Raw genomic sequence first — 56921 nt, forward strand, 5'->3', positions numbered from 1 at the left:
TTACTGTTAAAAGGTGTTCAATCTTATTTCTAAGACCAAACTGTTCTTGAATTATTCTCTTAGAATTTTCAAGGTTTTACACTGTTCAGTTATCAAGGTTCGTTCTGTTGTCTTTGTCGTTCCTTACCGAAGCGACTCGACTATCTTATCACATTCGTTCTTGCTTGTCAAGAACTTTTTTAACTTTTTTTGAAAAAGTTTTTGATGTTCTTTGATTCGCTTTGAAGTGAACCGCTGTCCCTCGCGACAGCTTCTATACTTTATCACGGGTGCAAGAGAATGTCAACACCTTTTTTTTAAAATTTTTAATATTTTTTCTACAGAAGGTACAATTCCCGGCTCCACAGATGAAAAAAGCCTGTTTTTCCTTGATTTTAAGCCATTTTTACAAGCTCAGCCAATTCAGGAGCAGATTGTTGCGGTAGAGCCAGGACAGGATACTGCTCTGGGCAGTCATTTTTAGGAGCTGGCCGCCGGCACTGGTGGACGCACATACGGTGATGACCACAAAGAATATCCAGACCAGCACCACGCCCTCCGCGAAGCCCAGGAGCAGACCGGCAGTTTTGTTGAGGCCGTGGAGGATCGGCAGGTGGGACACAATGCCAAGGGAGAATACGATACCGCGGATCAGAACGCCTGCCAGAAGCAGTGCAATCAGGAAGGCGGCCCAGCGCAGGATCTCGTCTGCCAGATAACCGCTTACCGCATTTTCCATACCAAGAACGCGAAGCGCGTCAAGTAATTCCATGTCGCTTCCTTCTATGCTATTCTGAAGGAAGCCGTACAGACCGGTGCTTTCTTTCAGGAAGACATGAAGATAGGGCGATACCACCGAGGTGATAATCAGGGTCAGCGCCAGGCTCAGCACGCCTACGATTTTGCGGATGAAGCCTTTGTGGTGTCCGTCCCATGCGGATAATATGATAAATAAGCCTACTGCGGGCAGTAACCAGTTCATAATATTTCTCCTTTGTTATGATAGCAGAGCGCCCCGGCATCTGTTTTTGCCGAGGCTCTTTTACTTTTCTTTATGACTATTACCGTAAGCGGATGGTTTCCGTCCGGTCTGAGAATACCAGGACGAATTTATTCCGTCCATTTCCCTTATATAGATCCGCAATGACGCTGTCGAAAGAGCCCTTGTATTTCAGGACACCCTTTTCGCTGTAGATCTCGCATTCATTTTCATTATATAAAATCAGATATTTGCCAGACAGTTTTACCTGGCTGTATTCCAGGTCCGTCTTCTGGGACAGGATCTGTCTGCCAGAGGCATCATAGAGGTCCACCTGATATCTGCCGGTTTCCTCTTCCGCCTCCTCGGTAGTGTCGTCGCCCAGCGTAACGATGCCGATACGACCGTCCCCCCAGAAAATACTTTCTATTTCAGAATCCACAGTGACTGCATTTTTCTCCTCCGGAATCTCCGCGCCTTCATAATAGATGATTCCCTGATCGGAAATGGCCGCGCAGGTGGATTTGCCGATGTATTTGACCCGAGGAATGACCGTGTCCGCGTACACCTTGGACGAAACGATTTTGTCCACAAAGTTGCTTCCTACGGAACCGAAGTTGTAAAATACCACGCAGCTGGCCGCCGCTCCCTCCTGCACCTGCAGATAGGACACCACCAGCTTGGCTCCGTCCGGGGAAATGCCGATGGAAATGGGCTGGCCGGTCTCGTCGAGACTGCAGCGGGATTCCGCCAGCTTGTTGCCTTCTTTATCATAGAGATAAATCCAGGATACGGTGCTGTCGTTCAGTAAAATAGCTGTTACACCCTGGGCGGAGACGCTGATCTGCTGAATCGGAAGCAGGGTGCTGATCTCGGTGACCGCGCCCTGGGCGTCAAAGACGTATACGGTGTTGCCCTGTTGATCCGCTACGGCGACCGCGCTCTGGCAGATATCCACCATGGGATTCTGCATATTGTAGGTCTGGCTCCAGACGGCTTCGTTATTGGAAGCGATACAGGAAATGCCGTCCTTGCTGTATTTCAGAAGCTTGCCATTGTATTCTGTATACAAAGTATTTACGGTGCTGCTATGTTCCACTGTCGCTGTGGTCTCATAGGTGGTGTAGGTTTTGTTCCGGGACCAGACGTTGAACGCCAGGCAGCCGCACAATACGACGACGGCACCAATCAGGTATTTCGCGCCTTTTCCTGCCCGATGCCGAAGCAGTTTTTTCTTATAATCCTTGGAATCGCTGTCCTGCTCCTGGTAGGGCGGTGTATCATAAAGCTTTGTTATATTGGCCATGGGCTGTTATCCTTTGCAATCCTGTGACTGTCCGGCGCTTTCTCCGGCATTCCGGACTGTGTCTCTTTTTATGCTATGATAGCACAGATCCATTAGGGAAGCAAAAGTTTTTGTCCCTCCAGTATCCGGTCACTATCCTCAATACCATTCAGGCTGCAGATGGCGTCTATCTCGTCATCCCGGCCATAGATCCGGCGGCTGATTTTCAGGAGGGTGTCACCCTTACGGACGGTGTAGCTCTCCGGGGTGGAGGTGACTGCTTCTGACGTGGCAGGCGCGGCTGCTGTGTCATCCGCTGATTCTGCCTGGGTATTGCCCTGCTCCTGGAAATCCGCTGCATTATCTGCCTCCTCTGTAGCTTCTGCCAAGTCTGCTGAATCCGCCTGTTCCGGCGCAGCCGTTTCCCCGTCTGACTCCGCGTCCTCCACCGTTGTTCCGACCCGATTTTCCTCAGCCGCAGTTCCATCCTGAGCCGTCCCGTCTTCAGCCTGTCCCAGATCCGCATAGGCCGCTTTCAGCTCCGTGTCCTGCTGCTCCAGCGAATCCGTCAGTTCCCGCAGGGCTGTCTCCAGTCCGGTCATTTTCTCATAATTATTGATGAGAGTAATTCCGATAACCAGCACCACCATCACCAGAAAGGTACTGGCCATATACAGGAAGGTCATGACCCGCTTCTGGCCGGATGCCTCCCTTTTCTCCTGCACGATGGTCCGAAAGCTCTTGATGGCCCGATCCTCAAAGTGTTCTTTTTCGTCGATGCTTTCGCCATCCCCTGTCTCAATCATGTAGCGCTGCATGGCTTCGTTGCGCTCATAGAATATCGTATAGCCACGCTGACGCGTCAGTTTTCCATTTTCATAGGCAAAGAAATCTGCTGCCTCGTCCGAAGAGTCCGACACCAGCAGCACCTTGTCCACACCGCCGAAATAATTCACATGAATTTTCAGAAGCTCCGGACCAAGCTCCATGGGATAGCCGGGCAGGGAAAGATACCAGCCCAGGATGTCCAGATCCGCGAAGTACTCCTTCATGGCTCCGTACACTTCCGCCCAGATCTCATCGGTGAAGGGAATGCCGTTTTCTATGTACTCCAGCTTCTTCAGGCCCACAGCGCCCCGGATGAACAGATAGGGAAGCCCGTCCATCTGCTCGGAATGGCCAAGCAGTATCGCTACCCGGCTGTTCAGCGTCTCCTCTCCCGCCAGCCGCCGCAGATAGGTAATCACATAATCTTCTATATATATTTTACGTCTGTCCTCCGGATCGCCTATCTGGCGCACATTTTTCGGCAGCTCAATTTTCCGCTCCGGCCCCGTTTCTTTCGCATTTTCTCTGTAAACGAACTCAATCATACACTCACCTCATTACCGCTGTTTTCTCATGAATTTGAGCATCCCGGACCGCCCCGGGGGTAATTGCCCGCTCATTTTCTGCATGGTAACACAGACCTGGCGCGAGGTGTGGCGGATGGTGTCGAGGGATTCGGAATTTTTTTCGACAGTTTTAAGACAGGGGAAAGCCCCGGCAGGCTGCGAGACAAATCAACGCAGTCCGTCGGGGCTTCTGTATACTATAGGAAATGAGTTATGTCAAAATACTTTATGTTCTTTACACTTTTCTGTAATTTCATCCTCAGACAGTACGTTCTGAAGGGGAATCAGCTGCAGACCATCCTTCAGGCCGGAGAAAGAATCCTTGAATGCCATCGGGCAGAAAATGATGTCGTAATTATTGGCGATGGTCTTGGCCTCGCCCAGGCTGCAATGGCTGATATCATACTCCAGACCCTTTGCGTCAAATACGCTCTTTACCTTCATTTCCATTAAAAGGCTGGAACCCATTCCATTACCGCAGGTCGCTAGAATCTTATACATATGTTTTCCTCTTTTCTTTTACTGTTTTACGTGATCGTAGTAATGCTCTTTGTTATGTCTGTAGTGAATCTGGGTGATGCCTAGCAGAATCAATACGGTCACTATGGTAGCTACATACGGATTGATATATTTCACAGCTACAGTAAATGCAGCAAAGAACGTACTGTTATCAAAGAATGCCGGCCATGCTGTCAGTAAAGTTCCACTTGCCGCCCGTACAAACAGAATCATTACCAGCGAGATAACCACCTGAAAGATACCATTCAGGAATGGTACAATCATGGCTGCTCTGCGACCGCCCCTGTTGTTGGCATATACTGCCACAGTCGCATTATCAAAGAACAGCGGCACGAAGCCCGGTACCAGGAACAGCGGAGATTTGAATACCAACAGGCCCAGGATAGCAACCAGCTGTCCCAGAAAACCGAAGATAAAACCGAACAGCGGTACATTCGGATGCGCAAAGTTGTAGGAAACTGCGCAGTCTACTGCAGGCATCGCTCCCTTTACAACCTTCTTGGAAATTCCGTCGAAGGCCTTCATCAGTTCAGATACAAACATCCGAACGCCCGCCAGCAGGATGTACATATATACAGAGAAATGGAAGCAGGTGGTAACGATGTAGGTGAGCATCAGGGTATTGGCTGTAAAAGTCGTATCGTTCTCCATCAACGTTTCACGTCCAATAATTGCCATGATAGTGCCCAGGAAAATGGTCATCAGCAGCGCTGTGGATACCACGTTGTCATTGAAGATGGACAGGAAGCCCGGAAGCTTGGTATCTTCTACCTTCTTCTGATCCTTACCGCCAAACACGCCTGCAATCTTATCTACAAACCAGATGCCCAGCATCTCCTGATGGCCGATAGCAAAGCCTGCGTTGCCTGTCAAACGCTGTGTCGCCTCTACAGTCAGGTTAGAACCGACTGCAGCCCAGGTTCCTGCCAGGATGCCGAACAGAATACTGAAGCCCAGATTCTGAGTCTGCGGAGCCACCATGTAGGTGAACCAGAGAATTCCTGTGGTGTACCACTGAAGTGTATGTCCCGTTACATATAAGGTACGGCATCTGGTCCATTTATTGAAAATAACCAGCACAAAATTCCATACGAATGAAATAATGAAGGAAAACATCGTCCACATAACTGCATTTCCGATGGAATACAGACCGCCTTCTCCGTACATCTGTCCCAACAGGAAATAAGTATCGACTACAGCCGCCTGCAATTCGAATTTCGCGCCGATGGCGTTTACAATCGGACGGAAGGTAGCGGACAGTCCGTTCGAACCTACTGTCAGAATGAAAAAACCCACTGCCGTCTTGATAAATCCGGCCAGCGCCTCGTACCACGGTTTTTTAATCACGAGCAAACCGAAGAATACGATGATTCCTACAAAAAACGCCGGTTTCGTCAGAAAGTTTGAAACCAGAAGTGACAAGAAATTTAACATATCGTAAAACCCTCCTTTGTTTTCTTGATCCCCATTTTATACATATTACATCTTCTTGTCAATAGTTTTATGATAATATTTTCATTTAAATTATATTTATTTACATATTATATCTTATTTTCGTTTATTTTTTTGATACATTTGACATATACTTTATTTTTTAGTATAATTTTTTCTATAAAATGTGTTTAGAGGAGGTTTTTTTAATGAAAAAGAATGATTTTTATGCCGGACACTATACAGCGCCAGAATTTAATGATACAATAACTTCCAATAAAGGCGCGATTCTGGTCTGCGGTTCCTGCGAGCAGCATGGATATCACATGCCGCTGGATACCGATAATATTATTGGCTTTGAGCTGGCGCTGCGTATCGCGGAAAAGACGGATATGCTGGTGATGCCGCCTGTAACCTACGGTCAGGTATGGTCTGCCAAGGGCTTCCCTGGAACAATTTCCCTGACACCCACCGCGTTGAAATGCATTTTAAGAGAGATTATCTGCTCCCTGGAACAGCAGAATGTGAAAAATATCGTTCTGATGTCCGGTCACAACGGCAATTACCCTATCTTAAAGGATCTGGCCCGGGAGATCCGCGACGAATTTGGCTGGACGAACATCTGGCATTTCCCCATGGCTCTCTCCAAAGAGCTGATGGCTGAGGCCAAGTCCGCTCCTGCCCCTATCCCTCACGCCGGAGAAGCAGAAACCGCTATGATGCTCTATCTGCGTCCGGATCTGGTACATCTTAACCGGGCAGTTCCGGAATATCCGGATATGCCGAAGGATTTCGCGTACCGACCCATGCACTGGAATGAATTTATTAAGGTCGGTTCTTTCGGAGATCCGGGCGCCGCCACCGCCGAGTATGGACGCGCGCTGGTAGAATATGCCGTAGACACCACGGCAAATTTAATCAATCAATTGCTGTAACCCAGCAGGTAAAGGAGATACATGAGAACCTCAGACAAAGAAATCCAGAAGCGTCTGGATGCTACAATCGAATATCTGGCAGAAAACGGCGAAACCCATATCGAGGATCTGGCCAATTACCTTTCCGTTTCTCCTTTAACAGTGCGCAGAAATATCAAAGAGCTCCAGGAGCAGAACATTATCGAGCTGAAGAACAGCAGCCTTTCACTGAATCAGTCCGCACAGAAAAAATGGATGCGCCTCAAGAACCGCGATGCCCGCGTGCGGATTCAGCAGGCCGCTGCCGCCATGGTAAAACCGGGCGACGTCTGCTATATCAATACCAGTTACACCGCCCTTGGAATTCTGAAGTATATCTCCGATACGCCCTGTACCATCATCACCAACAATGTCAATGTGGTCAATATTGAGCGTTCGCCGCTGATCCGCGTGGTACTGACCGGCGGGGATCTCCACGCCACCCGAAGCTCTGTGGTCGGCGAAGCCGCTATCCGGATGTTAAATTTCAACCGGGCCAACAAGTGCTTCATCGGCATCGATTCCATCAGTCTGGAGAGCGGACTGAGCGCCAATGATTTTTCCGAGGCCGCCCTCACCCAGCAGATGATCGAAAGCTGTACCGGCGAAGTGATTCTGGTGTCCACCAGCGATAAATTCACCCACTCCGCGCCATTTTTTGTAGCATCGCTGAATAAAATCAATACGTTTATAACGGACGAGAAGATTAACATGCTGACTCTTTATGAGATGCGCGATAACCGCAACATCAAGGTAATCGTCACCTCCGCGTGATGGATTCCGGGTTCTTCATTTCATTCATTTACATAATGCAAAAGGCAGATGCCCTATCGGGCACCCGCCTTACTTTTTTCCTGTCTATTTCAGACTTTTTATTCTTATTTCAGCCAGTCTTTGATCTGCTCGTATACGCCAGCGCCATCCAGCTTGTACTTCTCAAGCAGCTTTACTGCCGGGCCGGACTCGCCGAATACGTCATATACACCGATCTTCTTTACCGGAGTCGGAAGCTTCTCACTAAGTACGTCGCAAACAGCGCTGCCAAGGCCGCCGATCACAGAATGCTCTTCTGCGGTTACTACCTTGCCGGTCTTCTTTGCGGACTTCAGGATGATCTCCTCGTCCAACGGCTTGATGGTGTGGATATTGATTACCTCTGCGGAAATGCCCTCTGCAGCCAGCTTCTCAGCTGCTTCCAGAGCGCTGTTTACGCACAGTCCTGTAGCTACGATGGTAAGGTCTGTACCCTCTCTTAACAGGATGCCCTTTCCGATCTCAAACTTATAGTTTGCTTCATCATTGAATACCGGAACTGCCAGTCTGCCAAAGCGCAGGTATACCGGTCCCTCGTACTCAGCTGCTGCCTTTACAGCTGCTCTTGCTTCTACGTCGTCTGCCGGGTTCAGGACAACCATGCCCGGAATTGTACGCATCAGAGCGATATCCTCGTTGCACTGATGGGTAGCTCCATCCTCACCTACGGAAATTCCTGCATGAGTAGCGGCAATCTTCACATTCAGATGCGGATATCCTACGGAGTTACGAACCTGCTCGAACGCACGGCCGGCAGCGAACATTGCGAAGGTGCTGCAGAACGGGATCTTGCCTGTAGTAGCAAGACCTGCTGCGATACCTACCATATTGCCCTCTGCGATACCGCAGTCGAAGAAGCGATCCGGATATGCTTTCTTAAATACGCCTGTCTTGGTTGCGCCGGCAAGGTCAGCATCCAGTACCAGAACGTTCGGATTCTCAGCGCCGAGCTCCTTCAGCGCGTTGCCATAGCTTTCTCTTGTTGCGACCTTCTTTACTTCTGACATAATGCTTCACCTACCTTCTCCAAATCTGCCATTGCGATTGCATACTGCTCATCGTTCGGAGCAGAACCATGCCATCCCGCGTTGTTCTCCATGAAGGACACGCCCTTACCCTTTACCGTCTTCATGATGATGGCTGTGGGCTGACCCTTGATGGTCTTTGCTTCGTTCAGAGCCATACGGATCTCATCGAAGTTGTGACCGTCAATGTTGATTACATGGAAGTTGAACGCTTTGAATTTATCATCGATGGGATACGGGGAGTTTACCTCGCCAATAGGTCCGTCAATCTGAAGATTGTTGTTATCTACGATGACGCACAGGTTGTCCAGATGCTTCGCGCCTGCGAACATGGAAGCCTCCCATACCTGACCTTCCTGGATCTCACCGTCGCCCAGCAGTGTGTATACACGATAGCTGTCGCCGGATACCTTTGCGGAAAGTGCCATGCCGACTGCTGCGGAGATTCCCTGTCCCAGAGATCCGCTGGACATATCAAGACCCGGTGTGTGCTGCATACAGGGATGTCCCTGAAGATGTGAGCCTACGTGTCTTAAGGTAACCAAATCCTCCTTCGGGAAAAATCCTCTCTCAGCAAGAACGGAATACAGACCCGGAGCTGTGTGACCCTTAGAAAGTACGAAACGGTCTCTGTCTGCCTTCTTCGGATCCTTCGGATCGATGTTCATCTCTTCAAAATACAGATATGTAAACATGTCTGCTGCTGACAGAGATCCGCCCGGATGTCCGGACTTTGCGCTGTGAACGGCAGTAACGATATCCTTGCGGACTTCATTCGCCGTCTTCTGGAGTTCTAAATTCGTCATGTTTGTCCCACCTTTTATAAAATATTGTAAAATAAAATCTGCTTCTTATAGTATACCGAGACTTTCAGAGTCGGTCAAGCTGTTCTTTGTGAATTCCTGTCGTTTTCTGTCCGTTTTCATTGCTATTCCGCTCCTTCACAGCAACACGCTTCGCGGAACAGCATCCTGTAAATAGCAATCGGCTTTCCTACAGTTCTACCCGCCCCTCCAGCGCCCGGAGCAGTGTCACCTCATCGATATATTCCAGATCTCCGCCCACCGGTACGCCGCTGGCAATCCGGCTGACCTTAATTCCGGTCGGTTTGATCAGCTTACTGATGTACATGGCCGTCGTCTCCCCCTCCAGGCTGGAGTTGGTGGCAATGATGACCTCTTCCACATCTCCCTGCAGTCTGGTCATCAGCTCCTTGAGACGGATATCTGCCGGGCCGATTCCAAGCATTGGGGAAATGGCTCCGTGGAGCACATGATAGACGCCGTCGTATTTGCCGGTCTTCTCGTAGGCGGCCAGATCCCGGGTATTCTCCACCACCATAATCACCTTATGGTTCCGCTTAGGATTGGCGCAGATGGGGCAGAGCTCCTGATCCGTCATGGTAAAGCATTCTTTACAATAACGGACATTTTTCTTGGCATTGATGATGGAATCAGACAGTGCCTGCACCTTCTCCAGAGGCATATTTACGATGTGGAAGGCCAGCCGCTGAGCCGTCTTGCCGCCGATTCCCGGAAGACTCGACAGCTGCTCAATTAATTTACTGATTTGACTGCTGTAATAGTCCATTAGAACGGAAAGCCTCCGCCAAGACCGCCGGTCAGGCCGGACATCATGGACGCGGAATCCTCTTCCTGCTGGCGCAGCACTTGATTTACTGCGATCTGGATCATTTCTTCCAGAGTCTCCACATCTTCGGGATCAATAGCATCCGGATCGATTGTCACTTTTGTGATCTCTTTCTTACCGGTCATCTTGACCTCGACTGCTCCGCCGCCTGCTGCCGCAGTGTACTCCTTCTCGTCCAGAGCCTTCTGGTTCTCCTCCATCTGGCGCTGCATCTTCTGGGCCTGCTTCATCAGATTGTTCATATTGCCGGGCATGCCCATGCCTCCCGGAAATCCACCTCTTTTTGCCATTTTTTACTCCTCCTTATTCGTCTTCAAATTCTATTTCTGTATGAATGACCTGTTCGATGTCAATCGCTCCCACTTCCGCGTGGGGGTCATTTTCCATACAGGCTACCAGAATCTCCATGTCCTTTCCGGTATCCTGTAAGATCACGTTTTTAATCTCCTGAATGTGACGGGTCTCCTTCAGGAAAGCCTCGCCGGTGGGCGTGGCCGCGATGATGCCAAGCTTCCCGTCGCCGACTGCTTTCAGCTGCGCGTCCTTTAAGTAGGTGCGCAGGAGCGGGTGCAGGCGGTTCAGCACGTTGTGCCAATTCTTTACCACATTCTGTACGTCTTCGGGCAGGGACTTGGGCGCGGGAGACGCAGGCACAGGTTTCTTCGGCTCTGCCGGGGCACTTGCGGGCGCTCCATTTTGCCAGCTGCCTCCGTAGGAAATGGCTCCGCTTTCCAGTTCTTCCATCTTCGCCTCGAACTCCTGTTCCAGCACGCGGATGCGATCCAGGAGCACGTCTGTCTTCGTCTCCATGGCGGGACGGCACAGCTTGATAAAGGCCACCTCCACCTGAACCCGCTTCTGGGACGCATAGCGGATCTGTCCGCCCAACTCCGAGAAAATACGGATATAGCGCATCAGGGTGTCGTCCTCGATCTGCAGGGCTTCTTCCTTCAGGCGGGCCAGGTTCTCGGTGGAGACGTCCAGAATGTCTTCCATATTGTCATTGCTCTTTAACAGGAGCAGGTTACGCAGATACCAAGTGAAATCGGTCACGAACTGACCAAGCTCCCGGCCCTGGACCACCAGCTCCTCAATCTCCGCCATGACGCCGGGCAAATCCCGTTCCAGCGTCATTCGCAGAAGCTTGCTGTAAACTTCAGTATCCACCGCTCCCAATACATCCAGCACATGATCATAGGTCAGCTTCTGATTCAGATAAAAAGCAATGCACTGATCCAGAAGGCTTAAGGCGTCTCGCATGGAGCCGTCCGCGGCCTTTGCGATATAGCGCAGGGCCTTCTCCTCCGTCTCCACGCCCTCTTTTTCCGTCAGCTCCTGCAGTCTGGCGGTAATGGTGTCCGCCGTAATCCGCCGGAAATCGTACCGCTGGCACCGGGACAAGATAGTCACCGGAATCTTGTGGGCCTCGGTGGTTGCCAGAATGAAAATGACATAGGAGGGCGGCTCCTCCAGAGTCTTTAACAATGCGTTAAAGGCTCCGATGGAGAGCATATGCACCTCGTCGATGATGTAGACCTTGTATTTACCCTCAGTGGGCGAGTAGGCTACCTCGTCGCGGATCTCTCGGATGTTGTCCACGCCGTTGTTGGAGGCGGCGTCGATCTCTATCACATTCATGGAAGTGCCTGCCGCTATAGAGCGGCAGGCCGCGCACGTTCCGCAGGGGTTGCCATCCACCGGGTGTTCACAGTTCACCGCCCGGGCGAAGATCTTCGCAACCGTTGTTTTTCCGGTACCGCGGGTACCGCAAAACAGGTAGGCATGTCCGATTCTGTCTGCATTGATTTGATTTTTCAGTGTGGTTACAATGTGATCCTGTCCCCGGACGTCACTGAACTCTGTAGGTCGAAACTTCCGGTAGAGGGCCATATACGACATGTATCAATTCCCCTTTGTTGTTTTAATCTCCGAAGCTGATGCCTATCATCTTCGCCTCTGATATAATGGAAGAATTCGGGTCTACAAACTTCAGCTTGCCTGCGGACTCCTCCAGCGGGATCCGCTGGCATTCCCCATTGACAATACCAATCATGTATCCATAAGCGTCGTCTACGATGGCCTGTGCAGCAGCCGCGCCCAGTCTGGTGGACAGGACCCGGTCGTAGGGGCAGGGACTTCCGCCCCGCTGGGTGTGGCCCGGAACGGTGACGCGGACCTCGGTGCCTAAGCGCTCGGTCAGCTGAGCCGCAATCTCGTAGGACACGGTCGGATACTTGTAGGTCTCCATGAATTTCTTCAAATCCTTCTTGCTCATTTCGGCGCGCTCCTTGGGAATCGCGCCCTCTGCCACCGCCAGAATGGTGAAGCCCTTCTTCTGCTTATTGCGGGCCTCTATGGCCTGGCAGATACTGTCGATGCTGTAGGGGATCTCCGGAATCAGAATGATATCCGCTCCTCCGGCGATACCTGCGTGCAGGGTCAGCTGTCCTACCTTGTGTCCCATAACCTCCACGATGAATACACGGCCGTGGGAGGCTGCCGTGGTATGGATACAGTCGATGCAATCCGTAGCGATATCCACTGCGCTCTGAAAACCAAAGGTCATATCCGTGCCCCAGATATCGTTATCGATGGTCTTCGGCATATGGATAATATTCAGGCCCTCCTCCCTAAGAAGGTTGGCAGTCTTCTGGGTTCCGTTTCCGCCCAGAATCACCAGGCAGTCCAGACGCAGCTTATGGTAGGTATGCTTCATGGCCTCTACCTTGTCCAGTCCGTTTTCATCCGGCACCCGCATCATTTTGAAGGGCTGGCGGGAGCTTCCCAGGATGGTTCCGCCCTTAGTCAGGATTCCCGAAAAATCTCTCGGGGTCAGCATCCGGTAATTTCCGTAAATCAGGCCCTTATAGCCTTCCTCAAAGCCGTAAAGCTCTACCTCATCCAGTGCGTTGCATACACCCTTTACGATTCCGCGCATGGTCGCGTTCAGTGCCTGGCAATCTCCACCGCTGGTCAGCATTCCGATTCTTTTCATATTGTATGCCTCCATATATTTAATTTGCGCGCCATGCATCTGTAGTGTGTGCTCCGATGCTGAGGGTGCATGGCAATACTTATGGTTAGTTTAGCATAGATTGGGGATTCTCACAAGGGGTTGAGACGGATCGCCCGAGCAGATTTTTATGCCAATTTTTAAGAGAAAAATCATATTTTCTTCCTGAAAATGCGTTATAATTAAATTATATTCTTTCGAAAAAGGGTGATAATTATGACTGAACTGACTACCTATTATCAAAATGTGAAACGCGCTGTGCGTCAGAATCTAACTTTGTACTTTGCGGCAATTATCGTGCTGATGATGCTTACGAGTGTGTTGCTGGGACCGCCGTTTTCGCGGACAGTGACGACAGCCGGATTTACTTATCGAGTCGACGGGTGGTTTTGGGAGAAAAACTGGCTGATGTATCTGATTATTCTGGTTTCCGGACTGCTGGCTGTGATCCGGGGCGGCGCTGCAGGGGTGAAAAATTTTAAGGCACTCCGGAATATTCTGTATATGGACTGTGACGCCAAGCGCCTCCTTCGTATCGCCGATGAAGGAACGCGATATGTCCCCTACGATATATACAAAAATCAGAAGCAGGCTCGGAATGTAGCCAGACGACAACGGCGCTTCTTTGAGCAGCTTTATGTAGAAGCGCTGCTAGCCTGCGGACAGGTGGACACAGCGGAGCTTTATATGAGAAATGGCTGGACATCCAAGCAAAACACTCTGGTATACCGCCAGCTTTCCCTGAACATCCAGGCTCATTACGCTTATCAGGATCAGGACGCCCAGCGCTACCGCAGTATTCTTACCCAGGGCGGACGACCGCTGAAGCAAAGCACAGTCCTCCTGGCCCGGCTGGACTGGCTGGAGGACCGACGGGAACAGGCCGTAAAACGGCTTCAGACCGCCCGGCCACGCGTCCCCTATGAGCAGGTCATGTTCGCCGGAATGCTCAGCACTTATCTGCGAGAGATCGGACGGGTCGAAGAGGCACGGGAATATGCGGATTATGTAATCGAGCACGGCGGAACGCTGGCTTTGCGGGAGACTGTTATGGAGGACTGGACTTGAAAATTTATGGGGAATATATCCTGACTTTTGCAGGTAACTAAATACAAAACACCAGTCAAACCCAGTAAATACAAGATTTGGCGGGTTTTCTAAAATCAATATCTATCATCTCTCCGATATTTTTTAGAACTTCATCATAATAATCAAATAGATAATAGTTTTGCTGAATCAGACTGCATTCAGCTTTTGACAGAGATTCCAATCAATGGAGCAATGCAATCACACAGGAACAGGCTGACTATCTTCGTGAGAAATACTTATAAGCAGCATGATTGACCGCCATGAATTGAGAAAACGGGTTCAAACCCAGCGTTGCCGGCTTGTACCCGTTTTCTTTTTTTACTGTTAGAACTCAGTATATACGATATGGTTTCTTATGACTTTTAAAGGACGCTATCTGGGAACATATCTCAGACAGGTAATCGTTCCGTCCGGATTCAGCGTATAGGTCTCCACCCAGGCATCGTCCATGGCGGCCGCATGTTTTTCCATGATGGCACTCATTCCGACGCCGTCCGGGAAATATTCTTTCATAATTGCAGCAGCCATATCCGCGTCAGCCGATGTTTCTCCGGATTCCTCAAAGATAAATTCCTCTGCTGTAACGGTTTTTCTGGAGTCTTCCACCGGTTTGGCTTTTTCATTTATATTTTCCGTCGTAAGGCTGTTGAGCCACCGGTCGCCCTCCGATAATATCCAAAGATATCCTCCGTTCGGTTCCGAATCATTGATGTCGGCAATAATTCCGGAAGCTTTTACAGAATCTGCTTTTGCAGTGTTTACCGGCAAGTCAAACAGGGCATTTACCCCCTGATAGGTCTCGCTCCTGAGTATTTCACCGGTATCCGTATCATAAATGTATGCCTGATTATTATACATATCGCCATCGGACACTCCCACATAAATGCCGCAGTCCGCAAAGTATTCCACATTGTCAGTCTCCACCAGCCGGTACTGAATCCCGTCTGAGACAATGCAGGTGACACCGCCGCTTAAGGTATAGGCATTATATTTTTCCGGGTTGAGGCCATGAATATAGGGGGATACAAAAAATTGTGTGCGCTCGAAGTCGTCGCTCTGCACATCCGGCATGGGCTTTCCGTCTGCGTAGGCGATAGCTACCGCAATATAGGTCCTGTCTCCATCCACATTGCCCTGATCATCCTTGGATAAATGTTCGGAGATTTCGTTGCCGGAGACCACACCCAGAAGTGTGATATCATAATCACTGCAGTGCTGTGTCTCATATTCTGAAAGCCAATTGCTCTGCTCAAAATGCGAAGCCAGCTGCTCGTCCGCATTGGCCATTGCCACGTCCCTGGCAGAGAGATAGTGCCAGGCAGCAAAGACAGTAACAGATGAGGCTATGAGAAGTGCTGCCACAGCCACTGCTGCCGGAAGGTGCCTCCGATTTTTTATCGTTCTTCTTGGAACAGTTTTATGAGTTACAGATGAACTTCTTATCTTTCTCTTCATTTTCAAATCGTCCTCCTTAATTTCAGGAATAAGGGCCTGCTTTAAAAGCTGCTCCAGTCTCTCATCGTTCATAACCGAGTGCCTCCAATCTGGCTTTTAATAAATTTTTCGCCTTTCTGAGCCTTGTTTTTACCGTCCCCTCCGGAATGTGCAGAATTTCCGCTATTTCGGAGATCCGCATATCGGCAGAATAAAACAGGTAAACGGGCAGCTTATATTTCTCAGGCAAAGCGGCAACAACACCTCGTACCGTCTCCAGTTCATTTTGCTGCAAAAGCTCCTGCTCCGGGGAAATGACACTGGCCTGAGCCGGACACTGCCAGCCGGTATCTTCCAGCGCCTCCACACTTTCCATAGGAAGTATGTGGTTTCTGGCGGCGTATTTTCTTCTGCTGTTTTTCCAGAGAAACAAGGCTGTGGATAAGGCATAACTTTTCGTGTGCGGGCCAAGCAGTAATGTCTGCTTTTTTTCAGTCAGCTTCAGCATGGTATCCTGATACAGATCGTCTCCTGCCTCGCTTCCGCCGGCAGTCATCCGGCAAAAGCGCAGAATATCACAGCCATATGTAAGGATAAACTGCTCGATTTCATGATCATTCATAAATGGTTATCCTTTTACCTTTCTTCTTTAAGTCGACTTATAAGAATTTTATCTTACACTTATAGAATGTAGTGAAGCACCAAAATGGTTTTCTTTTATATAAATCAGATCCTCTGTACCATAACACAGGCAGGCGATTTTGAAATCCCGCTCTTGAAATGCATCGGAAAATATATTATACTATTAGTCGCTGGTTCTCAGCAATGGAGGAGTACCCAAGTGGCTGAAGGGTCTGGCTTCGAACACCAGTAGGTCGGTAGCACCGGCGCGAGGGTTCAAATCCCTCCTCCTCCGTTTCTTTATAGCAAAAAGCAAGACAGGACGTATCCTGAATTTCCATGATACAGTTCTGTCTTGCTTTTTATTTTTTACTGTTTTTCCGTAATCTCGTCTATGTAAAAACCGCCGCCGCTTTTCTTATTTTAATCTATCCAGCAGCTCCTGCACCGTCTGGTTGTATACCGGATGCCGCACCCAGGGTGCGATCTGTGCCAACGGAATCAGCACGAAATCCCGCTTGTGCATCTCGATATGGGGAATATGAAGCTCCTCATCGTCAAGAATCAGGTCGTCGTACAGAAGGATGTCCAGATCCAGCGTCCGGGGACCCCAGTGGATCACGCGGACCCGGTTGGCCTCCTGCTCCAGCTCATGGAGCCGGTCGAGGAGCTCGTGGGGCGGCAGAATGGTTCGGATCTTCATGACGCTGTTCAGGAATTCGTCCTGATCGGTGTAGCCGTAGGGCTCGGTGGCCAGGTAATCGGCCACTGTCTCTACGATACAGCCTTTCGTGAGCTGCAGTCCAAGCACGCTCATGTCCAGATAAGCTTTTTTGTCGCCCATGTTAGATCCCATAGCGATGTAGGCGGTGTGCCAGCCCCGCTCGATGGAGACAGACACGGTCTCCAGGGGCAGTCCCACCGGAGCCCAAGGCTTTTTAATCTCCAGCTCCACCTTTTCCAAATGGGGGATGTTCAGAAGCATAGCCTCTGCTAACTGCTCCACCACCGTTTCCAATAGCTTCCAGGTGTGCTCCCGAACAAATTTTGTGATAAACTGGCTGACCTCGCCGTAATGAATGGAGGCAGTCAAGTCGTCCGTCTTCCCCGCCTGGCGGGTGGATGTATAGAGGGTCGCGGAAATGACAAATTTCTGTCCCAGCTTATTTTCCTCCGGAAACACGCCGTGATTGGCAAATATTTCCAGGTTTTTGATCTGTATTTTATCCATTTAGTTCTCTCCTGCTCTCAGAATCGCCTCAGTCATCCGGATCGTGCGCTGATTTTCTTTGATGTCGTGAACCCGGACAAAGGCGTACTTTTTCATCACAGCCATCACGGTCGTCACCAGGGTTCCCTCTACTCTCTGATCCGCCGGCAGATCCAGGGTCAGACCGATAACGGATTTACGGGATGTGCCAAGCAGCATGGGATATCCCAGCTCATGGAACCGCTCCATATGTAAAATGGTTTCCAGATTCTGCTCGTAATTTTTTCCAAAGCCTACGCCCGGATCAAGGATAATCTTATCGTCAGCGATACCCGCCTCCTTCGCCAGCTTTACGCACTCTGCGGTTTCCCGCAGCATATCCGGGTAGAAATCCTGGTACTCGGTGTTGTTCTTATTGTGCATCAGACAGCAGGCCACTCCGGTGCGGGCGATGAGTCCGGCCATCTCCGGGTCGTATTTCAGGCCCCAGATATCGTTGACCAGATCGGCGCCTGCCTCGATGGCTGCGGCTGCCACCTTTGCCTTGTAGGTATCGATGGACACGGGGACATCGAAGCGGGCTTTCATTGCTTCGATGACCGGAGCTACCCGTTGGATTTCCTCGTCCTCGGTAATCTGCTGGTGTCCGGGACGGGTGGATTCGCCGCCGATATCCAGAATGGCGGTGCCTTCGCGGATCATATCCTCCGCATGGGCCAGCGCTGCGTCCATGTGGTTCCATTTGCCGCCGTCAGAGAAGGAATCCGGGGTTACATTCAGAATTCCCATGATATAGGTTTTATTTTTTACGTTGAATTCTTTGCTTCCGATTTTCATAAATTTTCACTGTAGCTGTTCTGCGCCCTCCGCAATAAATACTTCCGGCTTTATGAAACAATTACTCTCCTTTCCGGTCTATAATCGAATTTCTAAATTTTTCTTCTCCTCCGGCCAGTTGCAGTCTGCCTGGGCCGGACATAGAAAACAGTTCCGCGACAGCTTGTCCGCCCGGTAGAACAATCCCGGCAGGTCGGCCTTGTCGCTTTTGGTCCGGTGGCTTCCGATGAGCTTCAGCACTTCAGCGCTCTCGCCTTCCGAAAAACCACAGTCCTGCAAAATGGGCCCGGCCAACATGATGCCTGCTTCGTCGTGGGGCGTCCCATTTTCATACTGGAGATATCTGCCCATATCGTGCAGGAGCCCTGCTGCGTAGATAACTTCCCGATCGGCGGCCACCCCATTTTCTAGGGCAAGCAGATACGTCAGGCGGGCCACAGCAAGAAAATGCTCCGGCGTATGGCGGCAAAATTCCCGCTCTGCCTCGTAGGCCGTCAGCTTTCCCAGGGCATTCTGATAGACCGGGTGGTTCCAGATTCGGTTTACGCGCTCCATGCCGCCCATTACTGGCGCACCATATTCAGGAAACGATTCTGAAGTTCAAAATTGTTCTCAAAGCAGCCGGTGGTCACCATGGTGACCGTCTTGCTGCCGGGCTTTTTGATGCCGCGCATGGTCATACACATGTGCTCAGCCTCCAGCATAACGATAACACCCTGGGGATCTAGGCTTTCCTCCAGCGCGTCCGCGATCTGGGACGTGAGCTTTTCCTGAATCTGGGGTCTTCTGGCAAATACATCTACGGTACGGGCCAGCTTGCTTAAGCCTACTACCTTACCGTTCGGTATATACCCGATATGCGCTTTTCCGTAAAAGGGGAGTAAATGATGTTCGCACACGGAATAGAAGGTGATATCCTTCTCTACTACGATGTCGTTCCGCTCGACTGTGAATTGTTTTTTCAGATGCACCGACGCATCCTCGTACAGGCCGCCGTAGATCTCAGCGCACATACGCGCAATCCGATCCGGTGTCTCCAATAAACCTTCTCTTGTTACGTCCTCGCCGATTCCCTCCAGCATAAGCTGGACTCCGGCCTTGATTTTCTCATAATCCATCATAAAAACAGCACCTCCAGGCTGTGACAGAACATATGACGAAAATATCCCTTCACAATATGAGACGCTGTTTATGAATCTTATATTGCTGCAACGGGTGCGGTCTCCATACCGTAAGACGAACTTTTCGTTTCGGCGGCAACTCCCCATCCGCTGAACACTTGACGCATGAAAACCTATTTTGCATATTATTCTATTGTTGTAAATTGTTACCAAAGGGCATTATATCATATACCGTCAGGTCTGTATATAGATTTATACATTGTATACAGGAATTTACCAAATTTTTACCCAGATTACCTATTTAAAATATGACTACGTAACTCCTGAGAAATTCTTAGTAGTACATAAATTTATAGCAATCAAACTGTTACATAAAATTACCGCCAGTCCTCTTTATGACTGGCGGTACCTAATGACTCATGCTTCTGTATACACGCTCTCGATAGCCGTCCGCAAATGCTCATAGCATTTCTGCAGATCGCTCTTTCCCTGTTCATCCAGCGGCAGCTCCAGTACCCGATCGATGCCGTTCTTGGAAATGACACAGGGCAGGCTCATGGCTGCTCCGGTGAGGCCGTACTGGCCCGACAGCACCGTGGAGACGGGCACCACGGATTTCTCGTTGCGGACGATGCTGCCGATCAGACGGCAGGCGCTTAAGGCCACGCCGGAGCTGGTGTAGCCCTTCAGCTCCACGATGTCCAGACCGATGACCTTGGTGTCGTGGAGCAGCTTTTCTTTGTCGAGTTTTTCCTTTAATTCAAACTGTTTCTCAAATTCTGAAAATGGCACGCCCACGATATTCACGGTATTCCAGGGGATAAAGGAGGTGGAGCCGTGCTCGCCCAGCACGAAACCGGTCACATTCTTGGCGTCCACGCCGCAGAGGTCGCCCAGCATCTTATTGAAGCGTGCGGTGTCAAGCAAAGTGCCGGTGCCGAAGATCTTATTGGCCGGGTAGTTGAATTTCTTCTGGGCAATGTAGGTCAGGATGTCCAGCGGATTGGACACCACGATGATGATGGCCTCCCGGGTATAGCGGGTGATCTGCTCCATAATATCGTTCATGACGTTAACATTTTTCTCAAGCAGCACCATACGGTCACGGGAATTACCCGGCTGGATGCTGGGACCTGCAGTCACCACGATGATCTGGGCGTCCGCGCACTCCTCGTAGCCGCCCACATGGATATTCGCATTGGCGCTGTAGGCGAACGCCGTGGTGTGGCTGGCGTCCAGCACCTCGCCCAGGGCCTTTTTCTGGTTGCGGTTCACCACCACGATCTCATCCAGGATATTCATCCGCAGAACCGAATTCAAAATCGCGCTTCCCACCTTACCGGCGCCGATGATTACCATTTTTCCATATGAAATTGCCATAGCTGCGTCCTCCTTCTACTCACAAATTGCCGACTTTCAGCCCGGCAACTGCTTTGTCGCATCTTTCTTTATTTTATAGCCTTTTGTTTGTAGCCTTTCAATTACGATTAGTTTACTGCAATGTGAGGGTACCGTCAATCCATGTTTTTTTAATAAAAAAGAGACCCGGAAGGCTCCGAGTCTCTCTATTCTAATTTTGGGCATAAAAATAAGCGGGTGATGGGAATCGAACCCACGTATCCAGCTTGGAAGGCTGGTGTTCTACCATTGAACTACACCCGCAAACGCTATGAAAATATTTACATAGAAACACCATGGTCACTAAGTTCGAGAATAGCTCACCAAGTGCTCAATGCATGCCCAGAACCGGAATCGAACCAGTGACACGAGGATTTTCAGTCCTCTGCTCTACCAACTGAGCTATCTGGGCAAATTGCTTTCACATAACTTTCATGTGTCACAACAGTGATATTCTACATGATAGAATTATGTTTGTCAAGCAATTTTTTACTTTAAATGGCATTTTTAGAGCGGTTTGTTATATTCGCGGGTCTTTGACACTTGTTTTTTTATTCATCTTTAAAAAACCCTTTGTTTAAGCCATTTGTGGCTTATTTTTTTGTCAAATTTTACGATTTTATCTGCACTTGTCTGTAATTGTGTGTTATAATAAGGAGAAGGAGGAATGCATTATGTACGTAAACATTACCGGTAGTAAAAACAATAAAGATGTTTATATTTACCAATCTTTCAGGAAGGCAAACGGCAAACCCTCTTCCCGTATCTATAAGAAACTGGGGAAATATAATGAACTTTTACAAAAGTTCTCCGGCAATGAAGAAAAAATGATGGAGTGGGCAAGAGCTGAAGCTGCAAAGGAAACCACTCTCTACAACCAGCAAAAAGAACAGATATCGGTTACGTTCTCTCAAGTAGCCCGTATCCCTTTGGAGGAGGAACGCTTATTTAATGTCGGATATCTTTTTTTGCAGCAGCTGTGCTCTGAACTGCGTTTTGACAACATCTGCAGAAACATTCGCAACCGTCATAGGTTCACGTATGACATTCATGCAATCCTCACCGATCTGATCTATGCACGAATACTTGCCCCTTCCAGCAAGATGAGCAGTTATTCATTCTGTCATTCTCTTTTGGAGCCACCTAAGTATTCATTGCAGAATGTTTACCGCGCTCTTTCTGTTATGGCAGAAGAGTCAGATTACATTCAGGAAGAACTTTATCGGAATTCTAACTTTGTGCATCACCGTAACACAAAAATCTTGTATTACGACTGTACGAATTATTATTTCGAGATTGAGGAAGAAAGCGGAGATAAAAAGTATGGTAAAAACAAAGAACACCGGCCCAATCCCATCGTCACTATGGGGCTTTTTATGGATGCCGACGGTATTCCTCTTGCTTTTGATATCTTCCCCGGCAATCAGAATGAACAACTCACACTGAAGCCATTAGAAACAAAGGTAATAAAGGATTTCGATTGCAGCGAATTCATCTTCTGCTCTGATGCCGGTTTGGGCAGTGTAAAGAATCGTTTTCTTAACAGCTTTGGCAACCGTTCTTATGTGATCACGTACTCCCTGAAGAAAATGAAACAGGAAGATCGTGAGATTGCTCTGAACCCTACTCAATTCAGGCTCCCCGGTTCCAACAAGATGATCGATCTCAGGACACTGGATGAAACAGACCCTGAAGTATTTCATACCATCTATTACAAGGAAGTCCCTCTTGTGACCGGAAGTATGAATGAGACGATCATCGTAACATATTCACCGAAATACAAGGCCTATCAGCAGAAGATTCGGGGACGCCAGGTAGAGCGCGCAATGAAGATGATACAGGGACCCGGAAAATGCAGACGTGGGAAGAACCAGAACGATCCGGCACGATTCATCCATAAAACTTCTGTCACACCCGATGGCGAGATTGCCGATCAAGCGTTGTATGCCCTGGATGAAGAACGCATCCGGGAAGAAGCCATGTATGACGGGTTCTATGCTGTCGTAACCAACCTGGAAGATGATCCTTCTGAGATCATCAAAATCAACAAACGACGCTGGGAGATTGAAGAGAATTTTCGGATCATGAAATCAGATTTTGAAGCCAGACCTGTTTATGTGCAGAGAGATGATCGTATCAAAGCACATTTTCTAACCTGCTACATCAGCCTTTTAGTATATAGATTACTGGAGAAGAAGCTTGGAGAGGAATTTACCTGCAATCAGATCCTGGAAACTCTACGTGAAATGAATATGACACTGTTGAGCAAGGATAACGGGTATATACCGGCTTATAAACGGACAAAACTGACAGATGCTCTTCACAATACATTTAAATTTAGAACAGACTTCGAATTCATAACCAAAAGTTCCATGCGGAGCATTATATCAAACACAAAAAAGGCAGCTCACTCCAAAGAAAAAATATAGTACATATCGATGCAAACGCCGAAACAGCCATAAAGCCTGCATTTTTAGGCTTTATGGCTGTTTATTCTTCTTCAAAGTGTCAAAGACGGGATTTTATGAAAAAGAAAGCAATTTCTCCTTGAAATTTTTATGTTTTGACTAATTTTGCCTTCAAATCCACGCAAAATCGACTGTTTTTTGTGTAATTTTACCACAAAAAACAGACTTTACCTATTCAGCTTCTCTGCCTATCAATCTTGAAGGGTTAAACTATATGAGAGAACCATGTCCAAATCTCCTTCCGCACTGATAAGTTTAAAATACATCAGTTTGAACGTTTACATAAACTTTGAGATACTCCTGAAATAAGGGCTGTCAACAAACCTATTCTTCATTATGACTTATGTATTCATACAAAAATACAATTTCTCCATCAGGCAATTGAATTTTATAATGCTGCTGAATTTCACGAAAAGCACTGTTTACATAAGACACAAACTGTTTTTCTTTTCGTATAAATTCCTTTTCACCTGGCCGGGCTTCAATAACTGCCTTGGTCACTAAACGTTCTACCAGACAGCAAATATGCACATATAGGCCTATGATGGTTTTATTGTTCAGATCACATTCCAGCAATGCCTGCAATCTTTTTATTGCATTAACGACAAAACTCAGGAGTGTGTCTGCATTTAAAATAGTAAGACTTTCTACAACATTTTGAAGCGAAAAATTCTCTACAATTTTTTCTTCCAAAAAATCAATTTCTTTCTTTGTTAAATAAGGGACAAATATTTTTTCCAGATAAGCCGTCCCTTTATTAGTAACCAGATCGTCCAGGGATATAAATGGAACATCTTTAAAGCCTGGATCCAGCGTACCAACCACACACACTATATGATATTTAGAAAACACCTGAGCGATTTCCTGATTTTTCAACAGTTCATAGTAATCATACAAGACTAAATTTATATGCCGTTTTTCGAAAAAGCCATGCTGAAACAGCTTCATAATACGTTCTGCAGCTTCATTTCCCAGCTCGCTTGTAAATAAAATAGTAGGAATCTTTCTCTCGGTGCTGATAATTTTACAAGAAGAATGTACTTCTTTGCAAACCTCCTCCAAATATTTATCCATAGGCTGGCGCTGCAAAATTCTACTTCCCACCTCAAGAACAAGCTGCGTGGAAATATGATTGATAATTCCTATTTTAATGTTAGGAATATCCTCCAGTTCTTTCCCGATTTCTTCCAGCGAACCCATATCTACCAAAAGTAAAATATTTCTGTATCCTGCATGTCCTAAAATATACTTCTTTAATTTCAAAGCAATTTCCGACACCTTTGTATCTAAAGGCATATCAATTGCATTAAATATATTAAAGTGAAGCAGCTGATTACATGTATCTGCAATGCTGCCGGCCGTAGAATATCCGTGACTGATAATAATTCCCAGAGTATCATTCAGCTCCAGCTTGCGATTATATGCTTTAATATTCAGAATTAAAAAAATTTCGCTGATTTGATTTAACTGTAAATCAAGATTTCCTTTTATTGCACTTGAAACTTCAGCAGCCACTGCTGTCTCCTGAGGCAATTTACTGTGCAGCCATTCCAGACAGTGATTTAAATCCTCAAGCCGTCTTTTTTCCCACAGTTCAAGAGACGCGTAAAACTGTGTAATCGTATAGATGCTTCTGGAAAGAACAAAACCGCAGTTTGCAGGTATCACCACTGCATATTTGTCCGTTATTTCCTCAAAAACAGAAGACAGTACTTTTATAATTGCTTTGACTTTCACATCACTGTAACACCGCTCAAAAACAATATAGTCATAGTAGGCATAAATATGTTCCATACCTGCTTCCAAAAACTTCTCAAAACTGATTTCGTTTTCTGCATATTTCAAAAATGTATTAAGCAGATCATCAAATAAAGAAGTCATTCGATCCATAGATACATCTCTTTGAAAATCCGCCAGGTAAATCAAAGGTTCCTTGCCATCCTCCACTTCCACGCTTGCTTTTATATCAGACAAAAGAGTAGCCGGCAGGTGATAGGACATGATCTGAAGCTTTACGTCGTCTGTGCTGTTCAGATATGCTGCCGCACAGGACATACGGATAACATTTTCCAATTCGCCAACGTTTTCCTTATAAACGTAATTTAAAAGAATATTCAGCACCTGCCTGCTGAAATAAACTTCTCTTCCTATTCGTTTTGCTTCTTTTTTCAGGAAAAAAATGATCAGTTCTTCTTTTTCATTTAAAGAGCGTTCCTCCAAATCCGGCATCTGAGTTACGAATGGAATTCTGCGCAGCAAGGTCTTTAAAAGCGCTTCCTCTGGCTTTTTGGTGGTTGCAAAAATCAGCCTGGCAGAAGAAGCTCTCCACCGATCCTTCTCGCCAATACGCTGAAATCTTCCATTATCCATGTAGATAAACAGACGTTCCTGAAAATCAGGAGCCAGATTATGCACTTCATCAAAAAAAAGAATACTGCCGTCTGCCATCTCAAGCATTCCTTTTCTTTCCTCGCCGTCTTGGTTTTCTCCGAATACGAGCCTGCCAAGCTTATCTGAATCATTCTTAAATTCCGAACAGTTTATTACATAAAAATTACTAGCTGCATCAATCAACTTGTTGTTCACAGCATATTCATAGGTCAGCCGTGCGAAATAAGACTTTCCTGTCCCTGTAGAACCAACAATCAGAATTGGAAGTCCAAAGGGCGGATACCTTACAGCCGCTTTACATTGTTCCACACTATAGCTTAAACTCAGCTGATTTCCTATTGCTTTGCCAAAATCCTTCTGACAGTAATCTGAACGCAGCAGCATCTCCATTAATTCATCTATAGAATAAAAGAGACTTTTTGTAACTTTAACATCATATAAACGCTCCAGGCTTTTTCTGTGCATAAAATAGACAGGTCTTGAATTAATTTTAATCAAGATCCCTTCCTTTACCAGTTCATTCAAATATTGACTCACTAAATTACGGCTTATGTTTTTCTCCCTGCTGATATAATTGGCCGAATATCTATGAAGCGCCTCCGTCTGAAAGTCCATAGTGCACTGCTCGATATAATCTAACAATTCTTTTTTCGTTTGAACATACATGCCACATCCCTCTTCTTAAAACACAGTATAGCACCAAAGCAGAAAATAAGAAATCCTTTTCCGCTTTGATGCTATCTCCCCATTTATATCTGGTAACATTCCTCAGGGAAACAAATGCCTGCTTTTTCACGTATTTGTTCCATGACCGCAATCACTTTTCTGGTACACTCTCGAAAGCTTTGATAAAACTCTTTCCCTGAATCAAAATCTGTAATTAAATCCAACATTTTCTTTGCCTCATACTTCATAGCAAGCTCTGAATCATCCCAGCATACAATATCCTCCCGGCGTCCGTCTGAATAAAGAATATATACGTTTCCTATATGCTCCATATTTTCGATATGCAGTACGCCTTCACTTCCGTGAATCGTGGTGTCATGACCAGAAGTACTTCCCTTAGACCAGCAAATATTTATATGGCAATCTTTATAATCAAATAACGCTGTTCCAGCCAAATCTGCACCTGTTGACATAAACACTGCCTGCGCGTCAATCTTTTGCGGAACGCCGAATAAATATATAGCAGGATATACACTATAGATTCCCATATCCATCAAGCCCCCGGCTGCCAGTGCAGGATTAAAAATGTTAGGCTTTTCTCCCTGTAAGAATGCCGGATACTTTGAAGAGAACCTGCAGAAATCAAATTTCGCCATATGAATGTTTCCAAGCTTTTTTATTGCATCGCAAATCTGCTGCATTTGCGGCATATATAACGTCTTCATTGCTTCCAGAAAGACAACATGGTTCTCATCTGCAATTTGATAAAGTCTTTCAAGCTGTTCCGAAGTAACAACTGAGGTTTTTTCACATAAGACATGCTTCCCATATTCCAAGAGCTTTTTCGAAGTAGGATAATGCAGAGCATTGGGATTTGCAATATATACAAAATCCACATCCGACCTTCCCAGTTCGTCCAAATCTGTATAAATTTTTTTCACCTGATGCTTTGCGGCAAAGCTTTCAGCTTCCTCCTTCCGAAAGGAATATACTGCCTCATGCACCAAATCCGGCATCCAGGCCCTGGCTGCTTCAATAAAATTGTCTACAATCCAACCTGCGCCTACCGTCGCAAATTTTACCATTTATAAATTCTCCTTTTCCTCATTTCTTTAACCAGCGTTCCAGTTTATCACCCTGTAAAAAGCTTTGTATAATATGATAAACGGAATTTTCCGCGTTGCTTCCCGCCAAATAATGAGATACTCTTTTCACTTCTTCCACACCGTTTTTCATCGCAAAGCTGTATTCTGCAGCTCTCATCATTTCAATGTCATTATAATAATCTCCAAATACCATTGTTTCTTCTGCGGTAATACCGCATAAGCTTTGGATTTTAGAAAGCCCGGCTCCTTTGCTTGTTCCCGTTTTCAGAATATCCATACAGTCTGGCGAGGGTTTAATTGCAGCTGCACGACCCTTTATATGCTTTTTTATCTGCTCGATTTCAAAAGGATATGTATGCTCTTTCCCGTATATTCGGAACCTGAGTATCTGCTCCCTTTTCACAACCTCGCTCAAATCATCCTCTATATGCACGTAAAGGCTTGCAGGAGGCCAGTCAAAAAATTCTATTCCCCTTGCATCTACATAGCTGCAGTCCAAGGTATCTACAACAGGATATACCTTCTGACATTCTTTCAGTAATTCCAGGGTTTCCAAGCTGATGGCCTCCGGCACCGAAGACACCTGATTCCAGCAGCCATTCATAAAATAACAGGTTCCATTCTGTGCCACAAAAAAAATTTCTTCCAGTACTTCAGAAAAAATTCTGCATAAATCTTTCGGGTCTCTGCCGCTGGCTATAACAAATGCTATGTTTCTCCTGCGGCAGTCCCGAATCATTGAAAATATCCCGCTGTACAGGCTGGAATCAGGAAACAATAGGGTCCCGTCCAAATCTGCTGCAATTAAACGTATCACTTTAATATTCCTCTGGATCCCCAGTTTTCAAATTCCAGGAAGCAAAGGTATGCTTCATCGTTTTCAATTCCGGCCTGTTGTTTTAAAAGTTCAAAGACTGCTTCTGTAACCTCAGACTTTATCTGTAAATCAATCCGTCCCTTTACACGCACCTCAACAAAAGCTGCAGATTCACATTTTTTCCCTCTGAAATAAATATCATGCTGATCCCCGATATCCACCATTAGCATTCGTTCTTCTTTTTCCGGAATTATTGTAATAATCCTCCCCAGCCCGCATTTCAGATTTTCCTTCTGAGCATTTGTCAGCCTCTGTGCTGTATGAATTGTAATCAATGGCATTTTTCTTCTCCCCGCTTACTCCATATTTGCATGATTATAGTGCATGATATCTCCTGGAATTCCGGCCTGCTGGCGGATAGATGCCACCAGGCAATCATATAGAGGCACTACAATATGATCAAATGTATAGCCATTATACATTTCATGCTCTTTAACAACCTCCGGATCCATTTCTGCAGTAATTTCAATCAAAATATCCGCAGCTTCACCCAGCGGAGAGTCCTTATGAGCAGTAAAGGCTATAATGGTAGCGCCTTCTTTTTTCGCCTGCTGCACAAAAATATTGGTAACTCGTGTAGTCCCGCTCCAGGATGCGCAAATCAAAACATCGCCCTTCCGGATACTTGGTGTAGCAATTTCACCTACAGCATAAGACAGCTTTCCAATCTGCATCAGATTCATACCAAGCGCCTTTAAAAACAACAATGTCCTGCCAGCTCCTGCTACAAATACCCGTTTTGACGCTATGATTGCATCAATCGCCTTTTGAATTTGCGTCTCATCAATACTTTCCGCCCCGCGGACAGCTGCCTGAAGCGCTGCTGTTCTAAGTTCTCTGCTATTCATTTTTACTTCCTCCTTTTTAACCCATAATCCCAAGCGCCACACATGCAATACATAACAAAATAATAAGAACCAATAAAACGACAATATTAATCCCCTTTTTCATCAGCCAATAACAGAGCCATGTAAATCCTAACGGGGCTAAGCCCGGCATAATTCCGTCTGTAATAGCCTGTAAGGTTGTTGCGCTCTCACCTGTTCCAATCGGAAGAATCAGCGATGTATAAACCATAGAATAATTCATTCCTCCGATTGCCATCATTCCTAAAATTCCTGCTGCCGTCATGACGATTTCCATGATTCCAGAGTTCTGAATCTTGGTTAAAAAGTCCACGCCCAGACGGTATCCCAGTCTTGCTGATAAAAAACGGCTTAATACATTCGGAATATTAAAAATCAGGGCATATAGAAACGCTCCTACAACATTTCCCTGGGAAAGCAGACTGACACCGATTCCGATTGCAATAACACGGAGCGTTCCCAGAAAAATAGAATCGCCAATTCCTGCTAATGGTCCCATTAAGGCTGTTTTAATTGCACTGATTGTTCCTGTATCAAAACCTTCCGTTTTTGCATTCTGTTCTTCCATAGAGGCTGCAACGCCGCCTACAAAAGGTGCGAACATAGCCGTAATATTGAAAAATTCCAGATTTCTTTTCAGCGCTTCCTTATATTTTTCCGGTTGTCCCTTGTATATTTTTTTCAGGACGCCTCCTATCATTGTGCTGTATCCCATATTACCGCCGCGCTCGTAATGCCAACAGTAATCATAGGTCATAGATCTCCAAGCCATGCGGTCCAAATCCTTTTTTGTCAACATACCCTTTGTTTTATTTTCTTCTTTAGAAGTCATCATCTGCTACCTCCTCTACCGCATTTTCTGAGAAAAGAGTTTTTAAATCAAATTTTGTAATAATAAGAATAATTCCTAAGAGTGCAATACCTAAAACGGGCACTCCCAAATATGCCGCCAGTAAATACCCAAGAAAATAATAGGGAACAACCTTTTCATTCATCATAATTTTAATCAGCATTGCAATACCAAGTGCAGGAAGAAGACCGCCGGCAACTGTCATTCCCTGAGTTATAACCTCTGGAATCTTGTCCAACAGCAGCATAGCCCTATCGCTTCCCAAGGCAAATGCAAAATATACAATGGCAGCCTTTACAAGACTTCGCAGCCCGCCGCAGATAAACAGAACTGAGGATACTCCTCTTCCATTTCCCTCCAATGCAAATTTATCAGCCAACCGAACTACTAAGCTTACAGCTGAAAGCAAGGCATTGACAACCATCTGAGAAAACAGAGCAATGGGAAGCGAAATAGTAAGGGCCATTTCACTTGTAGATGCAAGACTAATTGCAAATGCTGTTCCCAGCACGCCGCCAACCAGCGAATCCGGAGGACAGTATGCTCCAACAGGAACAGCGCCTGCATAAAACAGTTCCAGGGACGCACCAATGATACACCCGGTCTGCAAATCCCCCATAATAAGCCCCACTATCGGCCCCATAATAATGGGACGATCCAGATATGATGTAAACATATGTGTTACATCAGAAAAAAAAGTTGCGATTGCTAATAATAGCGCTGTCATTTTTACTACCTCCCTTTATTTTTTATAACACAATTTTTTTATCACTTGAATTGTGTCTAACCTCAACTTCTAATCCCTTTTTCTTCATATTTTCAATTAGAAGCTTATCGTCTTTTGTTAAGCGAACTGCATACCCTATTGTTTCCGAATTTGGAATCGGCGGAGTATTTCCGATATTCAAGCTTTTAAAACATTCACACTTTTCTGCAAGATAAGCCGCATCTTTTACGGTTTCCACAATTACCATAAGTTTGTACTTATCTGTAACGCCGCTGTTTAAAGCCTCGACAGAATCATTTAAACTCTTAATAACAAGTTTTACTCCTGTGGGTTTGCTTAACTTTACAACGCTCTTTCTCACCTCATCCCGAATCAGAGAATCGCTGGCCAGCAGAATACAATCTGCTCCCACCATATTGGCCCAGCCAAATGCAATCTGTCCATGAAGAAGCCTGAAATCCACTCGAAATAATTTAATCATCTGCTACACCTCTTTAAAATTCTTCCTCTTCTCCCTTTACCTGTAATAAATCCGTACAAAACTTCAAATTATTCTGCGCGGACGCTATTGCCAGACGAATCATATCTCTGCTTTCCATATTCTGATTAGAATAAAGCTCCAGAAGCAGCGGTAAATTCATTCCGGTCACCAGATAAACTCCCGGTTCATTCAAATATTTCATAAATTCATTATTTACACTTCCGCCGAATACATCTGTGACAACGATCAAATCCTCTTTCCTGTTCCGCTCGCAAATAATTTTTTTAACTGTATGCTCCAGGGTCTCTTCGTTTTCTTTTGTATATGCACATAAGACAGTAATATTAGGAGCGTCCCCCAAAATCATTTGAAATGAACCTAAAATTCCTTCTGCAAATTTCCCGTGCGATGCTAACAAAAACTGCTTCATTTTACTCCCCTCCTTTCATCTGGTGTTTTATGAATCCAAGTATACCTATTTTTTTTTCGTTTTAAAATAGCCTTTTAAACAATTCGCCACTGTCAATTCAATTAAGACATTGGAAATGTTTTTTAAGGATTAGATATAGCATCTGTCGACATTCCAGCGACAATATTCACAATTCTTTGCACAAAAAAAGATTCTGTCCAAAGGCAAAATCTTTTTTATTTCACTTACGCATTCTCCGTCATCACCGTATCAAACCGGTACGCCGATTGACGATGACGCGGAAAAGATCGAAATCAGGCCGCCGGAGACGAATATACCCTTGTCAATTATAGGATTATGTTTGTCAAGCAATTTTTTACTTTAAATGGCATTTTTAGAGCGGTTTGTTATATTCGCTGTCCCGCGGCACCTTATCAATAAATTCGAATGGATGCTTCTCTCCCTCGAAGACCAGCCTGCCCTTCCGGTAAGCCAGCGGCGTGCTCATAGGGACCTTCTCCCAGGCCGGGTCGTCGGTCAGGGGCTTGGTGGCTACCACCAGGGTGTCGCCTTTCTGCAGGCGGAACAGGGTCTCATAGAAGTTCGTGTGAGCGTAGAACAGGTCGCCGTCGTAAATCAGCAGGTTAACCTTATTCTCCGGCGTAATATCGCGAATCACTTGATTGACCGTCTCAAAGCGCTCCTTATCCGTCAGCGCCCCGCCCTTTTTCGCGATGGCCGCGTCCACCTGGTCAATCAGGTAGTACAGGATCCGCTCGCTGTCAGTACCGCCGTGCTGCTTCCCGATGTAGGCGTCCACCCGGGCGCTCTCAAAAATGGTGCCGTTGTGAATCAGCGTCCACAGCCGTCCGGAGGTGTCCCGTCTCTTGAAGGGATGGCAGTTCTTATATTCCAGTCCGCCCTTGGAGGCCTTGCGGATATGGGCCAGAACCACGTCCTCGACGATCTCATCGCTGAGACGATGCTTCAGATAGACGCTTTCCGCAGAGGAAATGGGTTCCTTCTCAATGGACGCGGAATTGCCGTCAAAGAGGGCCAGTCCCCAGCCGTCCGGATTGGTCTCTCCGTGGCTGAAGAAGGTTCCCAGAAGCTCGTTACATTTTACTTTTTCGGCACTGTTCAGGCCAAATAATTCACACATGTGTAGTTCCTCTCTTCCCTTTTTCTGTCCGTAACCGAAGCCTTAATGGGCCTTCACTGAATTCAGGAAATCCTGAGCCCGCCTGGTCTGCGGATGCCCGAAGAAGTCCTCCGGTGCGCCCTCCTCGATGATGCTGCCGCCGTCCATGAAGATGACCCGGTCGGCCACCTTTCTCGCGAAATTCATCTCATGGGTGACGATCACCATGGTCATGCCTTCCTTCGCAAGCTCTGTCATGACGTCCAGTACCTCGCCGATCATCTCCGGATCTAGGGCGCTGGTGGGCTCGTCAAAAAGAATCGCCTTGGGATGCATAGCCAGAGCGCGGGCAATGGCCACACGCTGCTGCTGGCCGCCGGAAAGCTGAGCCGGTACTTTTGCAGCCTGATTGTCTACGCCGACCCGTTTCAGAAGCTCCATGGCTTCCTCCCGGGCCTCTTTCTTCGGCTTATGCAGTACATCTATCGGCGCGATGGTCACATTGTCCAGAATGGTCTTGTGGGCAAACAGGTTGAAGGACTGAAATACCATGCCGATCTGGGAGCGAAGCTCAGCCAGCTTACGTCCTTCCTCCGGAACCTTCGTTCCGTCGATGCGGATTTCTCCGGAGTCAATGGTCTCCAGGCGGTTGATGGTCCGGCACAGGGTCGATTTACCGGAACCGGAGGGGCCGATGACTACGACGACCTCGCCCTTTTTCACGGATAAATTGATATCCTTTAATACGTGCAGCTCTCCGAAATGTTTATCTACATGCCGCAGTTCGATAACCGGCACTTTATTTACTGTAGTTCTGTTCTCTTCCATAACTTATCTGCTCCTCACGGGTTCTGTCTTGTTTCCTCTTCCGGCAATGGCCACAGAAATCTTATTTAATATATAATTGATCAAAATGTAGATAATTGCAACCACCAGATAAACCGAAAGCAGCGCGTCGTAATTGCTGATCAGTACCTTTGCGTTCTGCATCAGGTCCGCGTAGTTTACCACATAAGCGAAGGTGGTATCCTTCAGCACGATGACCACCTCGGAAATCAGGGCCGGAACCACATAACGCAGGGCCTGGGGAAATACAATCTTGAAGAAGACGCTGTTTTTCCGCATACCCAGAGATACTGCCGCCTCGGTCTGTCCCTTCGGCACCGCGTTGACGCCGGAGCGAAGCACTTCGGCCACCACGCCTGCCGCGGAGATGGCCACCGGCGTGGCAATCTTCCAGAGAGGCGGAAGCTTAATGCCAAACTGGGGCACCACCAGGAAAAAGAAATAGATAAACAGCAGAGTCGGCACGCCGCGGCTGAACTCGATGAGCGCTGTGCAGAGCCATTCCAGGGGCCTGACGCCGCTGATTCTGCCAAGCATCAGAAGGAGACCTGCGAAAAATGTGATCACGCCTGCCGTCAGCGCAGCCGTCAGAGTACCCGCAAGACCATTTCCAATAAACCGCCATGTGGTATACCGGGTGAAAAAGGACCAGTATCTGGCGTCCAGCTGTCCGTTGATGGCAAACTGATGAATGACGCCGTAGATCAGCACCGCCAGAAGCAGGAGCACCACCACGGTGCCCACCGCGATTCCTCTGCGTGTCTTCGGGCCCGGCGCCTCGTAGAGCGCGTCCCGTATGGATGTCTGTCCGTTGTTCATCGCAAAATCCTCACTTTCCTGTCAATCAGGTTGCCGATCTGTCCGATCACCACGGCCGTCGCGCAGTACAGCACCGCAGAAATCAGGAAAGCCGTCACGCCGCCCACAGCTCTGGTATTGATATGGGACACCAGACCGGTCAGATCCGTGGGGTTCATGGGCACCTGGGAAGCCAGCGCCGTCGTCAGCATGGTCGCCACCAGAAGATTGGTCATGGGAAGCACGCTGGAACGAAGGGCCTGGGGAATGACTACATTTTTCAGAATCTTGCCAAAGGACATACCGAGGGCCCGCGCCGCCTCGATCTGTCCGATACTCACCGTATTCATGCCGGCCATCAGGTACTCGGAGCAAAACGCCGCCGGGAGCAGGGATGTGGCCGTCAACACACAGGTGTAATAAGAAAGCACCATATTCAGATAGGGCAGCGCGTAGACCAGCATAATAAGCAGGGTCGCGCCCGGGATGTTCCGGAAGATCTGCACATAGAAGTCTCCGACCCACCTGAGCGGCTTCACGGGACATACCCGCATGACGGTAATGAGAATGCCTATCAGAAATGCGATCACAAAGGACACTGCCGTCAGCTTCCAGGTGACGAACAGTGCCTGTATATATTTGTCTCCGTATTGGGAAAGAAGTTCCTGAATACCCATATGGATTCCTCCTGCGGAAAAAGACCTTCAGAACTACTGAAGGTCCTTCTCCCTGTCTTTATTTTAGGCTTTGGTTCAATTACTCGATTACCGGGGCCTCCGGTACGGTCTCGATGCCGGTGCGGTCGCCCAGGCTGATCTTCCACAGCTGTGCCCAGGTTCCATTGTCCTCGATCTTCTTCAGGAAGTCGTTGACAAATGCTACGCCGTCGGAATCCAGCGGAAGTCCGATACCGTAGTTGTCCTCCGGTCCGAAGGTGTCGCCCGCGATTTCATAAACACCCGGGTTCTTTACGATGGCGTTCAGAAGCAGTGTGTAGTCAGTTACGTATGCGTCTACACGACCCTGCTCCAGAGCGGTACGCGCTTCCTGGTCGTTGGCAAACTCCTGAACGGTAGCTTCCGGCGCGTACTCAGCCAGGATGTCCGGGCCCGTGGAACCGGACTGTGTCGCTACAATCTTGCCAGCCAGGTCGTCTACGCCAGTGATATCCGTATTGCCTGCCTTTACCAGGACTGCCTGCTTGGATGTGTAGTAAGGTCCGGCGAAAGAAATGACTTCCTTACGTGCGTCTGTGATGGAGTAAGTAGCAAATACAGCGTCTACCTGATCACTTGTCAGAACGGACTCACGGGTACTGGAATCTACCTGTGTCAGCTCATACTTGCTCTCATCGCCCAGGATGTAGCGTGCAAGCAGCTGATACAGTCCTGCATCAAAGCCGCGGATGCCGTTGTCTGTCTCATCCAGCTGGCTGAACAGGAAAGAGGTTCTGGTTCCGCCTACGCGGAGTACGCCAGCTTCCTTTACTGCGGTAGCCCACTCGCTTGCTGCGATGTCAGCGTCGTCTGCTACGATACCCTCTGCAAGCAGCGCGTCAAATGCGTCCTTGTCGATCTCTGCAGCCACCGGCTCCTCTGCAGCTGCCGCGTCTTCCGTGGTCTCCTCTGCAGCTGCCTCAGTCTCCTGTGTGGTCTCTGCTGCCGGAGCCTCGTCTGCCTTGCTTCCGCATGCTGCCAGGCTTCCTGCCAGTGCGATGGTCAGCAGTAATGCGGTTGATTTCTTCAGCCATTTTAAATTTCTCATAATAATCCTCCTTTTTTACTGTTCACGTCGTTTTGATGTTGCAATCATACGCCCTTTAACCTACTTTGTCAATAGGTTATGTATGATTATTTTAATTTTTTACAAAAAAAGCCGTTGCACAGGAGATTTTTCTTCTGTGCATCGACCTCATTGTCAGGATGAATAATTCCAGGTATAGGAAAAAATATGCGCGCCAATTACAAGTCCGCTTAAGGACGGATAATTGGCATAAGTCCGGAAAAAGGTCCGGTTACCCACGTTGGACTCGCCCGCGATAGCGCGGCGGGCAGCATTATAGCAGGATTCGGTGACGGAATCCGCGCCGTCGGTCAGCATCAGGTCAAAACGGCCTGAAGTAACGGGAGAGAACTGACCCGAAGCCCGGATCACGCTCATGATATCGCCCTGGCTGAAACGGGGATCCCGGATACGGTTCATAACGACAGCGCCCACAGCCAGCTGGCCTTCCGCCCCCTGGTTACCTGCCTCGCAGTAAATCAGCGTCGCCAACGCCTTTACCTCATCGTCACTTGCGCTGTACGCGCCATACTGGGTATATTCCAAATCCGTGGTCCTTACACCGGTTACATCGCCCAGGGAACCAATGATCTCGGCTGCTTTTGACGCCTCGATCTGAGCCTCGATTTTCTTCTTCTCTGCTATCAGCTGCTTCAGCACTTCCTGCTGGCCTGCCAGCGTATTGCTCTTGCCGTCCAGATCGGCCTGGGCTGCTGCGATATCACTGACATGCTGACTGATTTTACCGGATGTACTGCTGGCCAGGGCGGATACCTCACTCTGCTTCTTCTCTACGGAAGCCTGCATTTCGTCCAGGGCTTCTTTTTCAGCCTCCAGCTTCTCTTCCTGCTCCTGAATCTCGGCCTTGTGGGCCGCGTAAGCCTCCAGCATATCCCGGTCGTAGGCGCTGATCCGCGCCGCGTAATCCGCCCGGTTCAGGGCGCCGGCAAAATCGCCGGACTCCAGCAGAATCTCGATGAAGGAGCTCTGAGGATTCTCATACATGTACTGAATCCGCGCCTTCATGTCCGCATACTGCTTTTCCTCGGTGGCCTTCGCCGCCTCCAGCTCTCCTTTCGCCTGCTCAATCTCCGCTTTTTTGTTTTCGATCTGCTTATTTAACTCGGAAATCTGGCTCTCCAGACTGGAATACTGCTGGTTCAGCTTCTTCAGATAATCCTCCATCTCAGACTTGGCCTGCTGCAGCCGGTCCTTCTTATCCTTCGTAGCATCGATCTCACTCTGGGTCTTGTCAATCTCGTCCTGCGTCTTATCGATCTCGTTCTGGATATCATCCACGTCGCTCTGATCCGGCACTGCATAGGAAGTAAACCCAAGCGAAAGCGCAAGGGCGGCTGCTCCCAACCGATATGCCATTTTCATCCGAAGTGAATGCTTTTTCATTGCCTTTATTCCTTTTCAGTCTCTTTATTTCCAATCGTATCTGGTCAGGTGTCCCTCCAGGCGCATGCCCGGGAAATCATTCTGGCGCAGGGCCTCATAGAGCACGATGGCCACGGAGTTGGACAGGTTCAGGGATCTGGTGTCGCCCAGCATGGGAATACGGATAGCTCGTTCCTGATTTTCCAGAAGGATCTCCTCGGGAATACCGGCACTCTCCTTACCGAACATAATGTAGCAGTCCGGCTCAAACTGCGCTTCGGTATAGACCCGCGGCCCCTTGGTGGTCGCCATATAGGGACGCGCCCCCGGGTTCTTTTTCAGAAAATCTTCATAGTTTACATAAGTTGTCACATCCAACTGCGGCCAGTAATCCATACCGGCCCGCTTCAAATCCTTTTCACTTAACCGGAATCCCAGCGGCTCAATCAGATGCAGGCGGGTACCCGTCGCCACACAGGTTCTTCCGATATTGCCTGTGTTGGCCGGAATTTCCGGCTCTAAAAGTACGATATTGAACGCCATTATTTCGCTCCCTTTTCCGCCCGCAGCTTCGTCACAAAGCGCGCCAGACGGCCTGTGGCTTCTTTCAGATCTTCCAGAGAGTACGCGTAGGAGATTCGAAGAAATCCCTCGCCGCAGGCTCCGAAGGCTGTTCCCGGAACCACGGCCACCTTCTCCTCCATCAGGAACCGGGTAGCAAATTCTTCCGAAGTCATGCCAAATTCCTGGATGCTCGGGAAGATATAGAACGCGCCGTAGGGCTCGAAACAGGATAGTCCCATTTCCCGCAGGGTATGTACCAGGAAACGGCGTCTCTGGTCGTAGGACTCCCGCATCATCGCCACGTCTTCATCGCCGTTTTTCAGAGCCTCTACTGCTGCGTACTGGCTGTTGGTGGGTGCGCACATAATCGCGTACTGATGGAGCTTCGTCATCTGGCTGAGAATCTCCGCCGGTCCGCAGGCATAGCCCAGACGCCAGCCGGTCATGGCATAGGCCTTGGAAAAGCCGTTGATGAGCACGGTGCGCTCCCGCATGCCCGGAATACTGGTGATGGATACATGGTCGCCCGCGTAGCTGAGCTCGGAATAAATCTCATCAGACAGCACGTAAATGTCTTTCTCGATAATGACCTCGGCGATTTCCTCCAGATCCTTCTGGGTCATAATCGCGCCGGTGGGATTGTTCGGGAACGGCAGTACCAGAATCTTGGTCTTGTCTGTGATGGCGTCCCGCAGCTCCCGGGCAGTCAGGCGGAATTCATTCTCCTCCTTCAGTTCGATGATCACCGGCACGCCGTCGGCCAGCACACAGCAGGGCTCATAGGATACGTAGCTGGGCTGGGGAATCAGCACCTCGTCGCCCGGATTCAGCATGGCACGGAAGGCCATATCAATGCCTTCGCTGCCGCCTACGGTAATCAGCACCTCCCGGAGCGGGTCGTAGCTTACATGAATGCGGCGCTCCAGATAGCGCACGATTTCCTCACGCAGCTCCTTTAAGCCTGCGTTGGAGGTATAAAAGGTCCGGCCTTTTTCCAGGCTATAGATACCCTCGTCGCGGATATGCCAGGGGGTATCGAAATCCGGCTCGCCCACGCCCAGGGAAATGGCGTCTGGCATCTCATTTACCACATCAAAGAATTTACGGATGCCGGACCAGGGAATTGAAACTGCTTTGTCTGATAATGGGTTTCTCACGGTGTCACCAGCATCCTTTCGTCTTTTTTCTCATGTGCCATAATTGAACCATGGTCTTTGTATTTTTTCAATATGAAATGTGTGGCAGTGCTGAGAACGGAATCCAGCGGCGACAGCTTGTCGGATACGAACTGCGCCACGTCACGCATGGTCTTACCCTCGATCATCACCATAAAATCAAAGCCGCCGGAGATCAGGTAGACGCTGTCCACCTCCGCGTAATTGTAGATGCGCTCCGCCACCTTATCAAAACCGAAACCGCGCTGGGGGGTAACCTTGACCTCTACCAGGGCTGTCAGCTTCTCCTCGCTGGTCTTATCCCAGTTAATCAGGGTATGATAACCGCAGATAATACCTTCCTTTTCCATATCCGCGATCTCATTGGCGACCGCCGCCTCCTCTACTCCCAGCATCACTGCCAGATCCGCCAAATCCACGCGGCTGTTTTTCTCAATGAATGTCAAAATTTTTTCTCTCATTGCTTTCGCCCTCCCGTCAGGATATTATTATAAGCCGGGGCGTCTGAATCAGAAACACCCCGGAATCTTATTCATAGATTTTATATAATTCGTCTGTCTTCGGACGCTCCAGAAAGCTCTCGTCCTCGCCGTTTACGATGCGCCTGGCCTTGCCGTCGGTGGCTTTGCCGATGACCGCCGCCGGAATGCCGGCCTTTTCAAGCTCCCGCACCAGATCGTGTCCCCGGTCTGCCGCCATCAGCATGCAGCCGCTGGAAATCAGATAGTAAGGATTCAGCTCGAAGCACTCGCAGATCTCCACGGTCTCCTGACGGATAGGAATAGCCTTCAGGTCGATCTCCAGGCCGACGCCGGACGCCTCCGCCACCTCCCAAAGCGCGCCGTAGATGCCGCCCTCGGTCACGTCGTGCATGGCGCTGACGCCGTGCTTCACCGCAATCTTAGAATCTTCTACCACGGAAATATACCGGTCAAAGCCCTTGGCCGTCTCCACGAATGCCGCCGGGAAACGCTTCCGGAGCTCCTCTTCCTTCTCTTTGGCAATGATAGAGGTGCCCTCCACGCCAATCCATTTGGTCACCAGGATATCCTGACCGGGCTTTGCCCCCGCGGTGGATACCAGATGTCCCTCCTGCACCTTGCCCACGCCTGTGACGCTGATAATGGGCTGATTGACTGCCCGGGTGACCTCGGTGTGGCCGCCCATGACCTGGATATGGAACCGGGCGCAGGCTTCTTCCACTTCGCCCATCATCTGCTTAATGTCGGCCTCCTCAATCTCCTCGGGCAGAAGCACTGTGAGCATGACGCCCACCGGCTCCGCGCCGCTGCTGGCCAGATCGTTTGCGGTAATCTGGATAGCCAGAGTGCCGATATCCTTCACCGTTCCGGTAATGGGATCGGTGGAAATCACGAAAATCTCGCCGGGAGCCAGCTTCATAGCCGCGCAGTCCTCGCCCACGCCGGCGCCCAGAAGCACCTCGTCCCGCTTCGTATGTATCTGCTTAAAAATACTTCTCTTTAAAATTGTCTCTGAAACTTTTCCGACCTTCATGCTGTCCGCTCCTTTGTGTGTATCCCTTACTGCATTCTCGCGACACAGGACGCCAGGGTCGCGTTGACCGTAGCTTCATCCTGGGTGGCAATGGCTGCCTGCAGTTCATTGGACAGATCCGGATCGCCCGCGATACCCACCGTAATCGTCCGGGGCGTCGCCTTGTAGTTACTCTTATTGACCTTGGTGACACTCTCTTCCTTACCGCCCACATAGACATGCTTATATAGCTCCGCTACCACGCCCTTGTGCGCGCTCTCACGGGTGATATAGCCGATGGGCTGACCCGCGTCCGCGATAATCTGTACACCCGGCTCCGTGGTGCTCAAAGTGACGCTCTCGAACTTCAGAGTCCGGTTGGACGGACGGGTCTCCTGTCCATAGATGGTGAAAGTCACCTGCTTGCCGCTGGTCACGCCCTCAATATAGACCGGTGCGTCCAGTGTATTCTTAAACTTCAAATCCTTATAAGTTCCCGCGATGGCCGCGTCGTCCGCAGGCTCCACGTAGGTCACGATCATGGAATGGTTGGAACGCTCTGTCACCTCCAGTTCCGCCCGGAGAACTGCATTGTACAGGGTGGTGGATACCTGGCAGATGCCGCCGCCCAGACTGTCTACCACCTTGCCGTTCAGGTAAGATCCTGCCATAGCGTAGCCGTTGGCCTCAGAGAATGGACTGACTGCCTCATACGCGGAGAAGGTGTCTCCCGGGTACAGCACCGTACCGTTAATATGGGCGGTTCCGGTGGCAATATTCTGACAACGGGCCGCGCCGGAGGTGCTGTAGCTGGTGGTAAAGGTGCCAAGCACATCCTTGACCTTACTGAGTTCCTCCGCCGTTCCTCTCGGATAATCGGTCTCCACCGGAAGATCCAGAGAACCGTTGGTGTGATCCCACTCATTTTCTATAAAATCGGTAATCAGGGTGATGGAGCTGTCCGCGTCCAGCACGATGCCGGTCTGTCCGTCCACAATCCGGAAGGAACCGCCTTCCCGCTTCAGGGTCGCGTCCACGGCCTCCTGATCAAATTTCTTACACTGGTTGTTTACATAATCTGTGACCAGCTCGCCATCCAGCGCCCAGGTCAGCTGATAATTCTTGTTCTCATGCTCCAAATCCTTACGGTCCTTGTAACGCCTGATGATATTGCCGGTCTTGCCCAGCTGTACGGCTTCCTCCAGAATCTCGTCTTCATTGGTGCTGATCAGTCCCAGCTCGCCCAGGGTCGGGGTCAGCTCATTGTCGCCGATATGCAGGGTCAGCGTCTCTTCGCCCATCTCATCCACATAGCTGTTCAGGGCGTCCAGCGCTTCGGTCCGGGTCATGCCGGACAGGTCGATGCCGTCCACATAGACGCCGCTGTGAATGGCTGAATTGTCAGCCGCCAGCGCAGTGGTGCCGCCCGCCAGAAAGGCTGCGCAAAGTACAGCCGCTGTCAGTAACTGTCTCTTTTTCATAATATCTCCTCTTTTTTCCAAAATAGAATCCTGTTTTGCCGGATTCTCCGCCACGATGCATTCCTGCCCGAAAGACTCTTACAGCGCGTAGGTCAGCATCGGCAGTATCATGGCCAGAACCACGATGACGATGATAATCGTGGAAATGATTTTTCGGCTTTTCTTATCGTACCAGTTCATCTTAAAATCCTCCCATGCTCGGAAATAATTTTATCTATGATTCTTGATGCTTCGTTTTTAGTCAGTGTGTCAATCTGCACACTTAAGCTTATTTTATGATATTTTATCAGATCATTCAAGTATCCTTTTTGCGCAGGCGTAATCGGACCCTGCTTTTTTACCTTGCAAATGAGGGGCTTTGGCGCAAAAAGTTCTTCGGGGCTGTCCGGAAATTCCATCGCCAGCCGCCTGTAGAGCTCCATAGCCGCGCAGGCATCGTCGGATGCCCGGTGGGCGCGCTCCTGCTCGATTTTATAATAGGCGCACAGGTAAGGCAGGTTTTTATGCTCCAGATCCGGCAGCAGCGCCCGGGCGATTTTCAGGGTGTCCACGCCGTCCTTTTCGAAGGTCAGGCCCAGATTGACCGCGTTTTTCTTTACGAAGCTGTAGTCGAAAAGGATATTGTGGCCCAGAAGCGGCAGCTCTTCACAAAACTCCAGCAGCTCTGTGATGGCTGTCTTCGTATCCTTTCCGGTCGCCGCCATAGCGTCATTGATGCCGGTCAGTTCCTGGATGCGGGGGCTGATGGCCATGCCCGGATTCACCAGGGTCTCATAGCGATCCGTGATTTCTCCGTTCACTACTTTTACCGCGCCGATTTCCAGGATACGGTCCTCGGAGGGGTGAAGGCCGGTGGTCTCCAGATCCAGGGCGATGTAGTTTTTTATCATAATCGTATGTTCTCCGTTCTGTTGTATCATTCACTACCGCGCATACTCTGTCCTTGTCTGGGCTGATTGCGCCTTGTTTCTGTATCTTAGCACTAAAATTCCTTCAAGCCTTCTGTTTGCGCTGTTTTAATCTGATTTTATTATTCTTTATATTCTATCACCCTCGCGGCGTGGGTCAGCGGATCCCGGTTCTCATAATCGAAGACCAGATATTTGACTTGTCCGTCTCCTGCGGGCACCGCCTCCACATGATTCTGCTTCCCTGTCTGCCGCAGGATCTCTGAAAGCTGCTCCTTATACGCCGCCTGGTCGGGCGCGAAGGAAGGCCGCGCCTTGGCCCGCTCCCGCAGATAGTAATCGATGGTCAGAAGCTGCCGGAAGGACTGCTCCTCCTCCGGAAATGATTTCTGCGCGAAGGCCAGCAGCAACTCATACCGCTGCACCCGGGAATGCTTTCGCTGCTCCGCGTGCCGTTCCTCGTAAAACTCCGCCAACTGCTCAAAGAACGCGAAGGGCGACGGAAACCTAGAAACCAGGGCATCCAGCGTCTCATCGAATTGATGACTATTATAGTAGTTTTCCACCATTTCTTCCACCATTTTCAGGCGCAGCACGTCAGAAAATGGCAGCCAGGGCGTACATAAAACCTCATAGGGCGGCAGCGCCCGGCGGACGATGCCGTATTGCTCCGCCTCCCGGTGCATCTGGGAACCCTTCAGGACCTTCAGGAAGCCAAGCTGCAGCTGATCGGGCCGCATGGCGTAAACATCGTTAAAGGAGCGTCCGAAACTCTCGTAATCCTCGAAGGGCAGACCCGCGATCAGATCCAGATGCTGATGAATGTTTTTCCCTGCGTGTACCTTCGCCACCACATCCCGCAGCCCGTCCAGGTCTGTCTTCCGGCAAATGGCTTCGAGAGTCCGCGGGTTCGTGGACTGGACGCCGATTTCCAGCTGAATCAGCCCCGGCCGCATCCGCGCGATAAGCGCAAGCTCGTCCTCATCCAGCAGATCCGCCGCGATCTCAAAGTGGAAGTTCGTCACGCCGTTGTCATGATCCAGCAGGTATCGCCAGATGGCCATGGCGTGGCTCTTTCGGCAGTTGAAGGTGCGATCCACGAATTTCACCTGGGGCACCTTCCGATCCAGGAAGAACTGCAGCTCCGGCAGCACCAGTTCGAGGCTCCGGAAACGCACGCTCTTATCTATGGAAGAAAGGCAGTAGCTGCAGGAAAAGGGGCAGCCGCGGCTGGATTCGTAGTAGATGATGCGGTTTTCAAAGTCGGTCAGCTCCTGATAGGGGAAGGGGAGGGTGGAGAGATCCACCAGGGGCGCCGGGGGATTCGTCTGAATCTGCTCCACCTCCCACGCTCCCGCTTCATAGTTTACATAACTCTTATTTGAGTGCTCTGTAAAACTTGGAACGGTTTCTTCGTTTTTCTTTTGAGGAGTCAGATTTCTTCGAAACACCAGCCCCGGTATCTGCAACAAATGCTCCACGTCCGCCTCGCAGTTTACATAACATTCTCCCAATCTCCGAAAACTCTCTTCTCCCTCGCCGCAGAGAATCCCGTCCACCTCCGGGTGCTCCCGGAGATACTGCTCCGCGTCGTAGGATACCTCCGGCCCGCCAAGCCAGATGGGCACTCCCGGCATAACCTTTTTGCACTCGGCGGTCAGCTCCGTCACATATACCATATTCCAGATATAACAGGAAAAGAACAGCACGTCCGGCTTTTTCCGGTAGATATCCCGCAGGATTTCCTCAGTCCGATGATTAATCGTGAACTCGGCCAGCTTCACCTGATCCCGGATGGATCCGGCGGACGCCCGGAGGCTGTAGACTGCCAGGTTGGAATGGATGTATTTGGCGTTAATCGCCGTCAGTAAAAGCTTCATGGCCGCTTATTCTCCCAGCTTCTCATAGGCGATGCGGGCGGAACCGTCCCCATTTACCAGATAAATGATACCCCGGCGGCTGAAGCCGTTCTTGGCGATCACGTGCTGCATGACCTTGTTGTCATGGTGCGTGTCGATGCGCAGATGCTTCGTCTGCCACTCACAGAAAGTCACAATCTGCTGTAAAAATCCATGAATCGTGCCGTCGCTGGCCACCATATGAATCACGCCGTAGGGCACATCGGACAGCCAGGAGCCGTCGTCAATCTTCCGATAATTGGGCTCCTCCTCGATGGCAAAGTAAAAGGAACCGTGAATCGCGCCGTCCTCTTCCAGCACATAGAGCTTCCGGGCCGCGATCGCGTTCTCCAGCGTCGCCCTGGGCGGGTGGTTCTTGCCCCACTGGTTCGGGTTGCCGGTCTCCTCCATGAATTTCCGCGCGTGGGCGTATACGGCCTCGATGGCCGTTAAATCCTGTATTTCCGCATGTCTGATCATTGTAAATTCATCTCCTATTCGATGCCGCACTTATGCAGCGTCAGCTCGTCCAACTCCGGAAACGGTACCACCGGCTTCGGCTCTGCCGTGTGATCGCCGATCAGTTTCTCCATCCAGATCATATCGTACCAGCGGCCGAACTTGTACCCGCACTTGTGGAACTCTCCCACCAGCCGGTATCCCAGATGCTCGTGAAAACGGGCGCTGTCCCGGGTCAGATACTCGTCCTCTACCTCCGGATAGCCGATGCAGGCGTTCAGGTTCAGGATATGCTGGGCTGCCGATACCTTTTCCAATGCTGTATATAATTTCCTGCCGATGCCGCCCCGCTTGCAGTCCTTCTTCACATAGATGGTCGTCTCCACGCCCCAGTCGTAGGCCGCCCGGTCCTTGAACACACCAGTGCAGGCGTAACCCACGATCCCGCTGTCCTGCTCCGCCACGATGCAGGGATATTTCTCAAGGGTATGGGCGATGCGCTCCCGAAACTCCTCCAGGCTCGGCACCAGATACTCAAAGGTAATGACGGTTTCCTCCACGTAAGGTCTGTAGATATCCAAAATACTTTCCGCGTCTGCCAGTGTCGCCCGGCGGATTCGAAGTTCTGTCTCTGCCATACTGTTCTCTCTTTTCTTTCTGGATTTTTCCGTATTATCCAAAGTATATTCCATATAAAATAACTTTACAATTCCCAAAGCCAAATTTCTTTGCGAAATTTCCGGAAAAGCAAAAGGAAAAGCCGCACTTCTTGTATCGGCTTTTCCCGGAATGTGTCTTTGCTCTTATTTTTGCTTCTTCTCTGCTTCGTAAGCCTCTCTGGCCGCGCAGGCCAGCTGGTCAGCGCAGGATGTGGACTTGAAGCCGCAGTGAATGCCTTTGCATTTCTCCTCGATCTGCTCCACGGTCATGCCGTCCACCAGGCGGGGGATGGCTTTCAGGTTGCCGTCGCAGCCGCCGGTGTAGACCACATTGGTGACTACGCCGTCATTGATGTCCAGGCGGATCTTGGAAGAACAGGTGCCTTTTGTTTTATAGATATATTCCATTTTTCATAGCTCCTTTTATCGTCTTACTTGATACATTTCACATCAATGTTTTACTGGATGTCAGTTACTTTGTAGTCTTTGTCCTCGACGGCCTTCTTCAGGACGTCGTCGGCTACCTCTGCGGTCAGTGTAACTACCGCGGTTCCGGCCTCGTGGCTTACCTCGGCTGCTTCTACGCCTGCGATGGCTTCCAGGGTCTTCTTTACGGTGGCCTCACAGTGTCCGCACATCATACCTTCGATTTTCATTGTCTTTGTCATTGTTGTTTCCTCCTTCTTATGATCGGCTTTTGCCTTGATTTTTTTATCTTTGCCTGCGTCGTGCATCTTGAACAGATTCAGACGCAATGCGTTCGTTACCACACAGAAGCTGGACAGGCTCATGGCCGCAGCACCGAACATGGGGTTCAGCTTCCAGCCGAAGAGCGGGATCCACACGCCTGCTGCCAACGGAATTCCGATGACATTGTAGAAGAATGCCCAGAACAGATTCTCGTGTATGTTCCGTAAGGTAGCACGGCTGAGCCTGATGGCCGCGGGCACGTCGCTTAATCGGCTCTTCATCAGAACCACGTCCGCAGCGTCGATGGCGATATCCGTACCGGCTCCGATGGCGATGCCCATATCGGCGCGGGTCAATGCCGGGGCATCGTTGATACCGTCGCCTACCATGGCTACCTTGCCCTTCTTCTTCAGATTCCGGATGACGCTCTCTTTGCCTTCAGGCAGGACTCCGGCGATGACTTCGTCCACGCCGGCCTGATGACCGATGGCTTTGGCTGTGCGCTCGTTGTCCCCGGTTAACATAACTACACGGATGCCCATGCCATGCAGCTCGCGTACGGCCTGGGAGCTGTCTTCTTTGATGACGTCTGCTACCGCAATGATTCCAATAAGTTTGCCGTCTTTTGCGAAGAACAGCGGAGTTTTGCCGTCCTCAGCCAGTCTTTCCGACTGCTTACAGACTGCGTCGGAAACTTCCGCAGTCTCTGTAATGTATTTCAGGTTGCCGCCGGTCAGGACTGTGCCATCCAGCTTTCCGGTCAGACCGCCACCCGGTACAGCCTGGAAATCTGCCACTTCCAGGGTATCGTCCACGCCGCGTTCTTTGCCTGTCTCCAAAATGGCGCGGGCCAGCGGATGCTCGCTCTTTTTCTCCAGGGTGTAGGCCAGCTTCAGAAGCTCCGCCTCATCGACGCCCTCTGCCGGGAGAATGTCCGTAGTCTTAGGTTCGCCGCTTGTGATGGTTCCGGTCTTATCCAGGGCTACGATCTGAGTCTTGCCGGTGGCCTCCAGGGATGCTGCAGTCTTAAACATGATGCCGTTTTTCGCGCCCATTCCATTTCCTACCATGATGGCTACGGGCGTCGCCAGTCCCAGGGCACAGGGACAGCTGATAACCAGTACGGAGATACCTCGTGCCAGCGCGAAGCCTACGCTCTGTCCTGCCAGCAGCCAGATGATAATGGTCACGGCTGCGATGCTGATAACTGCCGGTACGAAGACGCCGGATACCCGATCCGCGATCTTCGCGATGGGCGCTTTCGTGGCCGCCGCGTCGCTGACCATCTGGATGATCTGGGATAGGGTGGTGTCTTCGCCCACACGGGTGGCCTCGCAGCGGATGAAGCCAGACTGATTCAGGGTCGCCGCGGATACGGCGTCGCCCACATTTTTATCCACCGGAATGCTCTCGCCGGTCAGGGCGGATTCATTTACTGCACTGTTTCCTTCCAGGACGATACCGTCCACGGGTATATTTTCACCCGGGCGTACCACAAATACGTCGCCTTTTCGAACCTGTCCGATGGGGACCTCGACCTCTGCGCCGTCCCGCACCAGCACCGCGGTCTTTGGAGCCAGCTTCATCAGGCCCTTCAGCGCGTCGGTGGTCTTTCCTTTGGAATGGGCCTCCAGCATCTTGCCCACGGTAATCAGAGTCAGTATCATGGCTGCGGACTCAAAATAAAACTCATGCATATAGGCCATAACGCCGTCCATGTCCATATTGACCTGGGCTACGGTCATGGCGAACAGGGCGTAAGTGCTGTACCCGAAGGACGCGCCGGATCCCAGGGCCACCAGAGTATCCATGTTCGGTGCGCCGTGAAGCAGGCCCTTGAAGCCGTTGATGAAGAACTTCTGGTTGATGACCATGACGATGACCGTCAGCAGAAGCTGGGCCAGGCCCATGGCTACGTGATTGTCCACCATGAAGCCTGGTACCGGCCAGCCCCACATCATATGCCCCATGGACAGGTACATAAGCGGCGTCAGGAATACCAGCGATGCAATCAGTCTTCTTCGAATCTTCGGGGTCTCGGTGTCCTTCAGGAAATCGTCGTCAGCCGCCGCGGACGCTTTCGCGCCGCTGTTCTCCGCGCCTTTCTCGGAAGCGCCGTATCCCGCTGTCTCCACCGCCGCGATGATGGCGGACGGCTCCGCGGTTCCCTCTACTCCCATGGAATTGGTTAAAAGGCTGACCGAGCAGGCTGTGACGCCCGGTACTTTATTGACCGCTTTTTCTACGCGGGCGCTACAGGCTGCACAGCTCATGCCCGTTACGTTATATTGCTTCATAATCTATGCCTCCTCATTTCCACCTCGCTGTTTCCTGCCTTTTTCCGGAAAATCAGCGGGCGGACTTTTTATCGTATGCTGTCTGTCACCGCATCAGCTTCTGCAATACGGTTACCAGCTCATCTATGGTTTCGTCCTTGCCTTCCCGGATATCCTCCGCCACGCAGGTGCGGATATGGTTGGCAAGCAGGACTTTGTTAAAGCTGTTCAGCGCCGCGTTGACGGCGGATACCTGCACCAGGATGTCGGTACAGTAGCAGTCGGTCTCCACCATTTTGCGGATACCGCGGACCTGGCCCTCGATGCGGCTCAGGCGGTTCAGGAGATCCTTGTATTCTTTCTCGGTACGCTCTTTGGTTTTGTGGCTGCAACAGCAGCATTCTTTTTTTTCTGTCTGCATGCTTTCTGTGTTCTTTCCCATGTCTTTTTCCATCTGCTCACTCCTTACTCTTTCCCTGTTTCGCGTTCATTATATACCCCCATGGGGTATTTTGCAAGACCCAATTTTATGTTTTTTCAAATTTATTTTATCAATAAGATTTTGAGCACAAAAAAACAACCGTATCCTTTGATACGATTGCTTTGTCTGCTTCTTATTTTTTAAATCCGCGCGTTCTGCTTTGAACCCTGAAAACAGTACCGTTACCTCTGTAGCCGGCTCGGCTCAGGCGACCTCGCGGCACACAAGAGGTTCTGCTTAGAGCTGCTCCATTCCTGACCTGACTCGATTCACAGATTCCTGTTGCGCAAGACCCAAGCGTCTATGCTGCTTGCAAAGGGCTGCATACTGTCCATAAAGTCCGGGGCAGAACATCACCCCTGCTGTAGCGGATTGCAGGTACAGGGAACCGCTAAATCCCCGGCTGCGCGGAAGCTTTATGACATATTTGGGATCGCCGATCAGACGATCTTTTTCAGTATAGCTTTAATCTTTGACTTTGTCAACCTGCTTCTTCTGTTTCCGGAGCTTTTTGAAAAATTCACTGAGCATGGTGCTGCATTCTTTCTCTAATACGCCCCGTTCCACATTCACCTGATGGTTGAATTCGGACATTTCCAGAAGGTTCAGGATGGAACCGGCACAGCCTGCTTTCGGGTTCATGGCTCCGATGACCACACGGCCCATCCGGGCCTGGACAATGGCCCCTGCGCACATCTGGCAGGGTTCCAGGGTGATGTACATGGTGCAGTCCTCCAGCCGCCAGTCGCCGGTCTTTTTGCTGGCCTTGCGGATGGCATTCAGCTCCGCATGGGATAAGGTGTTTTTGTCTGTATTTCTTCGATTATAGCCTCTGGCAATGATTTTATCGTTCTGAACAATGACACAGCCGATGGGCACTTCCAGAAGTGCCTCGGCCTTTTTCGCCTGCCGCAGGGCCTCTTTCATGTATTTTTCATCTGCTGTCATGCAGTTTTCTCTCCCTCGCTAAATCTGATTTTCTCGAAACCGCCCTATGCCGGTTCACTCACCGTTTCTTACCGCAGGGTCCGGCACCAGTAGCCGAAGCTGCCGTCTCTGGTCTCCTGACCTTTCATCAGACGGAACTCTTCAAAACCAAACATGGACGCCAGCATCTGTTCACGTTCGTTGTAGACGCCGGGTACCCCCAGGTAGTATCCGATATAGTCCTCGGTCTCCCGGCGCAGCAGCAGCAAATGCTTATACTGATAGAAGCCGTGGAGCAAAAAGCTGTTATTGCCAAGCTCCCACTTGTCTCTGGGGACGCGGTTTAAGTCCCGGCCGCTCAGGCGGATGCTGGAGATTACGCCGCTGTTTCGATCCTGATAGCGCATGACCGGGAAATGATTTACCAGATATTCCCATTGTTCTTTCTTCGGATCGACAGGAGGCTGCTTTTCCGGGCTTTTATAGCTTTCTGGATTTTCCGTTTTCTCGGACGATGTCTCTGCTTTTCCGGTTTTAGATTCCGATTTTTCTGATTCCATCCCCGGCTCCGGTGCATCCGCCGGAAGATCTGCCGCATAGAGGGCCGTCGCGCGGCGATCGAGCTCAGTCTGGAGATCAACCGACAGCGAAGTGGCAGGCGTATTGTCCCTGTTCTGAACTACGATTTTGATATCCGGCTTCACCTGCTGCCAGGGAATCATCCGTTCCGCTTTATTTTCCAAAGCTCCTGTGGTCTCTTCCTTCTTGACAGGCGGCGCGATCCTCTTTTTCTCTCCCGCCGCCACAAACCGCTCCACATCCACCGGATAATCATCCCACTCTGCGGCATAGATCCGATTGCCGCCTTCTATGTAGATGCCACGGCTCTCCTCCAGGCTGAAGCCGCCCATCAGGCTGTCCGTCTTCGTCACGCCGTCCCATTCCAGGGCACCGTTACGGCTTTCCAGCTCGCCCAGATACTGACCCTCCAGTCCTTCCTTCTTCTGCTTGAAGGCGTAGACCCGGTAGGGCTCCTGATGATGCGTATAGAATCCCCGTACATGCACCCAGATCCGGCACTCCCCGCCTCTGGCATTTACCTTCACAAAGCCTGTACTCTCGCCCTTTTCGCCCTGCTTATATCCGTAGATATAGGAGACAAACCGCTTATAGTCAGACATAGAATCCCTCCCTTTTTCCTTGTGAAAAGTAGTCTTTTCTACCGTTTGCTAGAATATTCTATGCCTGTCCCGGGAGATTCATGCCTGAAAATCAGCGGTTCTATGCTTCTATCTTTATCATTTTTCTTCTATGCGTTCTCTCTCTTTTCCAGAATGCGGTTGGACAGCTCCGCGAACTGTGCCAATGTCAGCGCCTCGCCGCGCACGCTGGCACTTAAGCCCATCTCCTCCAATACCTCTGTGGTCATTTCCTTCGGGATATGCAGCTCCGGCGCATTACCGAGGCCATTGACCAGGGTCTTTCTGCGCTGGTTGAAGGAGGCGCGGATAATCTGGAACATCAGCTTCTCGTCCTCCGCCTCCACCGGAACCTCCGTATGACGGGTCAGACGGATTACCGCCGAGCCCACCCGGGGTCTTGGCATAAAGCAGTTGGGCGGTACATTGGCTACCAGCTCCGGCTTCGCGTAATACTGTACGGCCAGGGACAACGCGCCATAATCCTTGGAGCCCGGGCCGGTCTTCATCCGATCCGCTACCTCTTTCTGCACCATGATGGTGATACTCTCCACCGGCACATGATTTTCAAATAAGCCCATGATAATCGGCGTCGTAATATAATAGGGCAGATTTGCCACCACCTTGATGGGTTTTCCACCATTCTTCTCCTCCGCAAGTTTACATAAGTCTATCTTCAGCACGTCCTCATGGATAACTGTCACATTATCGTAAGCACTCAGGGTATCCTTCAAAATCGGAATCAACGCATCGTCAATCTCGATGGCCGCCACCTCCCGCGCGGACGCCGCCAGATACTGGGTCAGAGTACCGATGCCCGGGCCGATCTCCACAACGAAATCATCCTCGGTAATCTCCGCGGAGCGAATGATTTTGCTCAGCACATGCTCGTCGATCAGAAAGTTCTGACCGAACTTTTTCTGAAATACGAATTTGTATTTATTTAAAATTTCGATGGTATTCTTTGGGTTTCCCAATGTGGGAACAGGTCTGCTCATATGATTCTCCTCAAATAAACTGTTTCACAAAGTCGATTTTTATCAGCTTTTATTGTATTTTCTATCTGTATTTTAAATCCTGCCTTCAAAATACATTTTCTTCGCGTTCTGATTTGTTACCCGAACTACTTCGTCCGCGTCCACACCCTTCAGTTCCCCGATGGCCGCCGCCACATAGGGCAGGTTCAGCGACGAATTCCGCCTGCCCCGGTTGGGCTCCGGCGCCAGATACGGACAGTCTGTCTCCAAAAGAATCCGGTCAAGGGGCAGCATTTTCACCACCTCTTTCAGCTTCTTCGCGTTCTTAAATGTCACCACGCCGCCGACGCCGATATAATATCCCATCTTCAGATACTCTTCGGCCATCTCCGGCGAATAAGAAAAGCAGTGAATCACGCCGCGAAGCTGCTCATCCTGCGCTTTCTGAATCTCCTCCAGCGTATCCGCAGCCGCCTCCCGGCTGTGTACGATCATGGGAAGGCCTGTCTCCTTCGCAAGCTCCATCTGCGCCCGGAACCATTTCTTCTGCAGCTCATGATTCTCCTTGTCCCAGTAATAATCCAGGCCAATCTCGCCCACCGCCACCGTCTTCGGATTCCGGCACTGCTCCGCCATCCAGGCGAAATTCTCCTCATTCAGCTCGCCCACCTCGTCCGGGTGAACTCCCACCGCCGCGTACATGAACGGATACCGCTCCGCCAGCTTAAGGGTGCTCTTCACCGTCTTCAGGCTCGCGCTCACATTTACAATATACTCTATCCCCTCTCTCTGACACTGAGCCAGAATCTCTTCCCGGTCTGTGTCAAAGGCCTCATCGTCATAATGGGCATGACTCTCAAATATCATGTGATCGTTTCCTTCTATTCTTATAAATTGCTAATAATTGTCTTAAGCATACCATAAATGCCGGAATTTGTGAACCTCACAGAATAAAAGCTCTCATTTCGAAATACTCTAAAGTAATACGATATATTATAAAATGAGGATGCTGTATTTTCCCAAATCACAGCATCCTCATAATTTTATCTTTTCTATTCTTTTATCTTTTGTATAATTCATGTGTCTTTCCCTCTGTATTCTACAGAGTCAAATCTTCTACGTTTACTCCCATAGAAGCAAGCATGGCCATCAGTGTTTTGATTTGATAATCCAATTCCTCGTTTACAGTTTCTCCATTCGCTTTTTTGATACGCTGTAAACTCCAGTATAGCGAATTTATGTATTATTTACAAGCTTCTTTTACCCTTCCACCACATACCGGATATCCGCGAATCCTACGGAATCGCCCGGTCGCAGACGGGCTTTTTCGTTAACACCCAGGCGGCCTCCGTTCAGAAAGGTGCCATTAGTGGAATTTAAGTCAGTCAGATAGTAGCAGTCCTCTTCCCGGGAGATTTTGGCATGGATGCGGGAGATACCACGGGCTTTCAGCCAGCCGTCCACGGCGTCTTTTTTCTTGCCTATCATAAAGCTCTCTTTACCGACGCGGAGATCCGGATAAGCTGCGCTCTCGCTTCGTAGAAAGAGCCCCGGTTCCCGGACGCCTGCAAGGCAGGCTGTTCCACCGGATGAAGCGTCCACCCACTCCGGGAAGTTTTCCGCCAGACGGTTTTCCCGCGCTCCCTCCCAGGCACCGGAGCTGTCTGCCATCCCATCGGTTCCGAATTTTTCATAGGAAAATACCGATTTTCCCTCTTCATTTTCCTGATTTCCAGCCGCCTCCGCACTCACACTCTGAGAACTGCCTGCTTCCGCGTTCCCCCACTCTTCCAAAAGCTTACGAATCGAAGGGTTCTCCTCTCCTGCCATTCGGTAAAACTCATATCCAAGCGTTACTGCGCCGGAATCCTGCCGGTCCAGATGATCCAGCAGATACTCTGCCAACCCCAGAAGCTGACTACCCAGCTCTTGCTTCTCAAAAGGATAAAAACATACCCAAATCTTCCATTCATCCGGATCCAGATAGATAAAATCCGGCTGCAGCAAAATCCGTTCTCCATCCAGCAGATATTCCTCGCAGGTCTGCGCCGCCTGCTCAAGCCCCTCCAGCAGTCTTATCATCTCCGTAAGGCTCAATCGCTTCCGTTCCAGCACCAGTCTCAGATTCTGTCTGGATGTAATCTCATAGTAAAAAAACGCTTTTTTGTCAACCCTGGTCATCCGGCACTCCAGAAACCCCGGAATCCGATTTTTCAGAAGCATATTTACCTGATAATTCTCCTGAAATTCCTTTTCTTCCAAAACCAGATAATTGTGATCCAGTTCCCTTCTGTAACTAACCTCCATTTCTTCACACCTTTCCTGCCAGTTCCTTTAAAAGTCTGGTTTTTCGAAGAAGGTTGACCGGATTTTTCCGTCCGGATTTTTCCTGCTCCTTCGTTTGCAGTCCGCCCAGAACCGGACTGCTTCCCGCATAAGCCACGGTTACCTGTTCAGCCGTCACCTTCACCGTTATATCAGTTACCTTCAGAAGATAAAGACGATCCTCTACAAGAGCGGACGCCTCTGTGGAAAGCCAGCTTTCCAGATGTGCTTCCGTTTCATATTTCCGCGCCGCTCCTTTGCCTGCCAGTTCCGAGGCGCAGGCAGAAAGTACACTCCGATCATGCCAGAACAGCCCCAGGCACAGCATCACGAAAATAATCCACATCAAAAACGGCATCAAAATCGAGGCTTCCACCGTAAAACTTCCTCTTTTCCACCCTGCACTCATAGAAACATCCTCCAGAACTGCGCCAGACACAGAAACGGCGCAAACGGAAACGAATCTTTCCAATGTACCTTACCCAGAAGCAGTCCGATTCCAAGCGCTGCCGCACAGATTAGCGCTCCTGTCAGTAACAGTTCAAAATTCCCCGACGCGCCAAGGAACACGCCTGTGGCGCACAAAAGCCAGCCGTCTCCCATCCCGATAGCTCCCTTCGTAAGAAAAGACAGGATCACCATCACGACTCCTATTCCCAGTCCGCCCAGTATTTCAACCGCAGACAGTTCCCGAAATCGAACATTTACTGCCAGTCCCACAACCATTGAAAGCAGGATCACCGGGATACAGACTTCCCGCCGCTTAAAGTCCCATATACCGTTCACCAGCAACAGCACCGCCACATAATATTCCTTCCACATTTTTTAACCTCCGCATACGGAACAGGGCGGCAGCATCGTTTCTGAAAGCGGAATTGTATGAATTCCGCGTACCATCGCCGAACAGTTCAGGCTCTGATGATACCGCGTGCCGTCGTCTGTCAGAAACACAGGATCCGCTCCTTCCTTCCAGCATTTTTCACAGGGATAATACTTTCCGCCGGATTCATTTCTCAGATCCGCCACTTCCGAAAGTCCGCTCTGTCGGATAGACAGCTTCAGATAGCGGCAGCTCAGTTCCCGATGGTAGACAGTCCCGTAATCCGTTACATATACCACTTCTTCTTTCTCACTATTCGACGACCGTTCCCGTCCGCCAAAACCTGTCCAGCCCCGTACTACCCGTTTCTGCCGAATCCGAACCGGATGAAACCATGAAATTCCCGGCGGGAATACAGCCTGTCCGGAGATTTCCAGAGTAATCAGGGACTTTTCCGGATCCCAACTGCTTCCAAGCAGAGATAGTCCATCCGCTCCGTCCTTTAAGACAGCAGCCGCCACTTTCCCGGAGAGAGCTGCCTTTACCTCCTGTTTTCCATATAGTATAACCGCTGCAGTCGATCCCATGCCTCCGGCTGTGTCCGAATATTCCGCCAGCACTGCCAAATCTTTTCCCGCATCCGTCAGACTTCCTCCCGTCTCTATCTTCAGCTGCGTCAGAACCAGAAGATAAAGAAACGCCGTCACAGCCAGCAGAAAAATCGGAAAAACCAGAGCCGCTTCCACGGTCATGCTACCCTTATTCCGGAAGATGCACCGGGATGTTCTTCCGCGCTCAGAGTAAGAAACAGATTTGTCAGAATTTACAAGAATAACAGTTCCGCCGTCGTCCACTGCCTGGAGAGCTTTGAATTTAATCAGACATATCTCTGTACGAAAGAACATCCCGGTACACCTCCCTTTTCCCTCTGTTACCATTCATAGCAAAATTGGCGCTCTGCCGTATACTCCTGCCCTTTCATGCATATGGTCCGCAGCCGAAAGGAGTCAATACACTGATCCACATAAAACCACTGACCGCCGGAT

Annotated in this window: 58 protein-coding genes, 3 tRNA genes, 1 other RNA gene and 1 riboswitch (1 of these 63 running past the window's edge); of the genes, 5 read left to right on the plus strand and 57 right to left on the minus strand. The window is 49.6% G+C overall.

Translation table 11 applies throughout. The features are described from left to right. Positions 1-385 precede the first annotated feature (385 nt). From ACESZP_RS14725 to ACESZP_RS14745, 5 genes are all read right to left on the minus strand, one after another. Entirely contained in the window at positions 386-961 is a 576-nt protein-coding gene (locus ACESZP_RS14725; protein ID WP_499709493.1) for a CvpA family protein, read from the minus strand. Between the two features lie 79 nt (positions 962-1040). Continuing rightward, positions 1041-2264: a DUF5711 family protein gene (locus ACESZP_RS14730; RefSeq protein ID WP_499709494.1), complete on the minus strand. Its 1224-nt coding sequence runs from the start codon at positions 2262-2264 to the stop codon at positions 1041-1043. 92 nt (positions 2265-2356) lie between these two features. Beyond that, complete coding sequence (locus tag ACESZP_RS14735; RefSeq protein ID WP_499709495.1) at positions 2357-3616, minus strand: LysM peptidoglycan-binding domain-containing protein; 1260 nt, start codon at positions 3614-3616, stop codon at positions 2357-2359. A 237-nt stretch (positions 3617-3853) separates the two neighbouring features. Further along, positions 3854-4138 carry a PTS sugar transporter subunit IIB gene (locus tag ACESZP_RS14740; protein ID WP_499709496.1) on the minus strand — a complete coding sequence of 95 codons (285 nt, stop codon included), beginning with the start codon at positions 4136-4138 and terminating at the stop codon, positions 3854-3856. 18 nt (positions 4139-4156) lie between these two features. Then, positions 4157-5590, minus strand: coding sequence for a PTS sugar transporter subunit IIC (locus ACESZP_RS14745; RefSeq protein ID WP_499709497.1), 1434 nt, complete (start codon positions 5588-5590; stop codon positions 4157-4159). A gap of 206 nt (positions 5591-5796) precedes the next feature. On the opposite strand from ACESZP_RS14745, the gene ACESZP_RS14750 reads away from it, so the two are divergent. Further along, positions 5797-6522, plus strand: a complete 726-nt coding sequence (locus ACESZP_RS14750) for a creatininase family protein (protein WP_499709498.1) — start codon at positions 5797-5799, stop codon at positions 6520-6522. A gap of 21 nt (positions 6523-6543) precedes the next feature. After that, positions 6544-7314, plus strand: a complete 771-nt coding sequence (locus ACESZP_RS14755; RefSeq protein WP_499709499.1) for a DeoR/GlpR family DNA-binding transcription regulator — start codon at positions 6544-6546, stop codon at positions 7312-7314. Between the two features lie 104 nt (positions 7315-7418). Here ACESZP_RS14755 and ACESZP_RS14760 read toward each other — a convergent pair whose 3' ends face one another. From ACESZP_RS14760 to ACESZP_RS14785, 6 genes are all read right to left on the minus strand, one after another. Continuing rightward, a complete protein-coding gene (locus tag ACESZP_RS14760; RefSeq protein ID WP_178040168.1) occupies positions 7419-8360 on the minus strand; it encodes a transketolase C-terminal domain-containing protein in 942 nt (313 codons plus the stop codon). Beyond that, positions 8348-9184 carry a transketolase gene (locus ACESZP_RS14765; RefSeq protein WP_158365291.1) on the minus strand — a complete coding sequence of 279 codons (837 nt, stop codon included), beginning with the start codon at positions 9182-9184 and terminating at the stop codon, positions 8348-8350. Before ACESZP_RS14765 ends, ACESZP_RS14760 begins: the two co-directional genes overlap by 13 nt. Positions 9185-9371: 187 nt before the next feature. Next, positions 9372-9968, minus strand: a complete 597-nt coding sequence (recR, locus tag ACESZP_RS14770; RefSeq protein ID WP_178040167.1) for a recombination mediator RecR — start codon at positions 9966-9968, stop codon at positions 9372-9374. Then, the gene (locus ACESZP_RS14775) at positions 9968-10318 is read right to left on the minus strand and encodes a YbaB/EbfC family nucleoid-associated protein (protein ID WP_178040166.1); all 351 of its coding nucleotides are present in this window, start codon (positions 10316-10318) and stop codon (positions 9968-9970) included. Before ACESZP_RS14775 ends, recR begins: the two co-directional genes overlap by 1 nt. A gap of 13 nt (positions 10319-10331) precedes the next feature. Then, positions 10332-11927 carry a DNA polymerase III subunit gamma/tau gene (gene dnaX / locus ACESZP_RS14780; protein ID WP_178040165.1) on the minus strand — a complete coding sequence of 532 codons (1596 nt, stop codon included), beginning with the start codon at positions 11925-11927 and terminating at the stop codon, positions 10332-10334. 22 nt (positions 11928-11949) lie between these two features. Next, on the minus strand, positions 11950-13023 hold the full coding sequence (locus ACESZP_RS14785) for a 6-phosphofructokinase (RefSeq protein ID WP_499709500.1): 1074 nt from the start codon (positions 13021-13023) through the stop codon (positions 11950-11952). A gap of 234 nt (positions 13024-13257) precedes the next feature. Here ACESZP_RS14785 and ACESZP_RS14790 point away from each other — a divergent pair, with 234 nt between their 5' ends. Then, positions 13258-14109, plus strand: a complete 852-nt coding sequence (locus ACESZP_RS14790) for a hypothetical protein (protein ID WP_499709502.1) — start codon at positions 13258-13260, stop codon at positions 14107-14109. Between the two features lie 393 nt (positions 14110-14502). On the opposite strand, the gene ACESZP_RS14795 is transcribed toward ACESZP_RS14790, so the two are convergent. Both ACESZP_RS14795 and ACESZP_RS14800 read right to left on the minus strand, forming a co-directional pair. Continuing rightward, positions 14503-15657: a hypothetical protein gene (locus ACESZP_RS14795; RefSeq protein WP_499709504.1), complete on the minus strand. Its 1155-nt coding sequence runs from the start codon at positions 15655-15657 to the stop codon at positions 14503-14505. Then, complete coding sequence (locus tag ACESZP_RS14800; RefSeq protein ID WP_499709506.1) at positions 15647-16186, minus strand: RNA polymerase sigma factor; 540 nt, start codon at positions 16184-16186, stop codon at positions 15647-15649. Before ACESZP_RS14800 ends, ACESZP_RS14795 begins: the two co-directional genes overlap by 11 nt. A 205-nt stretch (positions 16187-16391) precedes the next feature. Between ACESZP_RS14800 and ACESZP_RS14805 the strand changes: the two genes are divergently transcribed. Beyond that, a tRNA-Ser gene (locus ACESZP_RS14805) sits at positions 16392-16480 on the plus strand. 123 nt (positions 16481-16603) lie between these two features. Here the strand turns inward: ACESZP_RS14805 and folK are convergent. The 7 genes from folK to ACESZP_RS14840 all read right to left on the minus strand — a co-directional run bounded on the left by folK (position 16604) and on the right by ACESZP_RS14840 (position 21163). Further along, the gene (gene folK / locus ACESZP_RS14810) at positions 16604-17416 is read right to left on the minus strand and encodes a 2-amino-4-hydroxy-6-hydroxymethyldihydropteridine diphosphokinase (protein ID WP_499709507.1); all 813 of its coding nucleotides are present in this window, start codon (positions 17414-17416) and stop codon (positions 16604-16606) included. Then, the gene (gene folP, locus ACESZP_RS14815; protein ID WP_499709508.1) at positions 17417-18232 is read right to left on the minus strand and encodes a dihydropteroate synthase; all 816 of its coding nucleotides are present in this window, start codon (positions 18230-18232) and stop codon (positions 17417-17419) included. A gap of 78 nt (positions 18233-18310) precedes the next feature. Further along, positions 18311-18787 carry an HD domain-containing protein gene (locus ACESZP_RS14820; RefSeq protein WP_499709509.1) on the minus strand — a complete coding sequence of 159 codons (477 nt, stop codon included), beginning with the start codon at positions 18785-18787 and terminating at the stop codon, positions 18311-18313. 8 nt (positions 18788-18795) lie between these two features. Next, positions 18796-19353 carry a GTP cyclohydrolase I FolE gene (folE, locus tag ACESZP_RS14825; RefSeq protein WP_499709511.1) on the minus strand — a complete coding sequence of 186 codons (558 nt, stop codon included), beginning with the start codon at positions 19351-19353 and terminating at the stop codon, positions 18796-18798. Positions 19354-19439: 86 nt separating this feature from the next. Beyond that, positions 19440-19536: riboswitch (THF riboswitch) on the minus strand. Positions 19537-19770: 234 nt separating this feature from the next. Then, positions 19771-20733, minus strand: a complete 963-nt coding sequence (locus ACESZP_RS14830) for an L-lactate dehydrogenase (RefSeq protein WP_499709512.1) — start codon at positions 20731-20733, stop codon at positions 19771-19773. A 211-nt stretch (positions 20734-20944) separates the two neighbouring features. After that, positions 20945-21015 (minus strand) — tRNA-Gly (locus tag ACESZP_RS14835). A 75-nt stretch (positions 21016-21090) separates the two neighbouring features. Further along, positions 21091-21163, minus strand: a tRNA-Phe gene (locus ACESZP_RS14840). A gap of 262 nt (positions 21164-21425) precedes the next feature. Here ACESZP_RS14840 and ACESZP_RS14845 point away from each other — a divergent pair. Next, positions 21426-23180 carry an IS1634 family transposase gene (locus ACESZP_RS14845; RefSeq protein ID WP_499709513.1) on the plus strand — a complete coding sequence of 585 codons (1755 nt, stop codon included), beginning with the start codon at positions 21426-21428 and terminating at the stop codon, positions 23178-23180. Between the two features lie 363 nt (positions 23181-23543). Here the strand turns inward: ACESZP_RS14845 and ACESZP_RS14850 are convergent, their stop codons facing one another. The 37 genes from ACESZP_RS14850 to ACESZP_RS15030 all read right to left on the minus strand — a co-directional run. Continuing rightward, positions 23544-26276, minus strand: a complete 2733-nt coding sequence (locus ACESZP_RS14850; protein ID WP_499709514.1) for a sigma 54-interacting transcriptional regulator — start codon at positions 26274-26276, stop codon at positions 23544-23546. Between the two features lie 83 nt (positions 26277-26359). Then, complete coding sequence (locus ACESZP_RS14855) at positions 26360-27361, minus strand: Gfo/Idh/MocA family protein (RefSeq protein WP_499709515.1); 1002 nt, start codon at positions 27359-27361, stop codon at positions 26360-26362. A gap of 19 nt (positions 27362-27380) precedes the next feature. Further along, entirely contained in the window at positions 27381-28199 is an 819-nt protein-coding gene (locus tag ACESZP_RS14860) for an HAD family hydrolase (protein WP_178039647.1), read from the minus strand. Then, positions 28196-28540 carry a hypothetical protein gene (locus tag ACESZP_RS14865; RefSeq protein ID WP_178039648.1) on the minus strand — a complete coding sequence of 115 codons (345 nt, stop codon included), beginning with the start codon at positions 28538-28540 and terminating at the stop codon, positions 28196-28198. The genes ACESZP_RS14860 and ACESZP_RS14865 overlap by 4 nt, the downstream gene beginning before the upstream one ends. 15 nt (positions 28541-28555) lie before the next feature. Continuing rightward, positions 28556-29107 (minus strand): SIS domain-containing protein, encoded by a 552-nt coding sequence (locus tag ACESZP_RS14870; RefSeq protein ID WP_178039649.1) that lies wholly within the window; start codon positions 29105-29107, stop codon positions 28556-28558. A gap of 16 nt (positions 29108-29123) precedes the next feature. Continuing rightward, complete coding sequence (locus tag ACESZP_RS14875) at positions 29124-29960, minus strand: PTS system mannose/fructose/sorbose family transporter subunit IID (protein WP_178039650.1); 837 nt, start codon at positions 29958-29960, stop codon at positions 29124-29126. Continuing rightward, positions 29947-30702, minus strand: coding sequence for a PTS mannose/fructose/sorbose/N-acetylgalactosamine transporter subunit IIC (locus ACESZP_RS14880; RefSeq protein ID WP_499709516.1), 756 nt, complete (start codon positions 30700-30702; stop codon positions 29947-29949). The genes ACESZP_RS14875 and ACESZP_RS14880 overlap by 14 nt, the downstream gene beginning before the upstream one ends. 22 nt (positions 30703-30724) lie before the next feature. Beyond that, positions 30725-31183, minus strand: a complete 459-nt coding sequence (locus tag ACESZP_RS14885; RefSeq protein WP_178039652.1) for a PTS sugar transporter subunit IIB — start codon at positions 31181-31183, stop codon at positions 30725-30727. A gap of 13 nt (positions 31184-31196) precedes the next feature. Continuing rightward, positions 31197-31613: a PTS sugar transporter subunit IIA gene (locus ACESZP_RS14890; protein WP_499709517.1), complete on the minus strand. Its 417-nt coding sequence runs from the start codon at positions 31611-31613 to the stop codon at positions 31197-31199. Positions 31614-31986: 373 nt separating this feature from the next. Continuing rightward, positions 31987-32754, minus strand: coding sequence for a class II glutamine amidotransferase (locus tag ACESZP_RS14895; protein ID WP_499709519.1), 768 nt, complete (start codon positions 32752-32754; stop codon positions 31987-31989). 42 nt (positions 32755-32796) lie between these two features. Beyond that, on the minus strand, positions 32797-33561 hold the full coding sequence (locus tag ACESZP_RS14900) for an amino acid ABC transporter ATP-binding protein (RefSeq protein WP_499709520.1): 765 nt from the start codon (positions 33559-33561) through the stop codon (positions 32797-32799). A gap of 3 nt (positions 33562-33564) precedes the next feature. Continuing rightward, complete coding sequence (locus ACESZP_RS14905) at positions 33565-34398, minus strand: amino acid ABC transporter permease (RefSeq protein WP_499709522.1); 834 nt, start codon at positions 34396-34398, stop codon at positions 33565-33567. Next, the gene (locus ACESZP_RS14910) at positions 34395-35054 is read right to left on the minus strand and encodes an amino acid ABC transporter permease (RefSeq protein ID WP_349165283.1); all 660 of its coding nucleotides are present in this window, start codon (positions 35052-35054) and stop codon (positions 34395-34397) included. The genes ACESZP_RS14905 and ACESZP_RS14910 overlap by 4 nt, the downstream gene beginning before the upstream one ends. A 79-nt stretch (positions 35055-35133) precedes the next feature. Further along, on the minus strand, positions 35134-36141 hold the full coding sequence (locus ACESZP_RS14915; RefSeq protein ID WP_349165284.1) for a glutamate ABC transporter substrate-binding protein: 1008 nt from the start codon (positions 36139-36141) through the stop codon (positions 35134-35136). Positions 36142-36294: 153 nt separating this feature from the next. Beyond that, positions 36295-37563: a cell wall hydrolase gene (locus tag ACESZP_RS14920; RefSeq protein ID WP_349165285.1), complete on the minus strand. Its 1269-nt coding sequence runs from the start codon at positions 37561-37563 to the stop codon at positions 36295-36297. A gap of 24 nt (positions 37564-37587) precedes the next feature. Next, positions 37588-38085, minus strand: a complete 498-nt coding sequence (locus ACESZP_RS14925; RefSeq protein WP_349165286.1) for a tRNA (cytidine(34)-2'-O)-methyltransferase — start codon at positions 38083-38085, stop codon at positions 37588-37590. Further along, the gene (locus ACESZP_RS14930) at positions 38085-39263 is read right to left on the minus strand and encodes an aminotransferase class I/II-fold pyridoxal phosphate-dependent enzyme (RefSeq protein ID WP_178040138.1); all 1179 of its coding nucleotides are present in this window, start codon (positions 39261-39263) and stop codon (positions 38085-38087) included. The genes ACESZP_RS14925 and ACESZP_RS14930 overlap by 1 nt, the downstream gene beginning before the upstream one ends. Further along, positions 39260-39742, minus strand: a complete 483-nt coding sequence (locus ACESZP_RS14935; RefSeq protein WP_158363919.1) for an Lrp/AsnC family transcriptional regulator — start codon at positions 39740-39742, stop codon at positions 39260-39262. The genes ACESZP_RS14930 and ACESZP_RS14935 overlap by 4 nt, the downstream gene beginning before the upstream one ends. A 67-nt stretch (positions 39743-39809) precedes the next feature. Then, entirely contained in the window at positions 39810-40796 is a 987-nt protein-coding gene (locus ACESZP_RS14940) for an AIR synthase-related protein (RefSeq protein ID WP_178040137.1), read from the minus strand. A 26-nt stretch (positions 40797-40822) separates the two neighbouring features. Continuing rightward, positions 40823-42256, minus strand: coding sequence for a VanW family protein (locus tag ACESZP_RS14945; RefSeq protein ID WP_178040136.1), 1434 nt, complete (start codon positions 42254-42256; stop codon positions 40823-40825). Between the two features lie 176 nt (positions 42257-42432). Further along, the gene (locus ACESZP_RS14950; RefSeq protein ID WP_499709523.1) at positions 42433-43146 is read right to left on the minus strand and encodes a 3'-5' exonuclease; all 714 of its coding nucleotides are present in this window, start codon (positions 43144-43146) and stop codon (positions 42433-42435) included. A 140-nt stretch (positions 43147-43286) separates the two neighbouring features. Continuing rightward, positions 43287-45044: a B12-binding domain-containing radical SAM protein gene (locus tag ACESZP_RS14955; protein ID WP_499709524.1), complete on the minus strand. Its 1758-nt coding sequence runs from the start codon at positions 45042-45044 to the stop codon at positions 43287-43289. Positions 45045-45050: 6 nt separating this feature from the next. Next, on the minus strand, positions 45051-45542 hold the full coding sequence (locus ACESZP_RS14960; protein ID WP_499709526.1) for an N-acetyltransferase: 492 nt from the start codon (positions 45540-45542) through the stop codon (positions 45051-45053). Positions 45543-45556: 14 nt separating this feature from the next. Continuing rightward, positions 45557-46159 (minus strand): GNAT family N-acetyltransferase, encoded by a 603-nt coding sequence (locus tag ACESZP_RS14965; protein ID WP_499709527.1) that lies wholly within the window; start codon positions 46157-46159, stop codon positions 45557-45559. Between the two features lie 165 nt (positions 46160-46324). After that, positions 46325-46588 carry a TIGR03905 family TSCPD domain-containing protein gene (locus ACESZP_RS14970; RefSeq protein WP_178040132.1) on the minus strand — a complete coding sequence of 88 codons (264 nt, stop codon included), beginning with the start codon at positions 46586-46588 and terminating at the stop codon, positions 46325-46327. 50 nt (positions 46589-46638) lie between these two features. Further along, a complete protein-coding gene (locus tag ACESZP_RS14975; RefSeq protein ID WP_499709528.1) occupies positions 46639-49167 on the minus strand; it encodes a heavy metal translocating P-type ATPase in 2529 nt (842 codons plus the stop codon). A gap of 85 nt (positions 49168-49252) precedes the next feature. Then, positions 49253-49600 carry a metal-sensing transcriptional repressor gene (locus tag ACESZP_RS14980; protein ID WP_435391191.1) on the minus strand — a complete coding sequence of 116 codons (348 nt, stop codon included), beginning with the start codon at positions 49598-49600 and terminating at the stop codon, positions 49253-49255. Between the two features lie 173 nt (positions 49601-49773). Further along, positions 49774-50038, minus strand: an RNA gene (gene ffs, locus ACESZP_RS14985) — signal recognition particle sRNA large type. A 54-nt stretch (positions 50039-50092) separates the two neighbouring features. Continuing rightward, positions 50093-50575 (minus strand): tRNA adenosine(34) deaminase TadA, encoded by a 483-nt coding sequence (tadA, locus tag ACESZP_RS14990; RefSeq protein WP_178040130.1) that lies wholly within the window; start codon positions 50573-50575, stop codon positions 50093-50095. A 68-nt stretch (positions 50576-50643) separates the two neighbouring features. Then, complete coding sequence (locus ACESZP_RS14995; RefSeq protein WP_499709529.1) at positions 50644-51735, minus strand: DUF6128 domain-containing protein; 1092 nt, start codon at positions 51733-51735, stop codon at positions 50644-50646. Between the two features lie 128 nt (positions 51736-51863). Then, complete coding sequence (gene rsmA, locus ACESZP_RS15000; protein WP_499709530.1) at positions 51864-52751, minus strand: 16S rRNA (adenine(1518)-N(6)/adenine(1519)-N(6))-dimethyltransferase RsmA; 888 nt, start codon at positions 52749-52751, stop codon at positions 51864-51866. Between the two features lie 72 nt (positions 52752-52823). After that, positions 52824-53597, minus strand: coding sequence for a TatD family hydrolase (locus tag ACESZP_RS15005; RefSeq protein ID WP_499709531.1), 774 nt, complete (start codon positions 53595-53597; stop codon positions 52824-52826). A gap of 393 nt (positions 53598-53990) precedes the next feature. Continuing rightward, complete coding sequence (locus tag ACESZP_RS15010) at positions 53991-55037, minus strand: DUF6382 and FHA domain-containing protein (RefSeq protein ID WP_499709532.1); 1047 nt, start codon at positions 55035-55037, stop codon at positions 53991-53993. A gap of 4 nt (positions 55038-55041) precedes the next feature. Beyond that, positions 55042-55464, minus strand: coding sequence for a TadE/TadG family type IV pilus assembly protein (locus ACESZP_RS15015; protein WP_349165298.1), 423 nt, complete (start codon positions 55462-55464; stop codon positions 55042-55044). Further along, positions 55461-55877: a prepilin peptidase gene (locus ACESZP_RS15020; protein ID WP_178040124.1), complete on the minus strand. Its 417-nt coding sequence runs from the start codon at positions 55875-55877 to the stop codon at positions 55461-55463. The genes ACESZP_RS15015 and ACESZP_RS15020 overlap by 4 nt, the downstream gene beginning before the upstream one ends. 3 nt (positions 55878-55880) lie before the next feature. Beyond that, positions 55881-56780 (minus strand): hypothetical protein, encoded by a 900-nt coding sequence (locus ACESZP_RS15025; RefSeq protein ID WP_499709533.1) that lies wholly within the window; start codon positions 56778-56780, stop codon positions 55881-55883. Positions 56781-56806: 26 nt separating this feature from the next. Further along, a protein-coding gene (locus ACESZP_RS15030; protein ID WP_499709534.1) for a DUF5702 domain-containing protein crosses the window boundary here: on the minus strand, positions 56807-56921 show its 3' end. The gene runs 1277 nt beyond the window's last position; 115 of the gene's 1392 nt are visible here — the last part of the coding sequence; the start codon falls outside the window, past its right edge — the gene reads right to left on this strand; it ends in the stop codon at positions 56807-56809.

Origin of the sequence: Candidatus Dorea massiliensis AP6 (assembly GCF_964245105.1) — a bacterium.
Lineage (GTDB): Bacteria > Bacillota > Clostridia > Lachnospirales > Lachnospiraceae > Laedolimicola > Laedolimicola intestinihominis.

Bases quoted from the DNA above. Each gene is read 5' to 3' on its own strand.
- ACESZP_RS14725 (WP_499709493.1), bottom strand. From the start codon at position 961: ATGAACTGGTTACTGCCCGCAGTAGGCTTATTTATCATATTATCCGCA.
- ACESZP_RS14730 (WP_499709494.1), bottom strand. From the start codon at position 2,264: ATGGCCAATATAACAAAGCTTTATGATACACCGCCCTACCAGGAGCAG.
- ACESZP_RS14735 (WP_499709495.1), bottom strand. From the start codon at position 3,616: ATGATTGAGTTCGTTTACAGAGAAAATGCGAAAGAAACGGGGCCGGAG.
- ACESZP_RS14740 (WP_499709496.1), bottom strand. From the start codon at position 4,138: ATGTATAAGATTCTAGCGACCTGCGGTAATGGAATGGGTTCCAGCCTT.
- ACESZP_RS14745 (WP_499709497.1), bottom strand. From the start codon at position 5,590: ATGTTAAATTTCTTGTCACTTCTGGTTTCAAACTTTCTGACGAAACCG.
- ACESZP_RS14750 (WP_499709498.1), top strand. From the start codon at position 5,797: ATGAAAAAGAATGATTTTTATGCCGGACACTATACAGCGCCAGAATTT.
- ACESZP_RS14755 (WP_499709499.1), top strand. From the start codon at position 6,544: ATGAGAACCTCAGACAAAGAAATCCAGAAGCGTCTGGATGCTACAATC.
- ACESZP_RS14760 (WP_178040168.1), bottom strand. From the start codon at position 8,360: ATGTCAGAAGTAAAGAAGGTCGCAACAAGAGAAAGCTATGGCAACGCG.
- ACESZP_RS14765 (WP_158365291.1), bottom strand. From the start codon at position 9,184: ATGACGAATTTAGAACTCCAGAAGACGGCGAATGAAGTCCGCAAGGAT.
- recR (WP_178040167.1), bottom strand. From the start codon at position 9,968: ATGGACTATTACAGCAGTCAAATCAGTAAATTAATTGAGCAGCTGTCG.
- ACESZP_RS14775 (WP_178040166.1), bottom strand. From the start codon at position 10,318: ATGGCAAAAAGAGGTGGATTTCCGGGAGGCATGGGCATGCCCGGCAAT.
- dnaX (WP_178040165.1), bottom strand. From the start codon at position 11,927: ATGTCGTATATGGCCCTCTACCGGAAGTTTCGACCTACAGAGTTCAGT.
- ACESZP_RS14785 (WP_499709500.1), bottom strand. From the start codon at position 13,023: ATGAAAAGAATCGGAATGCTGACCAGCGGTGGAGATTGCCAGGCACTG.
- ACESZP_RS14790 (WP_499709502.1), top strand. From the start codon at position 13,258: ATGACTGAACTGACTACCTATTATCAAAATGTGAAACGCGCTGTGCGT.
- ACESZP_RS14795 (WP_499709504.1), bottom strand. From the start codon at position 15,657: ATGAACGATGAGAGACTGGAGCAGCTTTTAAAGCAGGCCCTTATTCCT.
- ACESZP_RS14800 (WP_499709506.1), bottom strand. From the start codon at position 16,186: ATGAATGATCATGAAATCGAGCAGTTTATCCTTACATATGGCTGTGAT.
- folK (WP_499709507.1), bottom strand. From the start codon at position 17,416: ATGGATAAAATACAGATCAAAAACCTGGAAATATTTGCCAATCACGGC.
- folP (WP_499709508.1), bottom strand. From the start codon at position 18,232: ATGAAAATCGGAAGCAAAGAATTCAACGTAAAAAATAAAACCTATATC.
- ACESZP_RS14820 (WP_499709509.1), bottom strand. From the start codon at position 18,787: ATGGAGCGCGTAAACCGAATCTGGAACCACCCGGTCTATCAGAATGCC.
- folE (WP_499709511.1), bottom strand. From the start codon at position 19,353: ATGATGGATTATGAGAAAATCAAGGCCGGAGTCCAGCTTATGCTGGAG.
- ACESZP_RS14830 (WP_499709512.1), bottom strand. From the start codon at position 20,733: ATGGCAATTTCATATGGAAAAATGGTAATCATCGGCGCCGGTAAGGTG.
- ACESZP_RS14845 (WP_499709513.1), top strand. From the start codon at position 21,426: ATGTACGTAAACATTACCGGTAGTAAAAACAATAAAGATGTTTATATT.
- ACESZP_RS14850 (WP_499709514.1), bottom strand. From the start codon at position 26,276: ATGTATGTTCAAACGAAAAAAGAATTGTTAGATTATATCGAGCAGTGC.
- ACESZP_RS14855 (WP_499709515.1), bottom strand. From the start codon at position 27,361: ATGGTAAAATTTGCGACGGTAGGCGCAGGTTGGATTGTAGACAATTTT.
- ACESZP_RS14865 (WP_178039648.1), bottom strand. From the start codon at position 28,540: ATGCCATTGATTACAATTCATACAGCACAGAGGCTGACAAATGCTCAG.
- ACESZP_RS14870 (WP_178039649.1), bottom strand. From the start codon at position 29,107: ATGAATAGCAGAGAACTTAGAACAGCAGCGCTTCAGGCAGCTGTCCGC.
- ACESZP_RS14875 (WP_178039650.1), bottom strand. From the start codon at position 29,960: ATGATGACTTCTAAAGAAGAAAATAAAACAAAGGGTATGTTGACAAAA.
- ACESZP_RS14880 (WP_499709516.1), bottom strand. From the start codon at position 30,702: ATGACAGCGCTATTATTAGCAATCGCAACTTTTTTTTCTGATGTAACA.
- ACESZP_RS14885 (WP_178039652.1), bottom strand. From the start codon at position 31,183: ATGATTAAATTATTTCGAGTGGATTTCAGGCTTCTTCATGGACAGATT.
- ACESZP_RS14890 (WP_499709517.1), bottom strand. From the start codon at position 31,613: ATGAAGCAGTTTTTGTTAGCATCGCACGGGAAATTTGCAGAAGGAATT.
- ACESZP_RS14895 (WP_499709519.1), bottom strand. From the start codon at position 32,754: ATGTGTGAATTATTTGGCCTGAACAGTGCCGAAAAAGTAAAATGTAAC.
- ACESZP_RS14900 (WP_499709520.1), bottom strand. From the start codon at position 33,561: ATGGAAGAGAACAGAACTACAGTAAATAAAGTGCCGGTTATCGAACTG.
- ACESZP_RS14905 (WP_499709522.1), bottom strand. From the start codon at position 34,398: ATGAACAACGGACAGACATCCATACGGGACGCGCTCTACGAGGCGCCG.
- ACESZP_RS14910 (WP_349165283.1), bottom strand. From the start codon at position 35,054: ATGGGTATTCAGGAACTTCTTTCCCAATACGGAGACAAATATATACAG.
- ACESZP_RS14915 (WP_349165284.1), bottom strand. From the start codon at position 36,141: ATGAGAAATTTAAAATGGCTGAAGAAATCAACCGCATTACTGCTGACC.
- ACESZP_RS14920 (WP_349165285.1), bottom strand. From the start codon at position 37,563: ATGAAAAAGCATTCACTTCGGATGAAAATGGCATATCGGTTGGGAGCA.
- ACESZP_RS14925 (WP_349165286.1), bottom strand. From the start codon at position 38,085: ATGGCGTTCAATATCGTACTTTTAGAGCCGGAAATTCCGGCCAACACA.
- ACESZP_RS14935 (WP_158363919.1), bottom strand. From the start codon at position 39,742: ATGAGAGAAAAAATTTTGACATTCATTGAGAAAAACAGCCGCGTGGAT.
- ACESZP_RS14940 (WP_178040137.1), bottom strand. From the start codon at position 40,796: ATGAAGGTCGGAAAAGTTTCAGAGACAATTTTAAAGAGAAGTATTTTT.
- ACESZP_RS14945 (WP_178040136.1), bottom strand. From the start codon at position 42,256: ATGAAAAAGAGACAGTTACTGACAGCGGCTGTACTTTGCGCAGCCTTT.
- ACESZP_RS14950 (WP_499709523.1), bottom strand. From the start codon at position 43,146: ATGATAAAAAACTACATCGCCCTGGATCTGGAGACCACCGGCCTTCAC.
- ACESZP_RS14955 (WP_499709524.1), bottom strand. From the start codon at position 45,044: ATGAAGCTTTTACTGACGGCGATTAACGCCAAATACATCCATTCCAAC.
- ACESZP_RS14960 (WP_499709526.1), bottom strand. From the start codon at position 45,542: ATGATCAGACATGCGGAAATACAGGATTTAACGGCCATCGAGGCCGTA.
- ACESZP_RS14965 (WP_499709527.1), bottom strand. From the start codon at position 46,159: ATGGCAGAGACAGAACTTCGAATCCGCCGGGCGACACTGGCAGACGCG.
- ACESZP_RS14970 (WP_178040132.1), bottom strand. From the start codon at position 46,588: ATGGAATATATCTATAAAACAAAAGGCACCTGTTCTTCCAAGATCCGC.
- ACESZP_RS14975 (WP_499709528.1), bottom strand. From the start codon at position 49,167: ATGAAGCAATATAACGTAACGGGCATGAGCTGTGCAGCCTGTAGCGCC.
- ACESZP_RS14980 (WP_435391191.1), bottom strand. From the start codon at position 49,600: ATGGAAAAAGACATGGGAAAGAACACAGAAAGCATGCAGACAGAAAAA.
- tadA (WP_178040130.1), bottom strand. From the start codon at position 50,575: ATGACAGCAGATGAAAAATACATGAAAGAGGCCCTGCGGCAGGCGAAA.
- ACESZP_RS14995 (WP_499709529.1), bottom strand. From the start codon at position 51,735: ATGTCTGACTATAAGCGGTTTGTCTCCTATATCTACGGATATAAGCAG.
- rsmA (WP_499709530.1), bottom strand. From the start codon at position 52,751: ATGAGCAGACCTGTTCCCACATTGGGAAACCCAAAGAATACCATCGAA.
- ACESZP_RS15005 (WP_499709531.1), bottom strand. From the start codon at position 53,597: ATGATATTTGAGAGTCATGCCCATTATGACGATGAGGCCTTTGACACA.
- ACESZP_RS15010 (WP_499709532.1), bottom strand. From the start codon at position 55,037: ATGGAGGTTAGTTACAGAAGGGAACTGGATCACAATTATCTGGTTTTG.
- ACESZP_RS15015 (WP_349165298.1), bottom strand. From the start codon at position 55,464: ATGAGTGCAGGGTGGAAAAGAGGAAGTTTTACGGTGGAAGCCTCGATT.
- ACESZP_RS15020 (WP_178040124.1), bottom strand. From the start codon at position 55,877: ATGTGGAAGGAATATTATGTGGCGGTGCTGTTGCTGGTGAACGGTATA.
- ACESZP_RS15025 (WP_499709533.1), bottom strand. From the start codon at position 56,780: ATGTTCTTTCGTACAGAGATATGTCTGATTAAATTCAAAGCTCTCCAG.